The sequence below is a fragment of the Streptomyces odontomachi genome, assembly GCF_024435355.1.
Classification (GTDB): domain Bacteria; phylum Actinomycetota; class Actinomycetes; order Streptomycetales; family Streptomycetaceae; genus Streptomyces; species Streptomyces odontomachi.
Genome location: NZ_JAMJWG010000026.1, coordinates 1 through 57,671, shown reverse-complemented (window position 1 = coordinate 57,671; position 57,671 = coordinate 1). Strand labels below are relative to the sequence as shown.

Annotated in this window: 44 protein-coding genes and 1 riboswitch (1 of these 45 running past the window's edge); of the genes, 22 read left to right on the top strand and 22 right to left on the bottom strand. The window is 71.8% G+C overall.

Going from position 1 to position 57,671, the window contains the following annotated elements; translation table 11 throughout:
* Nucleotides 1-4,101: the 3' portion of a bifunctional glycosyltransferase/CDP-glycerol:glycerophosphate glycerophosphotransferase gene (locus tag NQO67_RS36860; protein WP_255954820.1), read on the top strand. The gene continues 432 nt to the left of window position 1, outside the view; only the last 4,101 of its 4,533 coding nucleotides appear in the window; its start codon lies beyond the left edge, outside the window; its stop codon occupies nucleotides 4,099-4,101.
* A 68-nt stretch (nucleotides 4,102-4,169) separates the two neighbouring features.
* Here the strand turns inward: NQO67_RS36860 and NQO67_RS36855 are convergent, their stop codons facing one another.
* A complete protein-coding gene (locus NQO67_RS36855) occupies nucleotides 4,170-4,946 on the bottom strand; it encodes a helix-turn-helix transcriptional regulator (RefSeq protein ID WP_255954819.1) in 777 nt (258 codons plus the stop codon).
* A gap of 200 nt (nucleotides 4,947-5,146) precedes the next feature.
* Here NQO67_RS36855 and NQO67_RS36850 point away from each other — a divergent pair, with 200 nt between their 5' ends.
* Together NQO67_RS36850 and NQO67_RS36845 are read left to right on the top strand one after the other, a co-directional pair.
* Complete coding sequence (locus tag NQO67_RS36850; protein ID WP_255954818.1) at nucleotides 5,147-6,226, top strand: alcohol dehydrogenase catalytic domain-containing protein; 1,080 nt, start codon at nucleotides 5,147-5,149, stop codon at nucleotides 6,224-6,226.
* Nucleotides 6,227-6,321: 95 nt separating this feature from the next.
* A complete protein-coding gene (locus NQO67_RS36845) occupies nucleotides 6,322-6,849 on the top strand; it encodes a DinB family protein (RefSeq protein WP_255954817.1) in 528 nt (175 codons plus the stop codon).
* A 9-nt stretch (nucleotides 6,850-6,858) separates the two neighbouring features.
* Here NQO67_RS36845 and NQO67_RS36840 read toward each other — a convergent pair whose 3' ends face one another.
* From NQO67_RS36840 to NQO67_RS36830, 3 genes are all read right to left on the bottom strand, one after another.
* Nucleotides 6,859-7,173, bottom strand: coding sequence for a DMT family transporter (locus tag NQO67_RS36840; protein ID WP_255954816.1), 315 nt, complete (start codon nucleotides 7,171-7,173; stop codon nucleotides 6,859-6,861).
* A gap of 9 nt (nucleotides 7,174-7,182) precedes the next feature.
* Nucleotides 7,183-7,244, bottom strand: a riboswitch (guanidine-III (ykkC-III) riboswitch).
* Nucleotides 7,245-7,278: 34 nt separating this feature from the next.
* Nucleotides 7,279-7,626 carry a VOC family protein gene (locus NQO67_RS36835; RefSeq protein WP_255954815.1) on the bottom strand — a complete coding sequence of 116 codons (348 nt, stop codon included), beginning with the start codon at nucleotides 7,624-7,626 and terminating at the stop codon, nucleotides 7,279-7,281.
* 86 nt (nucleotides 7,627-7,712) lie between these two features.
* Nucleotides 7,713-8,204, bottom strand: a complete 492-nt coding sequence (locus NQO67_RS36830; protein WP_255954814.1) for an ATP-binding protein — start codon at nucleotides 8,202-8,204, stop codon at nucleotides 7,713-7,715.
* Nucleotides 8,205-8,461: 257 nt separating this feature from the next.
* Between NQO67_RS36830 and NQO67_RS36825 the strand changes: the two genes are divergently transcribed.
* Nucleotides 8,462-9,313, top strand: a complete 852-nt coding sequence (locus NQO67_RS36825; protein WP_255954813.1) for a helix-turn-helix domain-containing protein — start codon at nucleotides 8,462-8,464, stop codon at nucleotides 9,311-9,313.
* 12 nt (nucleotides 9,314-9,325) lie between these two features.
* On the top strand, nucleotides 9,326-9,688 hold the full coding sequence (locus tag NQO67_RS36820) for a DUF397 domain-containing protein (RefSeq protein ID WP_255954812.1): 363 nt from the start codon (nucleotides 9,326-9,328) through the stop codon (nucleotides 9,686-9,688).
* Between the two features lie 26 nt (nucleotides 9,689-9,714).
* On the opposite strand, the gene NQO67_RS36815 is transcribed toward NQO67_RS36820, so the two are convergent.
* Together NQO67_RS36815 and NQO67_RS36810 are read right to left on the bottom strand one after the other, a co-directional pair.
* Complete coding sequence (locus tag NQO67_RS36815; protein WP_255954811.1) at nucleotides 9,715-11,199, bottom strand: sensor histidine kinase; 1,485 nt, start codon at nucleotides 11,197-11,199, stop codon at nucleotides 9,715-9,717.
* A gap of 1 nt (nucleotide 11,200) precedes the next feature.
* On the bottom strand, nucleotides 11,201-11,869 hold the full coding sequence (locus NQO67_RS36810) for a response regulator transcription factor (RefSeq protein ID WP_255954879.1): 669 nt from the start codon (nucleotides 11,867-11,869) through the stop codon (nucleotides 11,201-11,203).
* Between the two features lie 165 nt (nucleotides 11,870-12,034).
* On the opposite strand from NQO67_RS36810, the gene NQO67_RS36805 reads away from it, so the two are divergent.
* Together NQO67_RS36805 and NQO67_RS36800 are read left to right on the top strand one after the other, a co-directional pair.
* Nucleotides 12,035-12,691, top strand: coding sequence for a hypothetical protein (locus tag NQO67_RS36805; protein WP_255954810.1), 657 nt, complete (start codon nucleotides 12,035-12,037; stop codon nucleotides 12,689-12,691).
* Nucleotides 12,692-12,984: 293 nt separating this feature from the next.
* Nucleotides 12,985-14,550, top strand: coding sequence for a leucine-rich repeat domain-containing protein (locus tag NQO67_RS36800; RefSeq protein ID WP_255954809.1), 1,566 nt, complete (start codon nucleotides 12,985-12,987; stop codon nucleotides 14,548-14,550).
* A 72-nt stretch (nucleotides 14,551-14,622) separates the two neighbouring features.
* Here the strand turns inward: NQO67_RS36800 and NQO67_RS36795 are convergent, their stop codons facing one another.
* Nucleotides 14,623-15,363, bottom strand: a complete 741-nt coding sequence (locus NQO67_RS36795; RefSeq protein ID WP_255954878.1) for a TetR/AcrR family transcriptional regulator — start codon at nucleotides 15,361-15,363, stop codon at nucleotides 14,623-14,625.
* 438 nt (nucleotides 15,364-15,801) lie between these two features.
* Here NQO67_RS36795 and NQO67_RS36790 point away from each other — a divergent pair, with 438 nt between their 5' ends.
* The 3 genes from NQO67_RS36790 to NQO67_RS36780 all read left to right on the top strand — a co-directional run bounded on the left by NQO67_RS36790 (nucleotide 15,802) and on the right by NQO67_RS36780 (nucleotide 18,803).
* Nucleotides 15,802-16,731 (top strand): ABC transporter permease, encoded by a 930-nt coding sequence (locus tag NQO67_RS36790; protein ID WP_255954808.1) that lies wholly within the window; start codon nucleotides 15,802-15,804, stop codon nucleotides 16,729-16,731.
* A 70-nt stretch (nucleotides 16,732-16,801) separates the two neighbouring features.
* Entirely contained in the window at nucleotides 16,802-17,575 is a 774-nt protein-coding gene (locus NQO67_RS36785) for an ABC transporter ATP-binding protein (RefSeq protein ID WP_255954877.1), read from the top strand.
* Nucleotides 17,576-17,708: 133 nt separating this feature from the next.
* Nucleotides 17,709-18,803 (top strand): serine/threonine-protein kinase, encoded by a 1,095-nt coding sequence (locus NQO67_RS36780; protein ID WP_255954807.1) that lies wholly within the window; start codon nucleotides 17,709-17,711, stop codon nucleotides 18,801-18,803.
* Between the two features lie 46 nt (nucleotides 18,804-18,849).
* Here NQO67_RS36780 and NQO67_RS36775 read toward each other — a convergent pair whose 3' ends face one another.
* Nucleotides 18,850-19,614 carry an SDR family NAD(P)-dependent oxidoreductase gene (locus NQO67_RS36775; RefSeq protein WP_255954806.1) on the bottom strand — a complete coding sequence of 255 codons (765 nt, stop codon included), beginning with the start codon at nucleotides 19,612-19,614 and terminating at the stop codon, nucleotides 18,850-18,852.
* A 9-nt stretch (nucleotides 19,615-19,623) separates the two neighbouring features.
* Entirely contained in the window at nucleotides 19,624-20,316 is a 693-nt protein-coding gene (locus NQO67_RS36770) for a DUF4386 domain-containing protein (protein ID WP_255954805.1), read from the bottom strand.
* A gap of 78 nt (nucleotides 20,317-20,394) precedes the next feature.
* On the opposite strand from NQO67_RS36770, the gene NQO67_RS36765 reads away from it, so the two are divergent.
* Both NQO67_RS36765 and NQO67_RS36760 read left to right on the top strand, forming a co-directional pair.
* Nucleotides 20,395-20,955, top strand: a complete 561-nt coding sequence (locus NQO67_RS36765; RefSeq protein ID WP_255954804.1) for a MarR family winged helix-turn-helix transcriptional regulator — start codon at nucleotides 20,395-20,397, stop codon at nucleotides 20,953-20,955.
* A 245-nt stretch (nucleotides 20,956-21,200) separates the two neighbouring features.
* Entirely contained in the window at nucleotides 21,201-23,243 is a 2,043-nt protein-coding gene (locus NQO67_RS36760) for a serine/threonine protein kinase (protein WP_255954876.1), read from the top strand.
* Nucleotides 23,244-23,246: 3 nt separating this feature from the next.
* Here the strand turns inward: NQO67_RS36760 and NQO67_RS36755 are convergent, their stop codons facing one another.
* Nucleotides 23,247-23,822 carry a CGNR zinc finger domain-containing protein gene (locus tag NQO67_RS36755; protein ID WP_255954803.1) on the bottom strand — a complete coding sequence of 192 codons (576 nt, stop codon included), beginning with the start codon at nucleotides 23,820-23,822 and terminating at the stop codon, nucleotides 23,247-23,249.
* A gap of 103 nt (nucleotides 23,823-23,925) precedes the next feature.
* On the opposite strand from NQO67_RS36755, the gene NQO67_RS36750 reads away from it, so the two are divergent.
* On the top strand, nucleotides 23,926-25,110 hold the full coding sequence (locus tag NQO67_RS36750; protein WP_255954802.1) for an epoxide hydrolase family protein: 1,185 nt from the start codon (nucleotides 23,926-23,928) through the stop codon (nucleotides 25,108-25,110).
* On the opposite strand, the gene NQO67_RS36745 is transcribed toward NQO67_RS36750, so the two are convergent.
* The 4 genes from NQO67_RS36745 to NQO67_RS36730 form a co-directional block, all read right to left on the bottom strand.
* Entirely contained in the window at nucleotides 25,104-26,123 is a 1,020-nt protein-coding gene (locus NQO67_RS36745; protein ID WP_255954801.1) for a D-2-hydroxyacid dehydrogenase, read from the bottom strand. The two genes, NQO67_RS36750 and NQO67_RS36745, sit on opposite strands and share 7 nt — an antisense overlap.
* A gap of 244 nt (nucleotides 26,124-26,367) precedes the next feature.
* The gene (locus NQO67_RS36740; RefSeq protein WP_255954800.1) at nucleotides 26,368-31,401 is read right to left on the bottom strand and encodes an NAD-glutamate dehydrogenase; all 5,034 of its coding nucleotides are present in this window, start codon (nucleotides 31,399-31,401) and stop codon (nucleotides 26,368-26,370) included.
* Nucleotides 31,402-31,960: 559 nt separating this feature from the next.
* On the bottom strand, nucleotides 31,961-32,629 hold the full coding sequence (locus tag NQO67_RS36735; protein WP_255954799.1) for an HAD family hydrolase: 669 nt from the start codon (nucleotides 32,627-32,629) through the stop codon (nucleotides 31,961-31,963).
* A gap of 66 nt (nucleotides 32,630-32,695) precedes the next feature.
* Entirely contained in the window at nucleotides 32,696-33,214 is a 519-nt protein-coding gene (locus NQO67_RS36730) for a DUF6912 family protein (RefSeq protein ID WP_255954798.1), read from the bottom strand.
* A gap of 287 nt (nucleotides 33,215-33,501) precedes the next feature.
* On the opposite strand from NQO67_RS36730, the gene NQO67_RS36725 reads away from it, so the two are divergent.
* Nucleotides 33,502-34,107 (top strand): Rv3235 family protein, encoded by a 606-nt coding sequence (locus NQO67_RS36725; protein WP_255954797.1) that lies wholly within the window; start codon nucleotides 33,502-33,504, stop codon nucleotides 34,105-34,107.
* A gap of 396 nt (nucleotides 34,108-34,503) precedes the next feature.
* Here the strand turns inward: NQO67_RS36725 and secA are convergent, their stop codons facing one another.
* The gene (gene secA, locus NQO67_RS36720; protein WP_255954796.1) at nucleotides 34,504-37,377 is read right to left on the bottom strand and encodes a preprotein translocase subunit SecA; all 2,874 of its coding nucleotides are present in this window, start codon (nucleotides 37,375-37,377) and stop codon (nucleotides 34,504-34,506) included.
* A gap of 194 nt (nucleotides 37,378-37,571) precedes the next feature.
* Here secA and NQO67_RS36715 point away from each other — a divergent pair, with 194 nt between their 5' ends.
* Together NQO67_RS36715 and NQO67_RS36710 are read left to right on the top strand one after the other, a co-directional pair.
* Nucleotides 37,572-38,315, top strand: coding sequence for a GNAT family N-acetyltransferase (locus tag NQO67_RS36715; RefSeq protein WP_255954795.1), 744 nt, complete (start codon nucleotides 37,572-37,574; stop codon nucleotides 38,313-38,315).
* 69 nt (nucleotides 38,316-38,384) lie between these two features.
* Nucleotides 38,385-39,653, top strand: coding sequence for a winged helix-turn-helix domain-containing protein (locus tag NQO67_RS36710; RefSeq protein ID WP_255954794.1), 1,269 nt, complete (start codon nucleotides 38,385-38,387; stop codon nucleotides 39,651-39,653).
* A 34-nt stretch (nucleotides 39,654-39,687) separates the two neighbouring features.
* On the opposite strand, the gene NQO67_RS36705 is transcribed toward NQO67_RS36710, so the two are convergent.
* The 6 genes from NQO67_RS36705 to mtrA all read right to left on the bottom strand — a co-directional run bounded on the left by NQO67_RS36705 (nucleotide 39,688) and on the right by mtrA (nucleotide 47,991).
* Complete coding sequence (locus NQO67_RS36705; protein ID WP_255954793.1) at nucleotides 39,688-40,458, bottom strand: response regulator; 771 nt, start codon at nucleotides 40,456-40,458, stop codon at nucleotides 39,688-39,690.
* Nucleotides 40,459-40,773: 315 nt separating this feature from the next.
* The gene (hpf, locus tag NQO67_RS36700) at nucleotides 40,774-41,463 is read right to left on the bottom strand and encodes a ribosome hibernation-promoting factor, HPF/YfiA family (RefSeq protein ID WP_374119248.1); all 690 of its coding nucleotides are present in this window, start codon (nucleotides 41,461-41,463) and stop codon (nucleotides 40,774-40,776) included.
* Between the two features lie 250 nt (nucleotides 41,464-41,713).
* Nucleotides 41,714-42,622, bottom strand: coding sequence for a ComF family protein (locus tag NQO67_RS36695; RefSeq protein WP_255954791.1), 909 nt, complete (start codon nucleotides 42,620-42,622; stop codon nucleotides 41,714-41,716).
* Nucleotides 42,623-42,748: 126 nt separating this feature from the next.
* The gene (locus NQO67_RS36690; protein ID WP_374119252.1) at nucleotides 42,749-44,587 is read right to left on the bottom strand and encodes an LpqB family beta-propeller domain-containing protein; all 1,839 of its coding nucleotides are present in this window, start codon (nucleotides 44,585-44,587) and stop codon (nucleotides 42,749-42,751) included.
* Nucleotides 44,588-44,810: 223 nt separating this feature from the next.
* Nucleotides 44,811-47,312, bottom strand: a complete 2,502-nt coding sequence (gene mtrB, locus NQO67_RS36685) for an MtrAB system histidine kinase MtrB (protein WP_374119247.1) — start codon at nucleotides 47,310-47,312, stop codon at nucleotides 44,811-44,813.
* A gap of 1 nt (nucleotide 47,313) precedes the next feature.
* Nucleotides 47,314-47,991, bottom strand: coding sequence for a two-component system response regulator MtrA (gene mtrA, locus NQO67_RS36680; RefSeq protein ID WP_255954790.1), 678 nt, complete (start codon nucleotides 47,989-47,991; stop codon nucleotides 47,314-47,316).
* 623 nt (nucleotides 47,992-48,614) lie between these two features.
* Here mtrA and NQO67_RS36675 point away from each other — a divergent pair.
* Nucleotides 48,615-49,397, top strand: coding sequence for an SDR family NAD(P)-dependent oxidoreductase (locus NQO67_RS36675; protein ID WP_255954789.1), 783 nt, complete (start codon nucleotides 48,615-48,617; stop codon nucleotides 49,395-49,397).
* Between the two features lie 387 nt (nucleotides 49,398-49,784).
* Here NQO67_RS36675 and mtnA read toward each other — a convergent pair whose 3' ends face one another.
* Entirely contained in the window at nucleotides 49,785-51,059 is a 1,275-nt protein-coding gene (gene mtnA / locus NQO67_RS36670) for an S-methyl-5-thioribose-1-phosphate isomerase (protein WP_255954788.1), read from the bottom strand.
* Between the two features lie 158 nt (nucleotides 51,060-51,217).
* Here mtnA and NQO67_RS36665 point away from each other — a divergent pair, with 158 nt between their 5' ends.
* The 5 genes from NQO67_RS36665 (at nucleotide 51,218) to NQO67_RS36645 (ending at nucleotide 57,601) form a co-directional block, all read left to right on the top strand.
* The gene (locus NQO67_RS36665; protein WP_255954787.1) at nucleotides 51,218-52,750 is read left to right on the top strand and encodes a DUF7847 domain-containing protein; all 1,533 of its coding nucleotides are present in this window, start codon (nucleotides 51,218-51,220) and stop codon (nucleotides 52,748-52,750) included.
* 343 nt (nucleotides 52,751-53,093) lie between these two features.
* Nucleotides 53,094-53,822 carry a DUF4129 domain-containing protein gene (locus tag NQO67_RS36660; RefSeq protein ID WP_374119251.1) on the top strand — a complete coding sequence of 243 codons (729 nt, stop codon included), beginning with the start codon at nucleotides 53,094-53,096 and terminating at the stop codon, nucleotides 53,820-53,822.
* Nucleotides 53,819-55,198 carry a DUF4350 domain-containing protein gene (locus tag NQO67_RS36655; protein WP_255954786.1) on the top strand — a complete coding sequence of 460 codons (1,380 nt, stop codon included), beginning with the start codon at nucleotides 53,819-53,821 and terminating at the stop codon, nucleotides 55,196-55,198. The genes NQO67_RS36660 and NQO67_RS36655 overlap by 4 nt, the downstream gene beginning before the upstream one ends.
* Entirely contained in the window at nucleotides 55,198-56,187 is a 990-nt protein-coding gene (locus tag NQO67_RS36650) for an AAA family ATPase (protein ID WP_255954785.1), read from the top strand. The genes NQO67_RS36655 and NQO67_RS36650 overlap by 1 nt, the downstream gene beginning before the upstream one ends.
* 103 nt (nucleotides 56,188-56,290) lie before the next feature.
* Complete coding sequence (locus NQO67_RS36645) at nucleotides 56,291-57,601, top strand: DUF58 domain-containing protein (protein ID WP_255954784.1); 1,311 nt, start codon at nucleotides 56,291-56,293, stop codon at nucleotides 57,599-57,601.
* The last annotated feature ends 70 nt before the right edge of the window (nucleotides 57,602-57,671 follow it).

Sequence of the window (57,671 nt, the reverse complement as noted above, 5' to 3'; positions counted from 1 at the left end):
GCGTACGGCTGGCTCACCGAGCCACGCACCCGGACCCACGTCACCCGCGACGCACGGCTGCTCGCCGACCGTTCCGCGCGGAACAAGGTCTTCCGCCGGGCCTTCTGGGACCGGCACGCCCTCGCCTTCCCCGAGGGCCGGCGCTACGGGTCCGCACGCGTCGTGATCCCCGCGCACTTCCTGGCCGGTTGCGTCGACGTCCTGACCGAGCACGTCTCGTACCAGCGGCTGCGCCGCGGCCCCGGGTCGCCGCCGCCGGGCACCGACTTGAAGGTGGTGCGCGACCGGCTGGTGGCCTGCGACCACATCAGCCGTTTCCTCGCCGTGCAACAACCCGCGCACAAGACCCCCTACGACGTGTCCTGCCTGCGCGAAGACCTGCTGCCGTTCCTCGAAGCACTGCCTGCCGGACCGCCCGCGTACCGGCAGGCCTTCGTCGAGCAGGCCGCCGACTTCGTCAGCCGGGTCTCCCCGGAGGCGTTCGACGCACTGCCGGCGGGACTGCGGGTGGCGTGGCAGCTGGTGCGGGAGCGCAGGACGGCCGAGTTGCTCGCCTTCCTCTCCGCCGGGCCTGCGGGCACGGGCGGCCTGGGCCACGCGCACGGTGACGGCCTGCGCAGCGGTACCGGTGACGACGCCGCCTTCCTGGTGCGGGGACGGCTGCTGAAGTGGGCCGCGTTCCCGGATGCGCAGTGCGCGGATGCGCAGGACGTGGCGGGCGCCGGGACGGGCGACGGGGGCGCACCGGTGCGCGGGAAGCCGGCCGGAGTTGCACGCCGCGGCCCCGGTCGCGCGCCCCAGCCGGGACGGGCACTCCAGCCGGGACGGGCGCGCGCGACCCGGCTCGGCCGCGCCGAACTGCCCGCCCTCGCGCGGATCCGTGACCTCACGTGGGACGCGGAGGGACGGCTGCGGATCACCGGCTACGCGTACGTCCGCAACCTGGCGGCGGCCCGGTCCCGGCAGACCCTCAAGTTCGGCGTGCTGCTGTCCGCGCCGGAACCGGGACGCAGCGGCGGCCTGGGTCGGCTGCCGGGCATGGACGACACGGAACGCGTTCCGGGCGTGCGCGGGGCGCTCGGGGTTCGCCGGATGCGCCGAGTGCCGACCCGGACGGTGCCCGACCCGGACGTCACCGCCGAGTCCGGCCAGTACCTGCACTGTTACGACCACGCCGGCTTCGAGATGACCATCGACCCCGCAAAACTCAAGGTCAGGGGCGCCTGGCAGCCCGGCGACTGGCTGCTCGGCATCCTCATCGCCGGCCACGGCACGATCCGCCACGCTCCGGTCCAGGCCCTGGACGACGGCGCGGCCCGGTCCGTCGTACGGGACTTGGGCGGGAACGGTTCCGGGGAGGGTTCCGCCGAGGCCTCTGAGGCCTCCTTCGTGGCCGGGCCCGGCGGTGGGCGAGTGCGCCTGGAGGTGGGCTTCGACGCGCATCGCCATCTACGACTGCGCGTCGTCGAACACCCGGTGGTCATCGAGGACCACCGCCGCGAGGGCAACGACCTGGTGCTCGTCGGGCGGGTCCACGGCAGCGGGGAGCGGGGCCGGAGGGACCGGAGGGACCGGAGGCGGAGGGACCGGAGCCGGGACCTGGACGGGAACCAGGATCGGGACCGGAGCCAGGACCGGGACCGGAGCCAGGAGCAGGACGGAAACGTCGTGGACGGCGGACCGGTCGACGGCGCCGGGAGCGGAGTCGTTGGCAGGGTCGAAGACGAGGGCGAAAGCGCCGCTGCGACCCGACCGCTTCCGGACACGCCCCGCGCGCCCCGGGCCCTGCGGCTGTCCCGGCAGGACGCGGAGGACGGCGGCGTCGGCACGGCGTCCGGAGGCGGCACCGGCACCACGACGTCCAGAGGCAACGTCGGCATCGTCATCGAGGCCCCCCTGACCCGCCCGCCGGCCCCAGATCCGGCCCCGGCCGAGAACGGCAACGGCAACGGCAACGGCAACGGCAACGGCAACAGGAACGGCGACGGGAACGGCAACGGCGACGTCATCGAGGTCCGTATCCCGCTCTCCCAGCTGGCCGACATCCCGCCCGCGCCGCACCGCGCCCCCAAGGAGGTCCCGCCGCCGTACACCGAGCCCTGGCGGGCCGACCTGGTCCTCGGGGACGGCACCCTGACCCGTCCGGCCGCCGCGCCCGGCCTGCCCCCGGGCCGGTACGCCCTGCACGACGGCCGCGCGCTCTGCGCCACCGCCGACGACACCGGCCGGCTGCGCATCGAGGTCACCCGACGCCCGATCGCCACCACCGTCACGTGGGCCGATGACGGCACACTGACCATCTCCGGCACCACGGGCACGACTGGCACGACAGGCACCAGAGCGGCCAACGGCCCGGAACTGGTCCTGCGGCACGGCGGGCTCGACGCGGAGGTCGCGGTCCCCCTGCTCCGCGGCGAAGGCCACGCCTTCACGGCAACGTTCACGCCCGGGGGCGGCACCCTCCGGGAAGGCCGCTGGTACGCGTACATCCGCGAGGGCGGAGCCGCCGACGCCACCGACACCACCGTCACCTCCGACACCTCCGACGCCACCGACACCACCGACACCACCGACGCCACCGACTCGCCCAAAACGGACCCCACCCCCGTCGACGTCCCCCTCTGCGTCCTCGCCCCGCTCGCCGCCGCGCTGCCGCTCCGGCGCACCGTCGAGGGCCGGGAGTTCACCGTGCACCGCCGGCACGGCGACCATCTGATCATCGAGGCCGGATCGGTGCTGCCGCCGGCCGACCGCGGCCCGTACCGCCGCCACCGGCTCCGCACCCTGCACTACCCGCAGCAGCGCACCGAGCCGGTGCGGGACGCCGTCCTCTACACCGCAGGCCGTGGCAACGACTCGCTGCGCGCCGTGCACGAGGAACTGGTGCGCCGCGGCGCCGACGTCGAACACCTGTGGGTGACCCGCGACCAGCAGACCCCCGTGCCGCCGCTGGCGCACGCCGTGGCCGAGCACAGCACCGCCTGGTACGAGGCGCTGGCGCGCTGCCGCCGCATCGTGGCCTCGGACCACCTGCCGGAGTGGTTCGTCCGCCGCCCGGACCAGACCGTCGTACAGACCTGGCACGGGGTCCCGCTCAAACGCCTCGGCGCCGACCTCAAGGGCACCCGGTACGTCCACCACGCCCGCCTCGCGGCGCTGCCTCGGCTCGCCGCCCAGTGGAGCGTCCTGGTCTCCCCGAACCGCTTCGCGACCGGCCACCTGTGCCGGGCCCTCGCCTACGACGGGGAACTCCTCCAGGCCGGTTCGCCCCGCAACGACGTCCTCTTCTCCCCGGACCGCGACAAGGTCGCCGAACGCGTCCGCCACGACCTGGGCATCCCCGACGGCCACCGGGTGATCCTCTACGCCCCGACGCACCGCGACCACCTCGGGCACGGCACGGACGGCGATCCCGGCGGGACGTACGACCCGGACGCCCTCGACGGACTGAGCGGTTCGGACGGCCTGGGTGGCACGTACGGCGGCCACGAGACGTACGACCTGTACGCCGGCCACACGGACCACACGAACCACATGGGCCACGCCGGCCACACCGACGGACACCACCACGCGTACAGCCGCTACCCGAGCACGCCGGCCTTCGACGTCCGCGCCGCCGAACGCGCCCTCGGCACCGACCACGTCCTCCTGGTCCGCAGCCACCCGCACGCCCCGGGCGGCCTCCCCGGGGCATCGACCCCGTTGTCCGAAACGCCGGCGGGTGACGTCGCCGCCGCCCGCTTCACCCGCGACGTCACCCGCCACCCCCAGGTCGCCGAACTCCTGCTCGTCGCGGACGTCCTCATCACGGACTACTCGTCACTGATGTTCGACTACGCCCACACCGGCCGCCCCATGCTCTTCCTCACGCCCGACCTGGCCCACTACGGCGACCCGGCCGTCCGCGGCTTCACCTTCGACTTCGCGCACCGCGCGCCGGGCCCCCTGCTGTCCACCACCGACGAGATCCTCACCGCCCTCACCGACCTGGACGCCCTCGCCACCCGCCACGCGGACGCGTACGCGGCGTTCCGCGAGGCGTACTGCGACCTGGACGACGGACGGGCGGCGGCGCGGGTGGCGGACCGGTTGATGCGGTGATCCGCCGGCGCACCCCCGGCCTGTAGCGTGCACGCCCGCGCACCCCCGGTCTGCCGCGTGCACGGACGTCACAGGGGCGTGTAGACGGAGAGCCGTAGCCCCGGGTCCTCGTTGACCTGGAACGTCGTGTACGCGAAGTGGAGCACACCCTTGCCGGGGTGATGGAGCGTCTTGCGGCCGGAGCCCGTGCCGCGGATGCCGTGCCGCTGCCACCACCCGTCGAACTCCGGGCTCTCCCGGCTCAGGCGGTCCCGCAGCCCGGTGAACGCGGGATCCGGCGCCCACAGGTCGTGCGCCGCGCGGAACTGCTCCACCACGCCCCGGGCGTACTCCTCCCAGGCCGTGGCGAAGATGCGCCGGGCGGCCGGGTCGGTGAGCAGGTAGACGAGGATGTTGCGGTCCTCCTCGGGCATCCGGCCGTAGTCGGTGAAGACGTCGGCCACGGCGGAGTTCCAGGCCAGCACGTCCCACCGGCGGCCGGTCACGTAGGCCGGCTGCGTAAGGCCCTCGACGACGCGCCGGACCCCGTCGGGCACCTGCTCGCGCGCGAAGGCCGGGCGCCGCGACGCGCCCGCCAGTACGCGCAGGTGGCCGTGTTCCGCCGGGTCGAGGCGGAGCACCCGGGCCAGCGCGTCGACGGTGGCGACGGACGGGGTGACGGCCCGGCCCTGCTCCAGCCGGACGTACCAGTCGACGCCGATGCCGGCGAGTTCGGCCACCTCCTCGCGCCGCAGGCCTCTCGCGCGCCGCCGCGGACCGGTGGTGAGCCCCACGGCCTCGGGGCTCAGCCGTTCCCGCCGCGAACGCAGGAAGTCACCGAGCCCGGAGCGGTTGGCATCCGGCACGAGCACTGCTCCTCTCCCCGGTCGCCTCCCCGTGTCCAGGGTGGGTCCGGCCAGTCCCAGGATCACGCCGGTCCTGGTTACCGACGCCGGAGATTGCGAGCGTGGTGCGTCTCGACCCCCGGCACGAACACACCGTACGGGCCGGACCACTCCCCACGCGTGACGCGTCACGCGTGACCGTACGAGAGGAACGAACGAACGTGAAAGCCGCAGTCCTGAAGGCATTCGGTGCACCGCTGACCGTCGAGACCCTGCCGGACCCGGAGCCCGGCACCGGGGACCTGGTCGTGGACGTCGTGGCAGCCAGGGTGCTGTCCTACGCGGGTGAGGCGTTCAGCGGCCGGCGCCGCTACCAGCTGGACCTGCCCGCGGTGCCGGGCGTCGGCGCGATCGGCCGGGTGCGTGCCGTGGGGCCCGACGCCACCCGGCTGGCGCCCGGCGACTGGGTCCTCTGCGACCCCACCGTCCGGTCCCGCGACGACGCGCTGACCCCCGACATCGTCCTCCAGGGCTGGACCGCACGCGGCGAGGGAGGCCTCCGTCTCCAGCGGCACTTCCGGCACGGCCCCTTCGCTCAGCGGATGCTGATCCCGACGGAGAACGCCGAGCCGCTCGGCCCGATCGACCCGGCGGACGCCGGGCGGTGGTCCGCCATCGGCGATCTGCTGGTGCCGTACGGCGGACTCCTCGCGGCCGGTTTCATGGCCGGCGAGACCCTGCTGGTCAGCGGCGCCACCGGGCACTTCGGCAGCGCCGCGGTCGCCGTGGCGCTGGCGATGGGCGCGGGCTGCGTCGTCGCGCCGGGCCGGAACACGCAGGTCCTGGAGGATCTGACGCGCCGCTTCGGACCGCGCGTACGGACCGTGCAGCTCACCGGAGCGGAGGACGCGGACCGGGAGCGGATGAAGCAGGCGGCGGCAGGCCCGATCGACTGCGTGCTCGACCTGTTGCCGCCCTTGGCCGACGCCACGCCCGTGCGGGCCGCCGCCATGACGGTGCGCGAGTTCGGCAGGGTGGTGTTGATGGGCGGCGTCGGCGGCACGGGCGGAGACGACCTGCGGCTGCCCTACCCGTGGCTCATGCGCAACAGCGTCACCGTCCGCGGCCAGTGGATGTACCCGCCCGAGGCACGCGCCCGGCTGATCGCGCTGGTCAGGGCGGGTCTCATCGACCTGAACGGTTTCGAGATCACGGAGTTCGGACTCGACGAGGCGAACGACGCCGTCGCCCACGCCGCGACGCACGGCGGCCCCTTCCGGACCACGGTGATCCGCCCCTGAGCGCGACGGCGGTGGGCGCGACGGCCACCGTCAGGACGATCCGCACGCCCGAGCGCCCCTTTGGATGCCCCGGCCCCCCATGTAAGGGTGTCGGCATGGCTACGTTGCCCGATGGGCGCCCGATACCTCCGCTGCACGCCGACGAGCGGGCGATGCTGGAGACCTGGCTCGACTACCACCGCGAGACGCTCGCGCTGAAGTGCGCGGACCTGACCGACGACCAGCTGCGCACGGCCTCCGTCGCGCCCTCCGACTTGACCCTGCTGGGCCTGGTCCAGCACATGGCGGAGGTCGAGCGGAACTGGTTCCAGCGCATCTTCGCCGGCCTCGACGTACCCCGGCTGTACGGCATGAACCCGCACGACGGCTTCCAGGTCTCCGCGGCCCACGGTCTTGACGAGGCGCTGGCATCCTGGCGCGCGGAGATCGACCGCGCTCGCGAGCTGACCGCCGACGCGGCCCTGGACGACTCCGGCCGGTTCTCGGAGGAGGACGCCGCGCTGGTCGGCAGCCCCACGGTCTCCCTGCGCTGGATCCTCGTCCACCTGATCGAGGAGTACGCCCGGCACAACGGCCACGCGGACCTGATCCGCGAGGCGATCGACGGGGTCACGGGGTCTTAGCCGACGGTCTCAGTGCACCAGCTTCAGGCCGGCCACGCAGGCGACGAGGCCGGCCAGGAGCGCCACCTTCAGCGGATTGACGTTCTCACCGCCCAGGACCATGGCGTAGGCCGCGGTGAGCGCCGCCCCGATGCCGACCCAGACCGCGTAGCCGGTACCCACGGGTACCGTGCGCAGCGCATAGGACAGGCCGGTCATGCTCAGGACCAGCCCGAGAACGAAGACGGCGCTCGGCAAGGGCCGCGAGAACCCCTCCGACTTGTCCAGCGCGGTCGCCCAGACGGCCTCCAGCACGCCGGACGCCAGCAGAACGATCCATGCCATGACTGACTCCCCGCGCCGTCTTGTCATGACTGGGTACGACGCACCTCGTCCAGGAGCCGGTCGGGCTCTGCATTCCACGGTCGCACATCCCCCGGATCCCGTGCCTCACTCGATGGGGTTCTCGATGAGGGTGACCCGGTTGCCGTCGGGGTCATGGACGGCCGCGAAGCGCACGGACTCGCCGCCCGGCTGGACGGGCCCTGCGGTGATGCCGCGGGACGCGAGGTCGACGAGGGCCTGGTCCAGGTCGTCCACCACCAGGTTGAGCAGGGTGGATCCCGCGTGTTCCGGCGAGCTGAACACCTGGACCCAGCCGGTGGCACTCACGTGCCAGTCGGCGAGCCCCGGCATGGGCCGGGTGTCGGCGGGCCGCCCAAGGAGCCGTTCGTACCAGCTCACCGCGGTGTCGATATCGGTGACGGGGGCGACGGCGAGCACACGTTCATAAGCCATGGCAGGTTTTCCCTCCGCTCAGGGGCCCGGCTCGGCGGGCCGGGCCCATACGCATACGAAGGGCAGACTGCGCGGAAGCCGGCTTCTCATCGGTCGACGGCAGGGCCGCACGGGTTGAACGGATTCCCCGTCGACGCGGAGTCGTCGGCGCCCGGTGCCCCCAGCTCGAACCAGACCCCCTTGCCGCCGCCCGGCAGCGGTGCACCGGTGACGGTGCCCCAGCGGCCCTGGCTCAGCATGTCCACGAGCCAGAGCCCGCGGCCGGACTCCGGGTCGTAGCCCTCCAGCAGGCGCGGCGCCCTCCGGGCGTCCCCGTCGTAGACGGTGACCCGCAGCGCGACGGGGCCACGGGCGTCGACCGCGACCCGTAACACGGCGCCCTCCGCCCCCCTCGCGTGCAGGCACGCGTTCGCCATCAGCTCTGAGGTGCACAGCACGGCGTCGTCGAGGAGGCCGGTCAGCGCGTGCCGGTGCAGTACGGCGGTGACGTAGGTCCGGGCGGTACGCGGGACGGTGAGGTCGGTGGAGCAGTAGAGGGTGTAGTGGCGGGGGCCTGTTTGTGGGGTGATTTTGGGCATGGCTGATCAACTCCCTTGCAGGGTCACTTCGTGGAGTCCGGCTGGTGGCATCGCCCACGCCCGGCACGAACGTGGGTGCACTTCCAACTGGCGTTTGAGCACGACGGAGTTGCATAGTTGCCACGACAGTGCGTGCAGCAACCTTCACCGAAGGTAGCGTTCAAGGTTGATACGTAACAACCATGAACGTCCCGACTCACCCGTACGGGTCACCTCTGCGCGGGGCGCACACGCAACGGACGGACGAGGGACGAGAGATGCCGCCGAGGCCCAACCCCACGGCACGACAGGTGCGCCTGGGTGCCGAACTGCGCAAGATGCGCGAGGCCGCAGGGGTGACCGCTCGCGAGGCGGCCAAGATCCTCGGGTCGGGTCCGACCCAGGTCAGCCACGCGGAAGCCGGACGCTTCGGCGTGAGCGAGGAACGCATTCGCCGACTGGCCGATCACTGCGGATGCGACGACACCGCCTACGTCGACGCGTTGGCGGCCATGGCGGTCGAGCGCGGGAAGGGGTGGTGGGAGGAGTATCGCGACGTCGTAGCCCCTCTCGGTCCCGATCTTGCAGAACTCGAACAGCACGCCGCCCACTTGCGCACCTTCGAGATGTCTCACATTCCGGGTCTTTTCCAGACCGAGGACCACATGAAGGCAGCGTTCAGTTACATGTCGCCCGATCTGCCACTCCGAGAGATCGATGCTTTCATCGAGTTCCGAACGAGGCGACAGGAGATCATCAAAAACGCCCAGCCGAAGTCGGTCGAAGCAGTGATTCACGAAGCTGCTCTACGCCTCCGGGTCGGCGGTCGGAACACGGCACGGGCCCAACTGAGACACATCGCCGAACTGTCCGAGCAGGACCACGTCGCAGTCCGCGTAGTGCCCTTCTCCAGCGAAGACTTCGCGGGAGCCGGCTACTCCATGCTCTACGCAAGTGGACCGGTTCCCCAACTCGACACGGTTCACGTCGACACTGGCCATGGAGGAGTCTTCGTCGACGCGGAAACTCGTCTCACGCAATACCGTCGACGTTATGCTCGCGTCGAGTCGACAGCTTTGTCACCGCAAGCTTCAAGAGATCTCGTTATCCGAATTACTCAAGAGCTGTGAAAGGTCACAGACATGGAGATTGATAACGGCTGGCAGAAGTCGACGTTCTCCGGGGGAACCTCAGGACAAAACCGTCTAGAGCTGACAGCGTCCTGGCAGAAGTCAACATTTTCCGGAGGTGGCTCCGGCGACAACTGTCTGGAACTCGCCGCCACATGGAAGAAATCGTCCTTCTCGGACGGCAATTCAAGCGGCGACTGCCTCGAAATAGCCACCTCCGCCACCACCGCAACCCACATACACCTCCGCGAAAGCGACTCCCCCGCCACCGTCCTCACCGCCCCACCCGCAACCCTCCGCGCCCTTCTCGTCACCCTCAAAGCCGGGGCACCGGCAGGCACCGCCGAGGCCGGGGCACCGGGGGCGCGCCCCTGACCGCCTCATCGCCACACCACCACCGCTCAGCCACCCACCGGCACCGGCACCGGAACCGCCACCGCCGCCCGCCCAAGGGCACCGCGCCCCGCCAGCGGCAACACCGTGCGCAACCGGGCGCCGGGTCCCGCCGGACCGACGGCGGCACCCGGGCCCCCGTACCCCCCGGGGACGTTGGGGACCACCTCCAACGTCCCCCCGTGCGCCCGCGCGATGTCCCGGGCGATCGGGAGGCCCAGGCCGGAGCCTCCCGTGTCGCGGGCGCGGGCGTGGTCGAGGCGGGTGAAGCGGTCGAAGATGGTGGTGCGGTGTTCCGGGGGGATGCCGGGGCCGTCGTCGACGACCTCCAGGACGGCCTGGGCACTGTCGATCGTGAGGACGACGTCGACGCGGGCGGTGGCGTGGCGGACGGCGTTGTCGACGAGGTTGGCGACCAGGCGGCGCAGGCGGTCGGAGGAGCCGTCGACCAGGACGTCGGGTACGAGGTCGAGGGCGACCCGGACGTCCGTGCGGGGGCGGGTGCGGGCGGCCTCCTCGGCGACGACCTGCGCCAGGTCGAGCTCCTCGGCACGCAGCGGCTCCCGTGCGTCGAGCCGGGCGAGCAGGAGCAGGTCGGCGGTGAGGGATTGCAGGCGCCCGACGTCGTCCAGGGCGGCGGCGGCCAGCTTCCGTTCCGCGGGCCTGGCGAGTTCCAGCCGGGTCCGCAGGATCGCCATCGGGCTGCGCAGCTCATGCGCCGCGTCGGCGACGAACTGCCGGTGCGCCTCGACGGCGGTGCGGAGCCGGTCCAGGGTGGTGTTGACGGTACGCGCGAGGGCCGCGATCTCGTCCCGGGTGTCCGGTTCAGGGACGCGTTCGTGCAGGTCGTACGCGGTGATGTCGGCGACCTTGGCGCGGATCGCGGACACCGGGCGCAGCGCCCGGCCGACCGCCAGCCAGGTGGCGAGCGCGACGAGGGCGAGCAGCGCGGGCACGCCGGGCAGCAGTACCGTCTTCAGGGTGGCCAGGGCGGCGCGGGCCGGCTCAGTGGAGGCGGTGCCGGTGACGCTGACCAGGCCGTGTTCCGTCTCGACCAGCTTGGTGACCCTGGTGACCTTCGGGATCCCGGCGGCGTCGATGGCCACCTTCGACCCGGCGGGCTGGCCGGCGACCGTGCCCTTGCCCGGCGGCGCCTGCCCGCCGGGGTATTTCCCCGCGCCACCATCGGGGTCCGGGCCCACGTCCCGGCAGTTGTCCTGGCCCGCCTTCCCACCGGTCTGCTTCCCCGAGGCTCCGTCGCGCGCACCGCCGCCTCCGCCGCCCCCGCAGGAGTACTTCGTCACGTCCCCGGTGGGGGACTGCGCCAGGAAGACCACCCTCGCCGCCTTCTTGTCGGCGTCCTGGACCGCCGCCTTCCGGGTGGAGTCGGCCAGGCTGGCGTCGATGGCGGCGAAGAGGGCCACCGAGGCGACGCAGAGCGCGGCCGCCACCACCGCCGTGGCCGCCAGCGTGGTCCGCAGGCGTACTCCCATGTCAGGCCTCCAGCCGGTAACCGGCGCCGCGCACCGTGGTCAGCGAGGTTCGTCCGAACGGCTTGTCGATCTTGCGGCGCAGGGCGCTGATGTAGACCTCGACGACGTTCGAATCGCCGTCGTAGGCGAAGTCCCATGCTCGGGCGAGCAGTTCGGACTTGCTCACCACCTCGCCCGGGTGCCGGGCCAGGCAGTGCAGGATCGCGAACTCCTTCGGGGTCAGCCCGATCTGGATGTCACCGCGGCTGCACTTGAGCCCCGCCGGGTCCACCCGCAGGTCCCCCACCGTGAGCACCGTCGGCCGCTCCCGCCCCCCGCGTCGCATCAGCGCCCGCAACCGCGCCAGCAGCACCACGTACGAGAACGGCTTGGCCAGGTAGTCGTCCGCGCCGGTGTCGAGGGCCTCGGCTTCGTCGTACTCGCCGTCCTTCGCGGTCAGCATCAGGATCGGCGTCCAGTTCCCGGCCTCGCGCAGCCGGGTGCAGACCTCGTAGCCGTGCAGCGACGGCAGCATCACGTCCAGCACGATCACGTCGTACGGCTGCTCGGTCGCCATCCACAGCCCCTCCCGCCCGTCATGGGCGAGGTCGACCGCGAAGCCCTCATTGGTCAGGCCGTCCTTGAGCAGCTCAGCCAGCCTGCGTTCGTCTTCCACCACGAGTATCCGCACACCGGAAGCGTGCCGGGGGCCGCCTAAGGCGAACATGAAGATCACCTGTGTCTTCTTCAGGGTGACTTCAGCGGGCCGGACGGAGGCTACGGGGCGTCAGATCAACCGGACCAACCGGTCCTGGCGGGCGACTCGCCGCCCGCCAGGACCGCAACGGGAGAACCCATGAAGACCATCAAGACCCTGCGCAGGCATCGGGTCGCGACCAGCCTCGCCCTGACGGCGGGCCTCGTCCTGGCGGGTGTCACGAGCGCCTCCGCCAGCGGCGCCGACGAGCACGGCACCCAGGCCGGCAAGGCCCAGAAGGGCAAGCGGATCTGCGTGATCGTCCACAAGGGTGACGGCAAGCCCGGCCAGCGGCCCGCCACCGACAAGGTCGCGCACCGCAAGGACATCACCCACGACGCGCACGCCAAGTGCACCGACCTGCCCGGGATACCGGGCAAGGGCAAGCACGTCTGCGTGATCATCATTCACAAGGACGGCAAGGGCGGCAAGGACGACAAGGTCAGCACGCCGACCACCGCCACCGCGAGCGCCGCAGGCGCCACGCAGGTCAGCAACGGCAAGCCGCCGAAGGGCGACAAGTGCCCGCTGCCACACCTGCCGGGCAAGCCGGGCAAGGGCAAGCACGTCTGCGTGATCGTCCACAAGGACGGCGCGGGCGACAAGGGCGAGAAGACCACCACCGAGGTACGGGACGGCAAGGTCTACGTCAACGGCAAGCAGGTCTCCGGCGCCAAGGGCAAGCTGCCCAAGTGCCCGCCGGTCCCCGGCAAGCCGGGCGGGTCGGGCAAGGGCGGGTCGACCGGCGGCAAGTGACCTCGCTGTCGTGACGTCGCCGGCGCGGTGCCGGGTTCGGCGTGATCACCTGGGGTGCGCACGGCGGGGGCCGGGCGCAAGGTGACCATGTGCCCCGGTGGGACGGGGCGCCGTGCCGAACCCACGCCACCGAGGCCCGGCGGAACAGACCCGGCGGGAGCGGAGTCCACGACTCGGCTCCCGCCGGGTCATCGGGCGGCCCGGGCCGCAAAGCCGCAGGGGCCCCGGGGCACCGGCATCCGGGCACTCCGCGCCCCCCGGGCCTGACAGTGCCAGCCACTACGTTCACCCCCATGGACACGCACCCCGACGCGACCGCCCCCACGGCGCAGCAGACCCCTGGCCCTGCGCAGGCCTCTGCGCAGGCCTCTGTACAGGCCCCTCTCCAGGCCCCCGTCGCGCCGCAGTTGGCGCTCTGGTACGACGCCCTGGCGAACCCGGCGAAGCCGCCGTCGCCGGCCCGGGCGTGGCGGGCGGTGCGTGAGCTGGCCGGTATGACGGGGCCGGGCACCGAGGGGGCGGTGGAGTTGGCCGCCCGGTTCGCCGCCGTCGCCGAGCCGCCGTCGGAGAAGCTGCTGAAGCTCTGGCCGAGCGCCCCGGACCCGGACGCCTTCGCGCGGTTGCTGCTGGCCCCGGCGTTCGCGCGCGAGGGCCGGACCGAGCTGGACCTCGGCCGCAAGCTCTGCCTGCCGGGCGTCCGGCACCTGACGACGCTGCGTCGCCTGCGTGCCTACCGCCGCAAGGACATCGTCGACCTGAGCGAGCTGGCGGGCCTCGTCGGCCTCACCTCCCTCGATCTCGACGGCTGCCGGAACGTCTCCGACCTCGCCCCGCTCGCCGGTCTCAGCCGGCTGTCCTCGCTCAACCTCCACCACACCGCCGTCGACGATCTCTCCCCGCTCGCCAAGCTGGCCTCGCTGACCGACCTCGACCTGAGCCAGTGCACGGCGATCAGCGATCTCACGCCGATCGGCGGACTCACCGGCCTCGTCCGGCTCAGCCTCGCCGCGACCCGCATCACCACCCTCACGGACCTCGACAGCCTCACCGCCCTCACCGATCTCGACGTCTCGGACTGCTCCCAGCTGGCCACGCTGGACGGCGTGGCAGGCAAGCCGTCCCTGGCCGAGCTGCGGATCGCCCGCTGCACCGCCCTCACCTCACTGCGCGGCATCGGCGCCCACCCGAACGTCACCCGTCTTGACCTGGACGGCTGCACCGGCCTGACCGACCTGCGGGACGTCGCCCGGCTCACCGGCCTGACCTGGCTCAGCGTCGAGGGGTGCGAGCGCCTCACCTCGCTCGACGGCGTCGAAGGGCTCATGGCGCTCGAACAGGTCAACGTGATCGCCAGCCCCGGCGTGCGCCAGCTGTCCGCGCTCGGCGGGCCGGCCGCGTTGGAGAACCTGATCCTGCGCGAACTGCCACAGCTCAGCGACCTGTCGGCGCTGCCCTCCATGGTCGCGCTCCGGCAGCTCACCCTCCAGCACTGCGAGAACCTGACAACGCTCGACGGGCTGCCCGCCCAGCCGTCGCTGGACATCCTCGACGTGACGGAGGCACCCCGGCTGCGCACCTTCGGCACCGGGCACGACCTGCCGGTGCTGCGCTGCCTGTTCAGCAGCTACTGCCCCGAGCTGGCGGACCTGGGCGACGTCGCCGACCTCCCGGCCCTCACCGACCTCATGCTCGGTGAGACCTCTCCCGACCTGGACCCGGCGGGGCTGCGCGGCCGTGCGCCGTTCACCTCCATCCGCACCGCCTTCGACCACGAACCGCGCTGGCAGGCCGCCATATCGGAGGCCCTCGGCAAGCCGGTGCGGATGGTCAACGGCTGGCTCGAAGTCGTGGACGAGTAGGTCGCAGACGTCAGGTACATCGCAGACGTCAGGTACATCGCAGACGTCAGGTACATCGCAGACGTCAGGTAACTACAGCGTCCGCAGTCCCGCCGTCGTGGCCCGTGCCAGCCGCGCCAGGTACCCCTTCGGGGGCTTGCCGCGCATCACCACCGCACGCCAGTAGAGCGGGCCGGAGATCAGGTCGAGCGCGAGGTCCTCGTCGAGGTCGGCGCTGAGCTCGCCGCGTGCCGCCGCCGCCCGGACGATGCCGCTGGCCACGCTGTGCTGACCCGCCCGCAGCGCGTTCTGGAGCGCCTCGGCCATGTCCGCGTTGCGTGCCGCCTCGGCCTGGAGGTCGGGTAGGATCTGCGAGGCCACGGGGTGCCGCAGGGCACGGGCGGTCAGCTCGTAGAGCTGGCGGAGATCGCCCTCCAGGGAGCCGGTGTCCGGAGTCGGCAGGCCCTGCACGGCCAGGGCCGAGACCAGGTCGAGCACCAGGTGCAGCTTGGAGCTCCAGCGGCGGTAGACCGCGGTCTTCCCGACGCCGGCACGGCGCGCGATGCCCTCGATGGACATCCGGGCGTAGCCGACGGCGGCCAGCTCCTCGAAGACGGCGGCCCGGATCGCCTCCGTCTTCTCCGCCCGCAGCACCGCGGCGCCCGCGGGGGCCCGACGCCGCGGCCGGGGCGCCTCGGGCTCCCCCGTCGACTCCCCTGCCCGGCCCCCGGAACCCTCCGCCGGGCGTCCTTCGGCGCTGTTCGACGACTCGCGCCCCGAGGCCGCGGCAGCCGGTCCCGATCCGCCAGCCGGCTCCCCCGCCGACCCCGCCACGGCCGACCCCGCGGCTTCCCCGCCCGATCTCCCGGCTTGCCCGGCTCGCCCGGCTCGCCCGGCTCTCCCTGCCGCCCGCTCCGCGCCCGCCGACGCCGCCGAGCCCGCCGCGGCCTGCTGCGGGTTCGCCGACTGCATGGGTTCCGTTCGGTTCGTCGGGCGCGTGGTCATGGACGACAGCATAGATTCGACGTTACAACGAAACGGTTGCGTTGCGACGCAGATCCGCTCTACTCTCGACGTTGCGTCGATACGGAACCGTTGCGACGTCGGCCACGCCGGGACGGGACCACCGTCGCGACGCGTCCCCGTCCGCATCCGCGTTCCGCACGAAGCGCACCCACGACCCCGTACGGCGCCGGTCCACATGCCGCGTGCACGAGAGCGTGACGTGCACGCCCGTCCCCTCCCGGCACCCCCGAGCGAAAGCCCACGGATGTGAGTCAGGTACTCGACACGCCGCCCCCGTCCTCTCCCGCCGACCCCCCGGGCCGTGCTGCCCCGTCCCCCGCCGAGCTGGCCGCACTGCACGGCCTGACGGTGAGCGGTGCGCGGGTGAGCCTGGCCGGCTATGTGCGGCAGCTGTGGCAGCGGCGGCACTTCATCACCGCCTTCGCCACCGCCAAGCTGACCGCACAGTACAGCCAGGCCAAGCTCGGCCAGCTGTGGCAGATCATGACACCGCTGCTCAACGCCGCGGTGTACTACTTCATCTTCGGCGTCCTGATGAACTCCAAGCGGGGCGTGCCGGACTTCGTCCCGTTCCTGGTGACCGGCGTGTTCGTGTTCACCTTCACGCAGCAGTCGGTGCTCGCCGGCACCCGCGCCATCTCCGGCAGCCTCGGCCTGGTGCGCGCCCTGCACTTCCCGCGCGCCGCGCTGCCGATCTCGTACTGCCTGCAACAGCTCCAGCAGCTGCTGTTCTCCATGTGCGCGCTGGTCGTGATCTGCCTCGCCTTCGGGGTGCCCCCGGCGCTGTCCTGGCTGCTGGCGATCCCGGTCCTGATGCTCCAGTTCACGTTCAACGCCGGCCTTGCGCTGGCCATGGCCCGGCTCGGCAGCAAGACTCCGGACCTCTCCCAGCTGATGCCGTTCCTGCTGCGGACGTGGATGTACACGTCCGGGGTGATGTGGAGCATCGAGAAGGTGCTCTCCGGCCACCATCTGCCGAGCGTCGTGACGCTGCTGATCCAGGCCAACCCGGCCGCCGTCTACATCGACCTGATGCGCTTCTCGCTCATCGACACCTTCCACGCCAGCCAGCTGCCGCCGCACGTGTGGGCGCTGGCCCTGGGCTGGGCACTGCTCGCCGGGATCGGCGGCTTCATTTTCTTCTGGCAGGCGGAGGAGACGTACGGCCGTGGCTGACACCACCACCCACCCCAGCACCAGCACCAGCACCAGCACCGACGCGGCGGCCACCGCCGGCGCCCAGGACATCGCGGGCGTGCCGACCGTCATCGCCGACGAGGTCGACATCATCTACCGCGTGAACGGCACCCGTACCCGCGGCACCGCCACCGCTGCGCTCAGCCGGATCCTGCGGCCCGGGCAGGCCGCGAAGGCGTCGGGCGTGCGGACCGTGCACGCGGTCAAGAAGGTGTCGTTCATCGCCTACAAGGGCGAGGCCATCGGCCTGATCGGCACCAACGGCTCGGGCAAGTCGACCCTGCTCAAGGCCGTCGCCGGACTCCTTCCGGTGGAGAACGGCAAGATCTACACCAACGGCCAGCCATCCCTGCTGGGCGTCAACGCCGCCCTGATGAACGACCTCACCGGCGAGCGCAACGTCCACCTCGGCGGCCTCGCCATGGGGATGTCACGCGCCGAGATCAAGGAACGCTACGCGGGCATAGTCGACTTCTCCGGGATCAACGAGAAGGGCGACTTCATCACCCTGCCCATGCGCACGTACTCCTCCGGCATGGCCGCCCGGCTGCGGTTCTCCATCGCCGCAGCCAAGGACCACGACGTGCTGCTCATCGACGAGGCCCTGGCCACCGGCGACCGCGCCTTCCAGCGCCGTTCGGAGGCCCGCATCCGTGAACTCCGCAAGGAGGCCGGCACGGTCTTCCTCGTCAGCCACAACAACAAGTCCATCCGCGACACCTGCGAACGCGTCCTGTGGCTCGAACGCGGGGTCCTGCGCATGGACGGCCCGACGGACGAAGTCCTCAAGGAGTACGAGGCGTTCACCAGCGGCAAGAAGTAGCCGGGCGGGCGCTCCCCCGGCCCTGCGGGGCGGCTAGGCTCCGCCTACGAAGACCGGGCGCGGCGGCCCGTCGGGTTCATCCCGTCGGGCACGGCCCGGCAGGTCCACGGCGGGTACGAGGGGGGCGCCGCACATGAAGCAGGACACCACACCACTGCCCGTGCCCCTGCGCGTCGGGGAGCCCCGCACCATCGCCGGCTATCCCCTGCACGCCCGGATCGGCGAGGGCGGCATGGGCACCGTCTTCCTCTCCCGGACCCGTGGCGGGCAGCCGATCGCCATCAAGCTGATCCGGCCCGAGTACGCGCAGGACGCCGCGTTCCGGGAGCGGTTCACCCGTGAGGTGGCCGCGGCCCGCAGGGTGTCCGGATACCATCTGCTCCCCGTCGTCGACCACGACACGCAGGGCGAACACCCCTGGCTCGCCACCCGGTACGTGCCCGGCATCCCGCTCGATGCGGCGCTGGGCGGCGGCAGCCCGCTGCCGCTGCCCGTCACCCTCCAGTTGCTGGCCTGCGTCGCGAGCGCCCTGCACGCCGTGCACACCGCCGACGTGGTGCACCGCGACGTCAAGCCGGGCAACATCCTGCTCGCCGCCGACGGCCCCTGGCTGCTCGACTTCGGTATCGCACGGGCGGCCAGCGCCGCCACGTTCACCACCATGGGGCGGCTGGTCGGCACCCCGCGCTACATGTCTCCCGAGCATGCGCTCGGCCGCAGGGCCACGACTGCCTCGGACGTCTTCGCGCTCGGCCTGGTCGCCGCCGAGGCGGCCACCGGACGCCACCCGTACGGCCGCGGCAACGCCCTGGCCGTCGCCGCGCGGATCGCCGGCACCGACCGCGAACCACCCGTCCTGGACGACGTGCCCGAGCCGCTGCGCGCGATCGTGCGCAGCTGCCTGGCCGCCGCACCCGGCCACCGGCCCAGCGCGGCCACCCTCGCCCAGTACTGCGCCGGCGCGGCACGGCACGACGTACGGGACTTCGCCGGCTGGCTGCCGGAGCCGCTGGCCGCGGAAGTGACACGGGTGGAGCGGGCGGTGGCGGGACTCAGCGCGTTCGCCGAGGCACCGACGGTACGGAGCCTGCCGGCGACGGCTCCGATCACGGTGCAGGACCCCGAGGCGGAGACCGCTTCGGAGTGGTTGCGCCGGGTTCGGCGGAAGGCGGAGCCCGAGAGTCCGCAAAGTCCCCAAGATCCCCAAATTCCACAAAGCCCCCAGTAGAACGGCATGTCTGCCGAGAGCAGTCGGTCACCAACGGGTGACAGCCTCACCCCGTCACCCGGCCCCCCGCCACGTCGATGGTCAGGCCGGTCAGCCAGGCCGCGGCGTCCGAGGCCAGGAAGAGGGCCGTCTGGGCGACGTCCTGCGGGGTGCCCAGGCGGCGCAGGGGGTGGGCTGCGGCGACCTTCTCCTGCACGTCGGCCGGCATGCGGGCCTGCACCTTCTCGGTCAGGATCGAGGAGGGGGCGATGCAGTTGACCCGGATTCCGGCCGGGCCCAGCTCGGCGGCGAGGTGGCGGGTCAGCGTCACCAGGCCCCCGTTGGCGACGGCGTAGGCGAGGTTGGCCTGGCTGGGTTGCCGGCCGGCGGCGGAGGACATGGTGAGGATCGCGCCCCGGCCGCGTTCGAGCATGCCCGGCAGGAAGGCCTGGATGGTCAGGAAGGCCGAAGTCAGGTCGGAGTCGAGGATCTGCCGCCACTGAGCCTCCGTGAGCGTGGCGGAGGGGACGGGGAAGCCCAGCCCGCCCGCGAAGGCGGCGAGCACGCCGACCGGGCCGAGGCGGGATTCCACCGTCCCGCGGACGGTGTCCAGGGCGGTGGAGTCGGTGACGTCGGCGGCCACGCTGATCGCGGTGGCGCCGCCCGCCGTGAGGTCGGCGACGACCGCGTCCAGGGCGTCGTGGTCGCGGCCGACCACGCAGACCTCGGCGCCCTGGGCGGCGAAGGCCCGTGCCGTCCGTGCGCCGATGCCGCGTGAGCCGCCGGTGATGACGACGACCTGGCCGGCCAGGTCGGGGTAGCTGCCGGACATCTGGACCTCCTACTGGTGACGGGACGGGCGGGTGCGCGGCAGCAGCGCGGCGGCGGCCACCAGCCAGATCAGGCCGCCGAAGCGGACGACCGGCAGCAGGTAACCGAAGCCGGCGGCGAGCAGGGTGAAGCCGGAGAGCACGCCGACGGCAGCGAGCGCAAGACCGGTCCAGGTCACGGCCTTCGGCAGCAGCCCGGCGAGCAGGCCGGTCACCGAGACGCCGGCGATCAGCAGCGCGAACGTCACCGTGTAGCCGGGGCCGCCGGCCAGGAAGGCGAGATCGGCCAGGGCGCGGGCGAGCACCGGGTCGGCGTCCGCCGGGAGCCGTCCGCCGGTCCAGCCGAAGAGCGCGCCGAGAGTCAGGGCCGCGGCCGCCAGCACCCCACCGACCAGGGTGATCGCCGAGCCTGGCGCGGTGCTGCCGAGGGAACGCAGCCGCCGGTGGAGCACGGCCGCGGTGACCGCGAGTGGCACGGCGGAGGAGAACAGCAGGAAGGCGCCGAGCTTGATCGTGGTGCCGTGCGTCACGGCGTAATGCAGCACGTCTGCGCCGGTGGCGTCGGGGTGCGGGGTGGACCGGTTGGCGACCACGTACGCGATGGTCAGCGCGGTGAAGGCCAGCACGGGGGCGAGCAGCGGCGGGCCGGACTGAGGTCGGCGCTTGGCGGTCGTGGGGGCGGAGGTCGGTGGGGTGCTGGTCATGGTGGGCTCCTCGATCGATCACTACACACCAGATAATCATTACACTTTGGAACGATGTCAACAGAGTACGATGCCTCCATGGCTACGACTGATGAGGATGTACGTCCGGATCCGGGCGGCGGCGGTGCCGCGTTTCTGCTGGCCCAGCTCGGGGCGCACGCGGCCACGCGGTTCGCCCGGCGGATCGCGTCCCTGGACCTGACGCCCGCACAGGCCGGACTGCTGCGCCTGCTGGCCGCGAACCCCGGCCGCAGCCAGCGCGAACTCGCCGACCAACTCGGCATGCCGCCGAGCCGCTTCGTCCCGTTCGCCGACAAGCTGGAGGAGCGCAAGCTGATCGAGCGCCGCAGGAACCCCACCGACCGGCGGCTCTACGCGCTGCACCTCACCGACCAGGGCAGCGAGCTGCTCGCCGGACTGCGCACCGCTGGCATGGCCCACGAGCAGGAGATCTGCCAGGCGCTCTCGCCCCAGGAGCACCGCCAACTGGCCGCGCTGCTGCGGCGGATCGCCGAGCAGCAGGAACTCGCACCGGGCGTCCACCCGGGCTACCGCACCCTCCAGAGCGGAAAGCCAGGCAAGACAGGCACGGCAGGCACGGCAGGCACGGCAGGTACGGCCGGGGAACTCGGTACCTGACCGCTTCGGCAGCGACGCCGGCGAGCCCGGGGTTCGGGGCCCGCCCGAACCCCCAAGTCACCGCGTACCACGGGAACCTCGCCGCCCCATACGGTGTCGTAAGCTCTGCGTACCTCACATGTCCGCAAAAGAGTTCGGCACCGGACGGGTCCTACTCGGGGGAGGCTCCCATTTCTGGCAGCACTGGTGACTTGCTCGGTCCCCTCGGCCCGCAGGACCCACGCGAAGCAGCCGGCTACAGCCTGATCGCGCGGATCGGCGAGGGCGGCATGGGCACCGTCTACCTTTCGTACACCCGCGGCGGCCAGCCCGTGGCGTTGAAGGTGATCCGGCGCGAGTACGGCCAGGACCCCGACTTCCGGCGCCGCTTCGAGCAGGAGGTGCAGGCGGCCCGCCGCGTGCAGGGGTACCACATCGTGCCGGTCGTCGACCATGACACCGGCGGCGAGTTGCCCTGGCTGGCGTCCACCTTCATCCCCGGCATGCCGTTGCAGGACGCCCTCGCCATGTCCGGCCCGCTGCCGCTGACCAGCGTCTTCCAGCTGGTCGGCTGCGCGGCACGAGCGCTGACCGCGATCCATGCGGTGGGCGTGGTGCACCGCGACCTCAAGCCGAGCAACATCCTGCTGGGCCCCGCCGGGCCGTACGTCATCGACTTCGGCATCGCCCGCGCCGCGGACGCCACCCAGTTGACGCAGAGCGGCGGCCTGGTCGGCACCCCGCAGTACATGTCGCCCGAGCACGCCCTCGGTGAGCAGGTGGGCCCGGCGACCGACGTGTTCTCGCTCGGCCTGATCGCGGCCGTCGCGGCCACCGGACGGCACCCGTACGGCGACGGTGGCGCGATCACGGTCGCCGCCCAGATCGCCAACTCCGCGCACCGCCCGCCGGATCTGTCCGGGTACCCGGACCAGCTGCGCGCCCTGCTGGAGCGGTGTCTGGCCCCGAACCCGGCGGAGCGCATCGGCACCGAGGAACTGACCGCCCGCTGCCAGGAGTTGGCCGGCCGCCCCCTCAACGACCTGGGGGAATGGCTGCCTGAGCCGCTGCGCGCCGAGATCGCGCGGCGCGAGCAGAGCCTCCAGTCCCCGCCGCCGCCCGCCGACCCCCAGCGCCCGGCCACCCCGCCGCAGCCGGCCGCCATGCCGCCGGCGCCCGGTACGGCGCCGCCCGTGCCGGGCAGCGCGCCGCAGGTCGCCGGCGCCGCCCCGGGGGCGAGTGTCCCGCCGATGCCCGGCGGAGCGCCGGCCACCCCACCACGGACGGCGCCGGCGCCGTCCGCCCCGGGCCCGGCGGCGCCTGCCGCCCACCCGACCGCCGCCCCCGGCCCCGCCCACCCCGGCACGCCGCCGGACGCGCCCGGCACACCGGCCTACGGCTACCCGGCAACCGGCTCCCCCGCCTACGGCTATCCCGCGACGCCCGCCGGTTCGGGCGGCCCCGGCTACGGCTATCCGCAGGCCGCCGCCCCCGGTCCTGCCCTGGGCGGTGACGCCACCCGTCAGTTCGGTGCGCCCGAGGGGCAGGGCGTGGTGGGCGCCCTCGGTCAGGCCGGTGTTCCCGGCGGCACCGGCCCGTCCGCCCAGGTGGGCGGCGCTCCAGCCAACGGCCGGCCGCGTCGCCGCTGGCGCATGGCCCTGCTGGCCGCCGCCCTCGTCGTCGCGGTAGGCGCGGGCGCGGGTACGGCGGTGTGGTGGATCGGCAGGGACAAGGACACCACCGACTCCCAGGCCGGGCACGACGGCAAGGGCGGCCCCAAGAAGTCCCCGTCCCATTCCAGCACCCCGGCCGGTCAGGGCGGCGACGAGACGGGCTCCGAGAGCCCCGGCTCCGACCTGTCCTCGCCACCGCCCGGCGCCACGTACACCGTTGTCTTCCCGGGCAAGAAACTGACCCTGCGCCCTCCGGGGGACGAGTACGCGACCGTCGACGTCGACCTGGACGAGCCGAAGGTCGACGCCAAGGGCGCGATGGACGACGAGACCACGGACTTCCAGGTCTCGGAGTTCGACGACGCCTGGCAGTTCTCCACCACGTTCGGCAAGAGCTCCGGTGACACCCCCCAGGAATGCGCCGCGGGAGCCAGTACCGACGTCCTGCCGAGCCAGGTCTCCTTCAGCGAGATCGGCAGGAAGGACAGCATGATCAACGAGGGTGACCGGCTGTGCACCATCACTCAGAAGGGCAACCTCGCCATGTTCGTGATCGACAGCATCACGCCCTCCGAGTACGACAGTGACGCCCCGACGGTGGAGGGCAAGGTCACGCTCTGGTCGATCGACTACTGACGATCACTCCGCTGACCTGGAGTTTTTACGCCGGTTGGCGTTGAAGCGCGCCTTCTTCTGACGGTTCCCGCAGGTGTTCATGTCACACCATCTGCGGGTGCGGCTTTGGCTGGTGTCGAAGAAGGCGGCCTGGCAGGTGGGTGACGCACACAAGGCCAGCTTTCCGTCCCGTTCGCCCGAGATGATGCTGATCGCGTCGGCGGCGATCACGCTGAGCGCATCTTCCACGCACGAAGCCGAGCTGAGCCGCCACCGCCGATGCCCCTCGGGCGTCAGGATCGCTGCGGCCCGCCCCTGAACGCTGGAGTCGTTGATGACCCGGACGGCGGATGCGGGGAGAGCGTCCTGGATCGCGGCCGCTGTCGCGGCGGCGTGAATCGACTCCCGCAGTTCCCGAGCCAGGTCGAGCTGGACAGCGGTGCAGGAGTCCACCGCGAGGCCGTTCACCACCAGCCAGTCGACGAGGCGGTGCGGCGTGGGAATGCGCTCCACGGGGACGCCGTGCCGCTCCGACAGGGTCCCCGTGAAGCTGGTCGCCAGCACGCTACCGAGGCGGAAGTCAGGGAACACAGCAGGCATGGAACCACCTTAGCCGGTTGCAGCATGGACCGGAGAACTGTTAGAACCGTCTTAGCCGGTTCTCGATGGGTCGTAGCCGGTTCCGCGACGGCCAGGAGGTCCCATGCCCCGCCCCACCAGCGACGTGGCAGCATGTGAAGCCCGCGCAACCGACGCCGACCTCGCCGATCTGCGCGCGCGGCTGGCCGCGGCGCGACTCCCGGAAGCCGAGACGGTCCGGCGCGCCGCGCCCGACCCTCGCCGATGGGACCAGGGCGTTCCGCTCGCCGACCTCGTCGATGTCGTGAACTACTGGCGCACCGGGTACGACTGGCGGGCGTTCGAGGCGCGCCTCGAACGGATCGGCCAGTTCCGCACGACCATCGATGGCCTGGGAATCCACTTCCTGCACCGCCGATCCGCGCGCGCGGACGCCACCCCGCTGATCCTGACGCACGGCTGGCCGGGCAGCGTCGCCGAGTTCATCGACGTGGTGGACGAGCTGGCGGATCCGAAGGATGCGGACGCGCCGGCGTTCCACGTGGTGGTCCCGTCGTTGCCGGGCTTCGGCTACAGCGACAAGCCGGCCACCACCGGGTGGGGCCTCGAAAAGATCGCGGCCGCCTGGGTGGAACTGATGGGAAGGCTTGGCTACGGCAGGTTCGTGGCCCACGGCGGCGACTGGGGAGGCCCGATCACCACGGTCCTCGGCGGCAGGTTCCCGGCGCACGTCCTCGGCATCCACACGACGACCGCGCAGGCACCGCCCGGGTTGACGACGGACGGGCTGACGGCGACCGAGCGCAGCTGGACCGAGGAGACCCGCGATTTCTGGGACGGCCCCCGCGCGGCGTTCGCGAAGCAGCAGGCGACCCGGCCGCAGACCATCGGTTACTCGCTCGTCGACTCACCGGTCGGGCTGCTCGCCTGGATCCTCGACAAGTTCGCCGCGTGGACGGATACCGAAGACAGCCCGTTCGAGACGATTTCCATGGACAGGTTTCTCGACAACGTCACCCTGTACTGGCTGACACGGACCGGCGCGTCGTCGGCCCGCATCTACTACGAAAGTCATCTCTCGCTCGACCCCGAACTCCGGGTCGACGTCCCGTCGGCCATCGTCGTGTATCCCCGCGACATCGAGAAGTGCCCGCGCCCCTGGGCGCGGGAGCGGTACCGGCGGATCGTCCAATGGAGGTCACCTGAAACCGGGGGGCATTTCCCGTCGCTGGAGGTTCCCGGGTATTTCGTCAGGGATCTGCAAGAGGGCCTCGCGGCGGTGCTGGCCGCCGCTCGGTCCGCTCAGTAGCCGCGCCCCGGGTCGACGGCCCGTTCGGGAGTGCGGCCGGCCTGCACCGCGGCCAGGCACGCGGCGAAGTCGTCCCGGATGTCGCTGTCGGCCGACACGCCCGCCGTGTGCGGGGTGATCACGGTCCTGGGCAGGTTCCAGCAGGGGTGTTCCGGGCCGGCGGGTTCGTCGGCGAGCACGTCAAGGACCGCGCTGCGCACCCGCCCGGCCGTCAGGGCGTCATGCAGCGCCGGCAGGTTCACCGTCGCCCCCCGTCCCACGTTGATGAAACAGGCGTCCTCGGCGCTGGCGAACAGTTTCCCGTCGAAGAGGTCACGCGTCTGCGGGGTGAGCGGGAGGGTGGATATGAGCCAACGTGCTTCGGGGACGACCTTGGCGATGTCGTCGTGGGTGACGACGCGGTCGAAGTCCGCGCTCTCCCGCTCGCTCGTGGCGACCGCGATGGTCCGCATCCCGAAGGCCTTCAGCAGCCGGCCGACCGCACGGCCGATGGCTCCGGCACCGAAGACGACGGCCGTCTCCCCTTGCAGCAGCCGCACCGGCTGGCGCTTCCACACCCGGGCGCGCTGCTGGTCGGTGTAGCCGGTGACCGCCTGGCAGTCGGCGAGCATCCAGGTCAGCGTGTACTCGGCGATGCGCCGGTCCATGGCGCCGACGGTCCGGGTGAACAGGATGTCCGCGGGCCAGTCGCCTTCGGCGAGCACGCCGTCGACACCGGCGTTGGTGCTGTGGAACCACAGCACGTTCGCGGCGCGGAGGTCGGCCGGGAGCCCTGCCCCCACGAAGACGATCGGACGGTCCGCCCCTGCCTCGGCCGGCATCGGCTCCGGCGCCTTCTGCTGCCGTTCGGGCTGCCGCCTTCCGGAGAATGCGGCGAACACGTCGAGGAGTTGGCCGCGCAGCTCCTCGGAAACGTGCGGGGCGGTCAGGATTTCCGCGTCACGAAGAGCCCTGGCGAATTCCGGCGAACCGGGCCGCTGGCCGGGACGGAATTCTCTTCCCTCACTTGCCACCCGTACCACCTATCCACATGTCACCGACACGACCGAGAACAGCCAACGGCAATCAACGGCACCCAAGAGCTACGCCAGTGTAACGACGGGCGCTGCCGCACTTGACGGACGACTGTGAATTCTTGCAGGTCATCCCGGTGATGGCCATCAACTGGATAGCACCGGGACCAACTGGGGACGGACGGTCCCGGCCGGTGTCACCACCGGCCGGGTGCGCCCTCAGCTGTACTCCCCTCAGCGGCCCTCAGCTGTGCGAGCGCAGCAGCGTGCGCATCGTCCGCATGGCCACCGACAGGTTCGCCAGGTCGAACGAGTCGGAGCCGAGGATCTCCTCCAGGGTGGTGCGGGCGCGGCCCAGGATCGCCGCGTTCTTCTGCTCCCAGGACTTGAAGCGCTGCTCGGGTGTCGAGGTGCCGTTCCCGGCCGCGAGGACGTCCGCGGTGAGTGCGGCGTGCGCCGCGTAGAGGTCCTCGCGGATGGAGGCGCGGGCCATGGACTGCCAGCGGTCGGTGCGGGGCAGTTCGATGACCCGGTTCATCAGCCGGGCGATGTCGAGCCGGTCGGAGAGGTCGTAGTAGACCTCGGCGACGTCCAGCGGGTCCTTCTTCATCCGGTCGGCGACGGCGACGATGTCGAGCGTCGGGAAGGTGGACGAGAACCCGGCGACCCGCTGCGCCAGCTCGTCGGGCACGCCGGCGGCGGTCAGCTCGTCGCGGATCGACTGGTACCACTCGGCGTCTCCGCCGCGCAGCAGCTTGGGCAGGTCGGCGGAGACCTGGGCGACGCCTTCGGCGAAGAAGGCGACCGTCTCGGCCAGCTGGAGCGGCTGGGGGCGGTTGTTGAGCAGCCAGCGGGTGCCACGCTCGACGAGCCGGCGCGAGTGCAGCCTGATACGGGTCTGGACGGCCGCCGCGACCACGTTGTCGAGCGACTCGACCGCGTCCCAGACGGTGCCGAGCCCGAAGATCTCGCGGGCCGACAGGTGCGCCCGCACGATCTCCTCCAGCGACGCGCCGCTCTCCTCGCGCAGCCGGTGCAGGAACGTGGAGCCGCCCGTGTTGACCGTGTCGTTCACCAGCAGGGTGGTGATGATCTCGCGGCGGAGCGCGTGCCCGTCGATCTGCTCGGTGAACCGGTCGCGCACCGCCTTCGGGAAGTACTCGTGCAGCAGGCGCTTGAGGTACGGATCGTCGGGCAGGGTGGTGCCGATCAGCTCGTCGGCGGCGGTGATCTTCGTGTAGGCGAGCAGCACGGCCAGCTCGGGCTGGGTCAGGCCGCGGCCCGCGTTCAGCCGCTCGCGGATCTGCCGGTCGGTGGGCAGGAACTCCAGCCCCCGATCCAGGTGGCCGTCGCGGGAGAGCCGGCGCATGAAGCGCTGGTGGGCGTGGAGCAGCGAGGGCGCCTGGGCGATGGAGTTGGCCAGTGCGACGTTCTGCGCGTAGTTGTTCCGCAGGACGAGGCTGCCGACGTCGTCGGTCATCTCGGCGAGGACCTTGTTGCGCTGCTTGAGCGTCAGGTCGCCGTTGGCCACGACCGCGTTCAGCAGGATCTTGATGTTCACCTCGTGGTCGGAGGTGTCCACGCCCGCGCTGTTGTCGATCGCGTCGGTGTTGACGTGGCCGCCGGCCTGCGCGAACTCGATCCGGCCGAGCTGGGTCAGACCCAGGTTGCCGCCCTCGCCGACGACCTGGACGCGCAGCTCGGAGCCGTTCACCCGGATCGCGTCGTTGGCCTTGTCGCCGACGTCCGCGTGGGATTCGGTGCTGGCCTTGACGTAGGTGCCGATGCCGCCGTTCCAGAGCAGGTCCACGGGGGCCTGGAGGATGGCGCGCATCAGGTCGGCCGGCGTCATCTTGGCCACCGGGGCCTCGATGCCGAGGGCCTCGCGGATGTGCGCGTTGAGCTGGATGGCCTTGGCGGAGCGCGGGAAGACGCCGCCGCCGGACGACAGCAGCGAGGTGTCGTAGTCGGCCCAGGAGCTGCGGGGCAGCTCGAACAGGCGGCGGCGCTCCGCGTAGGAGGTGGCCGCGTCCGGGGTGGGGTCGATGAAGATGTGCCGGTGGTCGAAGGCGGCGATCAGGCGGATGTGCTCGCTCAGCAGCATCCCGTTGCCGAACACGTCCCCGGACATGTCACCGACGCCGACGACCGTGAAGTCCTCGGTCTGGGTGTCGTGGCCGACCGACCGGAAGTGCCGCTTCACCGACTCCCAGGCGCCCCGGGCGGTGATGCCCATGCCCTTGTGGTCGTAGCCGGCGGAGCCGCCGGAGGCGAAGGCGTCACCGAGCCAGAAGTCGTAGGACTGGGCGACCTCGTTGGCGATGTCGGAGAAGGTCGCGGTGCCCTTGTCGGCGGCGACCACCAGGTAGGTGTCGTCCTCGTCGTGCCGGACGACGTCGGCGGGCGGGACGACCTCGCCCCCGACCAGGTTGTCGGTGATGTCGAGCAGTGCCGAGATGAACGTCTTGTAGGAGGCGATGCCTTCGGCGAGCCAGGCGTCCCGGTCGACGGCCGGGTCGGGCAGCTGCTTGGCGACGAAGCCGCCCTTGGCGCCGACCGGCACGATGACGGTGTTCTTCACCATCTGCGCCTTGACCAGGCCGAGGATCTCGGTGCGGAAGTCCTCACGCCGGTCCGACCAGCGCAGTCCGCCACGCGCGACCTTGCCGAACCGCAGGTGCACACCCTCGACCCGCGGCGAGTACACCCAGATCTCGTACGCGGGCCGGGGTGCCGGAAGGTCCGGGATGGCCTGCGGGTCGAACTTCATGGAGACGTAGCCGTGCGGCTTGCCGGCGGCCGTGGCCTTGCCGCCCCGTGCGCCGCCCTTGGCACCGGCTTTCCGGTCCCGGGTCGTGCTCGTGCCGTCCGCGCTCTGGAAGAAGTTGGTCCGCAGGGTCGCCTTGATGACGGTGAGGAAGGACCGCAGGATGCGGTCCTCGTCCAGGCTGGCGACCTGGTCGAGCGCGCCCTGCACCTCCTCCAGCAGCCCGTCGATCAGCTCGGTGCCGGCGCGCTGCCGCTCCGGCGACATCCGGGCCTCGAAGAGGGAGACCAGCAGCCGGGTGGTGTGGACGTTGTTGCGGAGGGTGTCCTCCATGTAGTCCTGGCTGAAGGTGGAGCCGGCCTGGCGCAGGTACTTGGCGTAGGCGCGCAGCATCATCGCCTGGCGCCAGGTCAGTCCGGCGCTGAGCACCAGCGCGTTGAAGCCGTCGTTCTCCGCCTGGCCGGTCCACACGGCGGCGAAGGCCTCCTGGACACGCTCGCGTGCGTCGTCGCCGAGGTAGCCGGCGGCGGCACCGCCGATCTGCGGCATCCGCAGGCCGAAGTCGTAGATCCAGGCGGAGCGGGTGCGGTCGACGCAGCGCAGCTCGTAGGGGCGCTCGTCGGTGACCTCGACGCCGAGGCGGCTGAGCACGGGCAGCACGGAGGAGAGCGAGACCTGGTCCCCGGCGCGGTAGATCTTGAACCGCCGCTCGTCGGGGCCGGCGCCCACCGGCTCGTAGAGGGAGAGGGCGAAGTCCGGCTCGCCGTCCTGGGCTCCGGAGAGCTTCTCCAGGTGGACGAGGTCGGCGACGGCGGCGCGCGGGGAGTGGTCGGCCTTGTAGCCCTCCGGGAACGCGCCCTGGTAGCGGCGGTGCAGCTCGGCCGCGCGCTCCTCGCCGCACTCCGCGTTCAGCGCCTCGCTGAAGCCGTCGTCCCAGTTGCGTGCGGCCTCCACCAGACGGGACTCGATGCGCTCCCGGTCGGCCTCACCGACCTGCGGCAGCTCGCTGCCGGGCGCGACCCGGACCACGAAGTGCAGGCGGGACAGGATCGACTCGGTGTTCCAGGCGGTGAAGTCGACGCTGGCGCCGCGCAACTCCTCCTTGAGGATGTCGATGATCCGCAGCCGCACCTCGGTGGTGTAGCGGTCGCGTGGCAGGTAGACGAGCGCCGAATAGTAGCGCCCGTACTCGTCCTTGCGGAGGTAGAGCCGCAGCCGCCGGCGCTCCTGGAGGTAGAGCACGCTGGTGACGATGGACCGCAGCTCGTCGGCCGGGGTCTGGAAGAGTTCGTCGCGCGGGTAGGTCTCCAGGATCTGGAGCAGGTCACGGCCGTCGTGGCTGTTGGGCGAGAAGCCGGCGCCGCGCAGCACCTCCTGCACCTTGCGCCGGATCACCGGCACCCGCCGTACCGACTCGGTGTACGCGGCGGAGGAGAACAGCCCGAGGAAGCGGCGCTCCCCCGTCACGTTCCCCTTGGCGTCGAACTTCTTGACGCCGACGTAGTCGAGGTAGGAGCGCCGGTGCACGGTGGCGCGGCTGTTGGCCTTGGTCAGGACGAGCAGCTTGTGCTCGCGTGCCTTCGCGCCGGCGTCCGCGGGCAGCCGGCTGAGCGCATGGTCGTCGTTGCCGTCGTGCCGGGGGTCGGCGCGCAGGATGCCGAGGCCGGTGCCGGGGACGGCGGCGAGCAGGTCCTCGCCGCGCAGGTCGTACTCCCGGTAGCCGAGGAAGGTGAAGTGGTCGGCCGAGAGCCAACGCAGCAGCTCACGGGCCTCTTCGATCTCCTCGGCCGGCAGGTCGCCGGGGGTGGGCTCGGTGGGCAGGCCGTCGGCGATGCGCACCGCGGCGGCGCGCATCTTCTCCCAGTCCTCCACGGCCTCGCGCGCGTCCGACAGGACCCGCAGGAGATCGCCGGTGATCTCCTTCAGGTCGGCGCGGTCGGTCTCGCGGTCGATCTCGACGTGGATCCAGGACTCGATGTGCGCGTCGTGCGGCAGCTCCGGCGCACCGGCGCCCGGCGCGCGGTCCGCCAGCACCTCGAGGAGCTTGCCGGTGATGTCACGGCGCACCACGATCTGCGGGTGGATGACGAGGTGGATGCCGCGGCCCTGGCGGGACAGCTCGTTGGTGACCGAGTCGACGAGGAAGGGCATGTCGTCGGTGACGACTTCGACGACGGAGTGGCTGCACGTCCAGCCGTTCTCCTCGACGGTGGGGGTGTGGACGCGGACGTTGGCCGTGCCCTGGGGGCGGTTCTCAGCGAGCCGGCAGTGCGAGAAGGCCGCCCCGAAGACGTCGACCGGGTCGCGGTCGGTGAGGTCCTCTGCGGCCGTGTGCAGGTAGTAGCGCTGGAGGAACGCGAGTACGGTCTCCTGGTCGGCGGCGCCGGGAGCGCCCGGGCTGGCCGCTCCCGTCGTCCCGGTCGGAAGGCGCCCCCCTGCCGGGCTGTTCTCAGCTACCCGAGCGGCTCGTGCGAGCAACTCGGCCTTGGCTTCGTCCAGCTTGGTGTGCATTGTCCTCTAGCTCCTGTCGCGCGCCGTTGCGTGACGTAAAATAGTGAAATATATCGCCGTGACGCCGGATCTCGGGTCGACGTCGAGAGTAGGTCTCGATGGGAGAGAAACAGGGGGATTTTGGCGTTTTATGACGCTCGACCCCGTGTATACGAAGACCAGCGAAGACCCGGCGACGGTGGTACTCCGTGCTCTCCGGGCGCAGGGCAGGGGCGATGCCCCCGCGGGATATCGCGCTGATCACGCCCCCACGCTACCCCTCTTCGGGGTGCTGGTGTCATCGGCCATGGCTGCACAAATCCACGGCCGGAAACTTGGCGGAATGCTCCGGAACCACGCGGAAACACGGGATGCCGGGCGCACCTGGGCGGACCCACCCGGGGGGCGATCCCCGCGACGGTGCCCTGGGTGGCGGGCAGTTCATCCCCCTTGTTGCTCCGGACTGGTGAGATGAAACACACCGGGGGCGCACGCGGGCGGCTTGGATGCGCGGAGCAGGGTGGGGGCGTGCGGGCCACGCGGGACGGCCGGGGCGCCGCCCCGTGGCCAAGGTCCTCCCCTACGCCACCAGGCGGGTGGCCGTCTCGACCGCTTCGGCGAGGGTGTCGACGACCGGAACCCCGTCGGCCTCCGCCTCCAGGCTGCGACGGCTGTGCGAACCGCCCGTGTAGAGGACCGCGTGCGCACCGACGTGCCGGGCGGCCGTCGCGTCATCGGACGCGTCGCCTATGACCACGGTCCGGATCGGGTCCACGCCCTCCAGCGCGGCGAGGTGCCGCACCATCTGCTCCGCCTTGGTCCCCCCGGAGGGGCCCGTGCGCCCGTCGACGCGTATGAAGTGCGGCTCGATGCCGAAATCGCGCACCAGCGGGACCAGCTCGGTGTGCCCGTACATGCTCAGGATCGACTGGCTGTGGCCCGCGGACTGCCATCCGGCGAGCTGCGCCCGGGCGCCTTCGGCGAGGCCGCAGACCAGCCGGTGATGCTGATAGTGGCGGTGGAAGACCCGGTCCATGGCCTCCCACTCGGCTCCGCTCGGCAGCCGACCGGTCAGCCGCTCGTAGAACTTGGGCACGGGCACGCAGTACAGCTCGCGGTACTTCTCCAGGGTGATGGGCGGGTAGCCGATCTCCGCGAACGCGGCGTTCGTGGCGCTGACGACCGCTTCGATGTCGTGGAAGAGCGTCCCGTTCCAGTCCCAGACGATGTGTGCTGCGTGCGAGCTCATCCATCGAAGGTATCGCGGGCCACTGACAACGGGACGTGCCGGCCGACCGGCCGCGCCACGGGCAGGTCAGCTCTCGCCCAGGGCGATGAGGTTGGGGATCTCCTGGGTGGCGTACCAGAGGAGTTCGTGGTCCTCGGCGCCGTCCACGGTGAACTGGGCGTCGTCGTCGCCCTGGTCCGCCGCGCCCAGCGCGGCGGCCGCCGCGGAGACGTCCGGCTCGGCGTCGTCGCCGTCCACGTGCACGGCGGCCGCCTTCGTCATGCGGACCGGCGTCGCGATGCGCACCTCACCCAGCGCGCCCGGGTCGAGCCCGCGGTCGGGGTCGGGCATGGCCTCGCCGTCGGGGACGTCGGCGGCGATGACGACGCGCCGGCGTGCGGTCTCCGGCCGGGTGGCGAGCAGCCGCAGCGAGGCGAGCGCGGCGCGGTTCAGCGCCGCGTACTCCAGCTCCTCGATGTCGTCGGAGAGGTACCACTCACGCAGGGCGGGCGTCACGGCGTACGCGGTCAGCGGGGCCGGTCCCAGCTCGCCCGTCCGGTGTGCTTCGGCCAGGCCGGGGAGGGTCAGGGGGACATAGACACGCATCTCTGGCCGCTTTCGTCGACGTTCGGTCATGCCGCCGCGCTCGGTCGCACCGCACGGAGGGGCCACAGAATACGTGGGCCCGCAGCGCACCCGGATCGCAGCCGTCCGGTGCCGGGGAGGAGACGGTTCCCGGGACCGGCAGCCGACCGGTACCCCAGATAGGTGAATCTCAGGCCTCGTTCCGTCCCGCCCGGCGCCTGTTGCACCGTCCGCCCCCGGCCTCGTACAAGATCCCCAGCACAAGCTACCGCCCGGTAGACGACCGGGTGTCGAACGGGGGAAGTCAGATGGACAAGGTCATGACGAGGGCGGCCACCCGGGCCGATACGGCTGGGGTGGCGAGCGGCACCAGGAGCAGCGGCCAGGCCGCGATCCGAGGCCCGGGCACCCGCACCAACAACCGTCCGCCGGGCCGCCGCGACCCACGGCGCCCCGGCGGCATCCCGCAACGGGCATCCGGCGCCCACCCCCGGCTCACACGATCGGGCGAATCGCAGCGTGGCGTGCCGCAGCACGGGGCCCCGCAGCCCCGCGTGCCGCAGCCCTGCCCACCGCGGCCCACCGATGTGTTCGCCGAGAAGCTGCTGGCCGTGCTGAGCGGGCAACGTCCGGTGCACTGGATGCTGCGACACACCGCGGGCCGCGCCTACGACGAGCTGGCCTGGCTGGCCGACCGCTCGCCGCTGGCCACCGGCACGGCGCGCCCCGTCGTCCGGGACGTCGGCTACTTCCTGCCCCGGGCAGGTGCCGTCGAGGCCTTCGCCCGGATCGCCACGGGCGATCGGGTACGCGCCATGGCGTTCCGCCTGGAGCGCGGCGCCGACCACCGATGGCGGTGCACCGCCATCGAACTCGGCGGCCCGGACCTACGCCGACCGGCCGAGGCGGAGTGACGGAGTAACGCTGAGCCGTCCCGAGCCGGCCCGGGCCTCGTCCATCGCGCGCGAGCTCGGCGCCCGGGAGGCTCGGCACGGGGCCTCGGGCTGGCTTCCGGTGGCCCGGGGACTGAGGGCTCGGGCCGACTCCGGGTGACTCGCGGGTGCCGCGGCCCACGCACGGCCCCGCATACACCCCCTCTTGCCCCTTGCTCCACCGGGAGCCGCCGGGGCGGCCCTTCGTGCAACGACGGCCGCAACACCACGCACCGAAACGCCGGGCCGGGCACCCTGCCGAAACGCCGGGGCCGGGCACCCTCAAGGATGCCCGGCCCCGGATGAGCCCGATGGACTACGGATGCCCGGTCTCGCCGGGAACCGTCAGTTCTTGCGACTCTAGCGACTCTTGCGACGTCACTTCTTGCGGCGTCGGCCGCCCTTCTGCTGCTTGCGGCGCTCCGCGCGGGTCAGGCCGTCCGCCTCGGAGCGGACCGGGCCCGTGTCGTCGTTGGTGAAGTCGCCCTCGACGACACCGCCCTCGCCGTCCACGGTGGGCGCGGAGAAGTGCAGGCGGTCGGGGCGCTGCGGGGCGTCGAGGCCCTTGGCGCGGATCTCGGGACGGGCGCCGGCACCGGCGGGGACGGCGTCGGCCACCTCCTTTTCGAGGGCCACCGCATCCTCGGTCTCCTCGACCTCGACCTCCTCGACCTGCTGCTCGACCTGGACCTCCAGGTTGAACAGGTAGCCGATGGACTCCTCCTTGATGCCCTCCATCATGGCGGTGAACATGTCGAAGCCCTCGCGCTGGTACTCCACCAGCGGGTCCTTCTGGGCCATGGCACGCAGGCCGATGCCCTCCTGGAGGTAGTCCATCTCGTAGAGGTGCTCGCGCCACTTGCGGTCCAGCACCGACAGCACCACGCGCCGCTCCAGCTCACGCATGATCTCGGAGCCGAGCTGCTCCTCGCGCGCCTCGTACTGCTCGCGGATGTCGTCCTTGACGGCGTCCGTGATGAACTCGGCGGTCAGGCCCGCGCGGTCGCCCGCCTCGTCCTCCAGCTCCTCGACGGTGACCTTCACCGGGTAGAGCTGCTTGAAGGCGCCCCACAGCCGGTCCAGGTCCCACTCCTCGGCGAACCCCTCGGCCGTCTCCGCGGAGACGTAGGCGTCGATGGTGTCGTCCATGAAGTGCTGGATCTGCTCCTGGAGGTCCTCGCCCTCCAGGACGCGGCGGCGCTCGCCGTAGATGACCTCACGCTGCCGGTTGAGGACCTCGTCGTACTTGAGGACGTTCTTCCGGGTCTCGAAGTTCTGCTGCTCGACCTGGGACTGCGCGGAGGCGATGGCGCGGGTGACCATCTTGTTCTCGATCGGCACGTCGTCCGGGACGTTGGCCATGGACATCACGCGCTCGACCATCTGGGCCTTGAACAGCCGCATCAGGTCGTCGCCGAGGGAGAGGTAGAACCGCGACTCGCCGGGGTCGCCCTGACGACCGGAGCGGCCGCGCAGCTGGTTGTCGATACGGCGCGACTCGTGCCGCTCGGTGCCGAGCACATAGAGCCCACCGAGGTCCTTGACCTCTTCGAACTCCTCCTTGACGGCCTGCTCGGCCTTCGCCAGCGCGTCGGGCAGCGCGGCGGCCCACTCCTCGATGTGCTCCTCCGGGTCGAGGCCCTGGGCACGCAGCGCGGCTTCCGCCATCGTCTCCGGGTTACCACCGAGCTTGATGTCCGTCCCGCGGCCGGCCATGTTCGTGGCGACCGTGACGGCGCCCTTGCGGCCCGCCTGGGCGACGATCACGGCTTCCCGGTCGTGCTGCTTGGCGTTGAGCACCTCGTGCTTGACGCCGCGCTTGGTCAGCTGCTGCGAGAGGTACTCGGACTTCTCGACCGAGGTGGTGCCGACCAGGATCGGCTGGCCCAGCTCGTGCTTCTCGGCGATGTCGTCGACGACCGCGTCGAACTTGGAGACCTCGGTCCGGTAGATCAGGTCCGACTGGTCCTTGCGGATCATGGGACGGTTGGTCGGGATCGGGACGACGCCGAGCTTGTAGATCTGGTTGAACTCGGCGGCCTCGGTCATCGCCGTACCGGTCATGCCGGAGAGCTTGTCGTAGAGGCGGAAGAAGTTCTGGAGGGTGATCGTGGCGAGCGTCTGGTTCTCGTCCTTGATGTCCACGCCCTCTTTGGCCTCGATGGCCTGGTGCATGCCCTCGTTGTACCGGCGGCCGGCGAGGATACGGCCGGTGTGCTCGTCGACGATCATGACCTCGCCGTCGATGACGACGTAGTCCTTGTCCTTCTTGAAGAGTTCCTTGGCCTTGATGGCGTTGTTCAGGTAGCCGACCAGCGGGGTGTTCACCGACTCGTAGAGGTTGTCGATGCCCAGCCAGTCCTCGACCTTGGTGACGCCGGAGTCATGGATGCCTACGGTGCGCTTCTTCTCGTCGACCTCGTAGTCGCCGGTCTCCTCGACGCCCTTGAGCGGGTTGCCCGCCTCGCCGCGCTTGAGGCGCAGGACGAGCTTGGCGAAGTCGCCGTACCACTTGGTGGCCTGGTCGGCGGGGCCGGAGATGATCAGCGGGGTGCGGGCCTCGTCGACGAGGATGGAGTCGACCTCGTCGACGATCGCGTAGTTGTGGCCACGCTGGACGAGTTCCTCCTTGGACCAGGCCATGTTGTCGCGGAGGTAGTCGAAGCCGAACTCGTTGTTCGTGCCGTAGGTGATGTCGCAGGCGTACTGCTCGCGGCGCTGGGCCGGCGTCATGTTCGCCAGGATGCAGCCGACGGACAGGCCCAGGAACTTGTGGACGCGGCCCATCATCTCGGAGTCGCGCTCGGCCAGGTAGTCGTTGACCGTGATCAGGTGCACACCGCGGCCCGACAGGGCGTTCAGATAGGCCGGCATGGTGCTGACCAGGGTCTTGCCCTCGCCGGTCTTCATCTCGGCGACATGGCCCCAGTGCAGCGCGGCGCCACCCATGACCTGCACGTCGTAGTGCCGCTGGCCCAGGACGCGGCGGGCGGCCTCGCGGACCGTCGCGAAGGCCTCGGGCATCAGGTCTTCGAGGGCCTTCTTCAGGACGGCGTCATGCTTGGACTCGTCCGACTCGGCTTCCAGCGCGTCGGCGATCTGCTGCTTGTACTCGTCGGTGAGGGCCCGCAGCTCGGCGTCGGAGAGGCTCTCGAAGTCCTCTTCGATGGAGTTGACCTGGTCCGCGATACGGTGCAGCTTCCGCAGGATCTTGCCTTCACCTGCACGCATGATCTTTGTGAGGACGGACACGGGGCTCGGTCTCCTTGCCGGTCGGGCCTGGCGCGGTCGGTTGGGCAACGGCCATCGTATGCGAGGACCCCGCCGCCCCGGGAGGTCTGCCGCATCTACGGCCACACGGACAACGCCCGGGAGTCGGGGAAAGTGCCGCACGCTCGCACCGAAAAGCCATGGCGTGCCCACTGTGCCACGCGCAGAATCACCAGATGGAACCAGAGACACTGACCACCGCCCGGCTGCTGCTGCGGACCGTGGGCGCGCAGGACGCACCCGCCGTACTCGCGGCCTGCCAGGACCCCCTCATCAGGCGCTGGACCACGGTTCCGTCCCCGTATCTGCCCGAGCACGCGGAGAGTTTTCTGACCCAGCAGGTCCCGGACGGCTGGCGCACCGGGACGATGTTCACATTCGGCGCATTTCTGGTGAACGGGGCGGTATCGGGCTCGGTGGACGCACGCCCGTCGCCCCCGGCGGCTGCGGTCCTGCCGGATCCGGCGGTTACGGGCGTGTCCGGGACGGGTGCCGGTCGGGGCGGACGGGACGGTTCCGCAGAGTGGGCCGCGCGGGGCGGTCGGCCCGGGGGGAACGGGACGGTGCCGCTCGTCGCGATGCTCGGGATCACGCTGCGCGGCCTGGGCACCGGCGAGATCGGGTTCTGGGCGGCTCCGGAGCACCGCGGACGCGGATACGTCACCGAGGCGACCCTTGCCCTGACCCGCTGGGCGTTCACCCGGGTCGCGATCGACCGGGTGGAGTGGCGGGCCGAGGTGGGCAACGCCGACTCGCGTGCGGTGGCCGAGCGGGCCGGCTTCACCATGGAGGGCGTGCTGCGCTCTGGCCTGGTGAACAAGGGGGTGCGCCGTGACTGCTGGGTGGGCTCGCTGCTCCCCTCCGACCTGGGGCTCGGCTCGGCCCAGGCATACCTCCCGACGCCGCAGCGCCAGGCCTGACATCCGCCCGGCCGGTGGGGCGGGCGGATCCGGGTGGGATTGTCAGTGGCGGCCCTTATCGTGTGCGGCATGACGAGTCTGCCGCCACCGGTCGCCGAGCTCTCCGCCGATGAGGCCCGCCGCATAGTGCTGCGCGCACAGGGGCTGCTGGGCGCGCCGGACCGCAAGGGGGGCGTTCAGGGGGTGCTCCGTCACCTCGGCGCCGTGCAGCTCGACACCATCTCCGTGCTGGCCCGCAGCCATGAGCTGGTGCCCTATGCGCGGCTCGGCGCCGTCGGCCGCCGCACCGTGGAGGACGCGTACTGGAACCCGCGCCCGGGCGCCGCCCCGCACGCGTTCGAGTACTGGTCCCACGCCGCGTGCGTGCTCCCGGTCGAGGAGTGGCCGCACTTCGCCTTCCGCCGCCGCGCCTACCTCGCCCGGCCGCACTGGAACCACCACCTGCCCGACGGCGCCTACGACCAGGTGATCAAGCAGCTCCGCACGGAGGGCCCGCTCACCGCCACCGAGCTGGGCGGCGCGAAGAACGGCGGCCTGTGGTGGGACTGGTCGGCCGCCAAGGTCGCCGTCGAGCGCGCGCTGATGTACGGCGAGGTGGTGTGCACCCGGCGGCGCGGCTGGAAGCGGGTCTACGACCTCGCGGAGCGCGCCATCCCCGCCGAGTTCCGGCATGACGACCTCACCGACCGGGAGTGCCTGCGCCGCCTGGTGCGCCTGGCCGGCCGGTCACTCGGCGTCGGCACCCGTGCGGACATAGCGGACTACCACCGGCTGAAGGCCGAGCAGGTCGATGCGGTGATCGCGGACTCCGGCCTGGTCCCCGTGCGGGTGGTGGGCTGGTCCAGGACGTCGAGCGGCGCCCGGGGCGGCTCCGGGCGCGCCGCGCGTGCGGGGGGAGCCTCGGGGACGGCGGTCATGGACGCGTGGGCCGACCCCGCTGCTCTGGAGACGGTGCCGCGCGGACGCCACCGCACGACCCTGCTGTCACCGTTCGACTCGCTAGTCTGGGAGCGCGCCAGAACCGAGCGGATCTTCGGGTTCGCCCACCGGCTGGAGGCCTATGTGCCCCGGCAGAAGCGGGTGTACGGGTACTTCGCGATGCCGGTGCTGGCGGGCGGGCGGCTGGTGGGCCGGGTGGACCCGGCGCGTGAGGGGAGCACGCTCGTGGCGAAGCAGGTGTCCCTGTCGCGGACCGACGGCAAGGCGCTGCGCGGCGTGGCCGAAGCGCTGGTCGAGGCGGCGGGCTGGGTGGGCTGCTCCGATGTACGCCTGGAGCGCGTGGAGGCCCCGGAGCTGCGCACCGCCCTGGGCGAGGAGCTGGCCCGAGCCCTGCGATGACGGACGCCGCAGAAGGCCGGGGACGCCCGCGCGGTCAGCGAATTTCCAGGATCTTCTCGCGCATCGCATAGACGACCGCCTCCATCCGGGAGTGCAGCTGAAGCTTCTCCAGGATGTTGCGGACGTGGTTCTTCACGGTGTTCTCGCTGATGTAGAGCTCTTTGGCGATGTCCCGGTTGTTCATCCCGGTGGCCACGAGCTTGAGCACTTCCAGCTCACGGTCGGTGAGCCGCGGCGCGGGGACCAGACGGCGCTCGTCGGTGCGCTGGATCATCGACTTGAACTCGGTGAGCAGCTTGGACGCCATGGAGGGGCTGATCTGCGACTGCCCGTCGGCGACGGCCCGGATCGCGGTGGCCACCTCGTCGGTGGAGATCTCCTTGAGGAGATAGCCGGTGGCGCCCGCCTTGATCGCGTCGTAGAGGTCGGCCTCCTCGTCACTGATCGTCAGCATGATGATCTTCGCACTGGGAGCCACCTCCTTGATGGAGGTGCACGCCTCGATGCCGCCGCGCTTCGGCATCCGGACGTCCATGAGGATGATGTCGGGAAGCAGGTCGGCCGCCTTGTCGACGGCCTCGGCGCCGTCGCCGGCCTCCCCGACCACCTCGATGTCCTCCTCGGTGGCCAGCACGATCTCCAGGCCCCGGCGGAAGAGGGCGTGATCGTCCACCACGAGGACCCGGATCGGCTCCCGGTCCGGCGCATCCGCGTCCGGCCCGGCTGCCCCTTCCTCCGCCTCGTCCGCGGCGGCCTTGGCGTCAAGGTGGTGGGCGCCGCGCAGTGGTCCGAAACTGTCCGCCATCGTTCCTCCCCCTGAAGGCCATGGCCCGTCTGCTCGCTGCCGTGCGGTCCTGGTCCAAGCCGGGTCGGCAACACCCCGGTTGGGCAGACGCCCATGATTTCATGCCCAGGTGACAGTACGGCGACGGTGAGCCCGTGGATGTCGGGGCACGGGGGCGCCCCTGGGGCGCACACGCGCGCTCCAGGGGCACCGGGCCCGGGCGGTGCGGTCCTCACAGGCCGCGCCGCGGGGGCGGAAGATGGGGGTTGTCGGCGGGCCGGCCAGCCTGCGGGAAGGCTGACCGGCCGCGTCGGCAGGTCCGCCGGATCGGCCGCCTCAGCCGCCGAGCGAGTCGCCCGCCTCGGGTGATGCCGTCCCGGCGATCATGGGGTCGGTGCTGAGGTGGATGACGCCGTAGTCGTAGGCATGACGGCGGTAGACGACGCTCGGCTCCTTCGTCTCGGAGTCGACGAACAGATAGAAATCGTGCCCGACCAGCTCCATCTCGTACAACGCCTGATTGAGTGTCATCGGCGACGCGACGTGGGTCTTCTCCCGGACCACGAGCGGGCCTTCGCCCATGACCTCCAGGGAGCCCATCTTCTTCGTGGGGACGGCGTCCGGCTCTTCCTTCCTGGCGATGGTCCCGTCGCCGTTGAACTCGGCCGCCTCGGGGACGTGTTCGGGAACCGCGGCGGCTGAAACCCTGCCGTGGCCGCGGCGCGTCCGCTTGTCGTGCTGCCTGCGCAGCCGTGCTTCCAGCTTGTCCGTCGCCAGATCGAGCGCCGCGTACGGATCGCTGGCCGATGCCTCCGCCCGGATCACCGGTCCGCGCGAGCGGAGCGTGATCTCCACGCGCTCGCAACGGTCGGCCTGGCGGGGGTTGGTCTCCTTGGACACCTCGACGTCTAGGCTGATCACCTTGCCATCGAGCTTCTGGATCTTGTCCAGCTTCAGCTTCTCGGCCACGTGCCTCCGGAACCGCTCGGGCACCTCGGTCTTGCGGCCCTTGACGACGATGTCCACGCAGAACTCCGTTCCCGGAATGCTCCGCTTCGTTGCGGAGCAGCTCCCTTGTGCACCAACCAAGCCCCGGACGGGCCCGGGGCGTCGGACTCGGTGACGTCCACCTCCTCTTCCCCCGCGGGCGAGAAGCCCACCCCACCGGTTCGAGTGATGACCTGAGCTCGAAATCCGGCATTTCAGGGTTTCGATACATAAGGGACGATATCTGCCATTCCTCACAATCGAACATATCTCGCCTGCGCGGATGGCGTCACCCTTTTCCTCGCCATACCTCCGTCCCGGTGAGTCGACCCTCACCAGCTTCACCAGCACTCGCCGGCTGCGAGACCTCTCTGGTCTCCCGCTTCTTCCCCTCCAGCCGCCCCGTTATCCACTCGCGCGCCGCCGGATCACACCTTTCCGGAACCTTCCCTTCCGGGCTGATCGCTTCCGCTTTCCCGAACGAACCGGGAGCAGCCGCGATCACGGCTGCGGTGATCGTCCCCTCCACCCCCGCGGTCCGCACGGCGCGCGCCGCCTCCGCCAGGGAGGCCCCCGTCGTCATGAGATCGTCCACGAGGACGATCCGGCGTGCGCCCCGCAGCAGCCGCTCCGCACCGGCGGTCACCTCCAGCGCGCCGGCAAGATTCGCCCGACGCTGCCGGGGGCCCAGGCGCGACTGGTCGGCGACGCCGCGCCGCTGCCGTAGCGCCGCCAGCACCCGCACCGGGGCGCCGGAGCGCCGCAGCACGCCCGCCGCGGCATAGGCGATGCGGCACGCGGCGTCATGCCCCCGGGCCCGCACCGCCCGCCGCGCGGACGGCACCGGCACCAGCAGCCAGCAGCCGTCGAGGCCCCGCGGGGACCGTCCGGCCGCCGGCGCGGACTGCCACCGGCCGGCCCGTACCGCCCCCGCCAAGGCCCGGCCCAGCGGCGCGGCGAGGCCGAGCGCACCGCGCTCCTTGTGGGCCAGCAACACCGCGCGCACCTCGTCCGCGTACGGCGCGGCGGCGTGCACGGCGGGCAGCCCCGGCGGCTCGGGAACCGGACGCACCAGGCGCGGCGACCCGCCGTGGAGCGCCCGCTCGCATCGGGCACACAGTGTCGTACGAGACCGCCCGCAGCCTGCGCATTCGGCCGGCACCACAAGGTCCATGAGGTCCTGCCACCACCCCCTCATGCGCACCACTGTGCCAACGCGCCCGCCGCCCTGTCACCCCTGTGGATAACTCCCTGTGGATAACTTCGCGGCGCGCGACGCGCGACGAGGCCGCGAGGTACACGGCGGCCCGGGGGGTGGGCGTAGCTACCCGGGATAGACCGGCGACGTGCCGTCCACCCCGCTCTTGCCGACGGTCTGCCAAGGGGCACCCTGCGGCATGCGGACGATCCCGTCGTCCGAGAGCGCCACCAGCGGAAGCTGCTCGTCGTCGGCCGCCGCGATCTCCGCCACGCCGGTGAGACCGGGCAGCACTCCGCTCGCGGGCGCCGAGCCGTCGCACTGGACGTAGCGCACCTGCTGCACGCCGCCGGACTCGCGTCCGACGACCACCAGACGGCTACCGCCCGCCCACGACATCGCCGTGACCTGCTCCATCTGGGGCGCTCCCGGGCGCAGCCCGGCAATCCTGACCGTGCTCTCGCCGGCGTCGTCCTCCCGCTCGATCCGGCCGACGTACAGGTGCTCCTTGCCGTCCTTGTCGACGAGGAGCGCGATCCGTGCGCCGTCGGCCGCCACCCGCACCGCTTCGATCCGGCCGGGGTCGAGCCGCGGTGTGCTGACCTCGACGGGGTCGCCCGTGCCATGGTCCAGGACCAGGAGATGCGGACGGTCCGGGTCCCGGTCGGCGATCCACAGATCGCCGTGGCCGTCCCAGCTGGGCGCGGTGAGGCGTTCGTCCTTCGCGTCGGCCCGGCTGTGCAGCACCGGATCGCCCAGTGAGGACTGTGCGTCGAGATCGGTGACGTAGAGCTGCCGCCCGTCCGGGGAGACTCCCGCGGCACGGTCCTCGTCATGGGAGACCGCGACCTTGCCCAGCTCCTTCGCGCCGCTCCCGAACGGTCCCGGGACCGGCCGCGGATCGCCGCCCGCCGCGGTCATCCGCATCAGCCGGTGGTCGGCGTCGAGGAAGTACTGGTACGCGGCGCCGCCGGAACTGTGGCGCGGCGCGACCGCCTCGGCACCGTCCGCGGACAGCTCGCACAGCGTCGAACCGTCCGAACGCAGCAGCGTCACCTGGGCTCCTCCGGTCGACGTCAGGTCCTGGAGGGTGAAGACGACCTGCGCCGCCATCTGCTCGCAACGGGCCCGCCCGACCCGGTCGGCCTTGGCGTTCAGCGGCACCTTGAGCGTGTTCTGGTCGTCGGGCTCCAATCCCGTGACGCCCGCCTTCAGACGCGTTCCGGCAGGGAAACCCGTCTGAACGACCGGATCAAGCCATTTCGTGGGCCCAGCGAGCAGGGCCCGCAGTGTCTGGGTCACCGGATCGACCCGCTGCCGTACGTAGATCGGGTCGGCCACCAGCGCCCCTTGGGTGCCGGTGCTGCTCGCCGCGCCGGCCTCGGAGGAGCCGGAGCCGGCGGGCGCGGCGTAGTAGTACGTGTCGACCGGCTGGTAGATCCGCTGGAAGTCGGAGGCGCCGAGCACGATCCCGGTCGGCAGGCGGTCGATGCGCCACTCGCGGTGGCCCCCGCTGATCTCGTGGCTGAGGTGCACGCTTTCGCTGTAGTTGCCTTCGGCGGGCTGGTACGCGTGCTGCGCGTCCACGACCGCGAGCCGGTGGCCCTTGAGAGCGAACTGGCGGCCGTTCTCAGCGCCGTAGCTGCTGTGGTCGCTGATCGCCTCGGCGTTCGGGCCGTCCGCAAGGACGGTGGTGGAACGCTCCGGGTGCCACTTCTTGGACGCGTCCTTGGTCAGATACTTGCGAGCGATCTCAAACTGAGGATCATCGCTGGTCAACGCCTCAAGAAAGCCCTGTACGACCTCGTCGGGGCCATCGTTCCCACGCGGCGGCATGGCGAAGACCCGTACCTGCGAATCCGGCCGCTGTGAGACCTCCACCCCGCGCAGGTCCCCGCTGTCCGGCATGGACGCGCACCCGGCCAGCAGTGCGCCGGCCGAGCCCAGCAGCAGCGCGGTACGCATGGGCCGCCTCAGCGCCGTACCGCCATGGGCGACGGCATCCTGCGGCCGGCCCCCGCCACGCCGTACCGCCCCTGTCCGGTCACGCTGTGGCTCGCCCGCGCTGCCGCGCCGCGGTCTTTCCGGCCATGCGTCCTCCGGCTCCTCCGGCTGCCCGTCGTCCGACCGCCCACGGACCCACCACCCGCTGCCGGGCCGCTCCTGCCGCCCGTCGCAGGGCTGCTCCTCACCCACGAGTGGCCTCTCCTTCGGTGACCTGCCCATCTGCCGGTCCGACGGCTACGCCCTGGCCGGCCCGGGCCGGGGTGGCAGTGGCCGGTGACGCACTCCCGGTCGCCCCAAGGGCCGCGGTGTCCGCCGCACCGTCGTGCTGCGCCCGCGCACCGTCGTGCTGCGCCCGCGGCGCGGCACCCGGACCGCTCTCCGGCTCCGATGTCCGCGTTCCGTGCCCCATGCCGTCCGAGTCATCCGAGTCATCCGCGTCATCGCGTGGCGCCACTGCACCACCGGACGCCGTCACCGCACCCTTGTGCGCCTGCTCTGCACCCCCGTGCGCCGGCTCGACGGCTCCTTGCGACGAGCCGGTACCTGCGCCTCCGCGCGGCGAGCCACCGCCCTCGGGCAGCCCGGCTTCGTTCAGGCCGCGGTTGCGGCGGGAGTCGTCCGGTTCCAACGGGATCGGGGAGCCCCGCAGTGGCTCGTCCGCCGTGCGCGGCAGGGTCAGCCGGAACTGCGAGCCGCCGCCGGGCTCACCCCAGGCCTGCAACCAGCCGCCGTGCAGCCGGGCGTCCTCCAGGGCGATGGACAGCCCGAGGCCCGTGCCGCCCGTCGTGCGGGCGCGTGCCGGGTCGGCGCGCCAGAACCGGTTGAAGACACGGGTGGCCTCGCCGGGCCGGAGGCCGACTCCGTAGTCCCGCACCGCCACCGCGACCGCGCCGCCCGCCGTGGCGAGCCGTACGACCACGTCCTTGCCGTCGCCGTGCTCCACGGCATTGACCACGAGGTTGCGCAGCACCCGCTCCACGCGCCGGGCGTCCGCCTCGGCGACCACGGGCTGCTGGTCGCCGAGGACGCGAATCCGGCTCCCCTTGCGTTCGGCGAGTGGTTCGGCACCGCCGACCACGCGCCGCACCACGTCCCGCAGGTCGACCGGCTCGGCCTCCAGCGCGGCCGCTCCCGCGTCGAAGCGGCTGATCTCCAGCAGGTCGGCGAGGAGTGACTCGAACCTGTCCAGCTGGTCGGCCAGCAGTTCGGCCGAGCGCGCGGTCACCGGGTCGAAGTCCGTCCGGGCCTCATGGATGACGTCGGCGGCCATCCGAACCGTCGTCAAGGGCGTACGCAGCTCGTGCGAGACGTCCGAGACGAAGCGGCGCTGCATCCGCGACAGGTCCTCCAGTTGCTGGATCTTGAGCTGGAGGTTCTGCGCCATCTTGTTGAAGGCCTCACCGAGCCGTGCGATGTCGTCCTCGCCGGTGACCTTCATCCGTTCTTGGAGGCGCCCGGCAGAGAGCCGCTCGGCGACCCCCGCGGCCATGCGCACGGGCGTGACCACCTGCCTGACGACGAGCCAGGCGATGGCGCCGAGCAGCACGACGACGAAGAGTCCGGCGGTCGCCAGGGTGCCCTTGACCAGGCTGAGCGACTTCTCCTCCTGGGCCAGCGGGAAGAGGTAGTACAGCTGGTAGTTGTCGCCGTTCAGGCCGTTCAGCTGCTTGCCGATCACCAGCGCCGGCTGGGAGTCCTGGCCGTCGCTGTACTTGATCCGGGTGTAGCTCTGCGAGGCACCCGCGGAGTGGGCGACCCTGCTGCGCAGGTCCTCGGGCACGCTCTCGATGGGGTCCACACCGCCGGAGGCGCGCGGCCCGCGAACTCCGGCGGCGGAGCCGTCGGCGCCCGGGTTCAGGGTGACCACGTCGAAGGCGCTCTGGCCGCCGCTGGAGAGCTGGCTCACCAGGCAGTTCATCCAGGCTGCCGCATTCTGCCCGAGGCAGCCGTCGGAGTCCGGCGTACCCGCCTGGCCGCCGCTGTCCATCGCCGCGGTGTCGGTCTTGTCCTTGGCGGCGCGGAAACCGCCGTCCGCCTGGCTCTGCGAGGCCTTCACCTTCGCGTCCAGCAGGCCGTTGCGCACCTGCCCGATGACGACGAAGCCGAGGAGGAGAACGACGCCGAGCGACATGAGGAGGGTGGTGGCGACCACCCGAAGCTGGATGTTGCGCCGCCACAGACGCGCCGCGGGCAACAGCGGACGGCGCACCCAGCGGGTGAACAGGCGGAGCACCGGGCTGCCCTGCACGCCCCCCTGGAGCAGCAGCCCGTCCTCCACGAGCCGCCCGAATCCGTGCTTGACCTGCCTGACCTGCTTGGCCGCCGTGACCCGCCGGCCCGTCCTGACCTGCCCGGCCGACACCTGCCTGGCCACGTCGGCCTGGCCGGCTCGCGGGGGCTGGGCGGTCCTGACGCGGCCGGCTTCCTCTGCCTGCCCATTCCGCCCGGCTCGCCCGTTTCGACCGATTTGCCCGTCTTGCCCGGCCTGCTCGGCGGACCCGGGCCGACCGACCGAACCGACCAGGCTTACCGCCCTGGCCTGCCAGACCGCCTTGACCCGCCTGGCCGCCTTGATCTGCTTGGCCGCCTTGATCTGTTGCATCGCCTTGCCGAGGCCGACCGGCCGCCCCGGGCGGCTTCCCGGCGAGCCGGGGGCCGGAGCGGCTCCGTCGTCCCGCGACATGTCAGCTCGGCCCGGCCTTGTACCCGACGCCACGGACGGTCACCACGATCTCCGGGCGCTCGGGGTCCTTCTCGACCTTCGAGCGCAGCCGCTGCACGTGAACGTTGACCAGGCGGGTGTCGGCGGCATGGCGGTAGCCCCAGACCTGCTCCAGCAGCACCTCACGGGTGAAGACCTGCCACGGCTTGCGGGCGAGGGCCACCAGGAGGTCGAACTCCAGCGGGGTGAGCGCGATCGCCTGCCCGTCCCGCTTGACCGAGTGCCCGGCCACGTCGATGACCAGGTCGCCTATGGTCAGCTGCTCCGGTGCGGGCTCCTCCGAGCGACGCAGCCGTGCCCGGATGCGGGCCACCAGTTCCTTCGGCTTGAACGGCTTCACGATGTAGTCGTCCGCGCCGGACTCCAGGCCGACGACCACGTCGACGGTGTCGCTCTTGGCGGTCAGCATGACGATCGGCACGCCGGACTCCGCCCTGATCAGGCGGCACACCTCGATGCCGTCCCGACCGGGCAACATCAGGTCGAGCAACACCAGATCCGGCTTGGTCTCCCGGAAAGCGGCGAGCGCCTTGTCGCCATCAGCGACGAACGACGGCTCAAACCCTTCACCACGCAGCACAATCCCGAGCATCTCGGCAAGTGCGGTGTCGTCGTCGACGACAAGGACTCGTCCCTTCATAACGACATCATCCCATTTTCATTTTCGAATCGTGCACGTGCGTGACCCACCTCACTGACCTGCGGCGACGATCATTTCGATGGACAGGTGATCGCCACGGTCCGCTGCCGGCGACGGCAGGGGCGTCGTAGACCGGACTCGGTACGCGATGGTCTCCGCCGCCGAACAGGTGGTGCCCGTATGCGGTGGCCGCCCCCCTGAACCGGCCATTCCCCTGCCCTCTTCCGTGATCCGTTCCCTCTCCCCGTCCCCTCACCGTTTCGCCTCCCCCTGCCGCTCCCCCTGCCGCGCCGTCGCAGCCGCCACGCGACCGCTGTGCCCCGGGACGCTCCTCGCCCCCTCGGCCGTCAGCCCTCGGTTCCCGGTCCCACGGCGGCTCGTCGAGCAGCGGATCAGCCGGTCAGTCGGGGTCAGTCGGTCGGGGTCAGTCGGTCGGTCAGTCGGACAATCGGTCGTTCGTAGGGTCCCGCGGAGTCGTCTGCGAGCCCTCGGTGCCGGGCGACCCCAGGCAATGCTCGGAGCATAGTCGCGGCCCACCCCCAGGAGGGGGCCGTTCCGGCAGGGCGATCGAGAACGCGTATCGCACCCTGGTCGGGCCCACGTGCCCTGCTTACGGTGACGTCATGAGGCGATTCGACACCTACTGCGTTCTGATCACGGGCGCAGGCCAGGGCATCGGCGAGGCAACGGCGCACCGCTTCGCGACCGAGGGGGCGCGCGTGCTCGTCACGGACCGCGACCCGTCGCGCGCCGAGCGGGTGGCCGAAGCGATCCGCAACGAGGGCGGCTCGGCCGAGCCCTACGGTTGTGACGTCGCGGACCCCGCAGCAGTAGTGGCCGCCGTCGAGCGCGCCGTCGACCGTTTCGGAACCCTCGACGTGCTGGTCAACAACGCCTACGCCAGCACGGGCGATCCCGTCCGCTTCGAGGAGTACGACGACGACTCCTGGTACCTGGACTTCGACATCTGCCTGCACGGCGCCTACCGCTGCATACGCGCCGCCCTGCCCCATCTGGCGGCAGCCGGCGGCCGCGGCGCCGTGGTCAACATCGGTTCCGTGAACGCCGAACGTTTCCTCGGCGGCCACGCCTACAGCGCTGCCAAAGCCGGGCTCGCCTCCCTCACCCGCACCCTCGCCGTCCAGTGCGCCCCGCGCGGCGTACGGGTCAACATCGTCGAGCCCGGCACCGTCCGCACCAACGCCTGGGCCGGCCGCGGCGACGCCCTCGAACACCTCAAGGACCACTACCCCCTCGGCCGGGTGGGCGAGCCCGCCGACATCGCCGCCGCCGTGGTCTTCCTGGCGTCGCGCGACGCAGCGTGGATCACGGGGGTGACGCTCCCGGTCGACGGCGGGCTGCTGGTGAGCAATCTGGGCATGAACCGTTCCCTCTTGGAACAGTGACGATCAGCCGGGGACGGGCCGGCCGCCGGGTGGCGGGTAGCGGCACGCGGGTAGCGGCACGCGGGTAGCGGCACGCGGGTAGCGGCACGCGGGTAGCGGCACGCGGGTAGCGGCACGCGGGTAGCGGCACGCGGGTAGCGGGTGGCGGGTGGCGGAGGCACGACGGGCGACCGGGCTTGATCGGGCCTTGAGGAGCGCGATCAAGCCCGGTCGGGCCCGGTTGGTGCCAGTTGGTGCCGGTTGGAGCCGGTCAGGGTCTGACGGGACCTGACCGGTGTGTCCGCCGCGTGCGGCTCCGTCGGCGCGGCCCGGGCCGGCCCCGGCGTCCCGCCACCTGCACCACCGCTCGGTCAGCTCACCCGTGCCAGGCCCCGCACCTCGACCGGGTCACCCCACCGCGGCCTGGCGTGGTCCGGCGCACAGCTCGGCCAGCGCCTGGGCCGTCACGGGCGACGCGGCGCCCTCTTCCGTGACGATCGCGGTCACCAGCTCCGGGGGCGTGACGTCGAACGCCGGGTTGAACGCCTGCGCTCCGGGCGGAGCGAGCGCAATGCCCATGGTGGCCGCCGGAATCTCGCCGCCGGCCTCTGCGCCCCCGGTCTCCACTCCGCCGACTCCTGGCACACTCGCCCCATCGGCTGCGCCCTTCGCCCCTGGCGTCACCGCTGCGACGGCCGCCAAGGCCGGCGGGAGGGCGATCTCCGTCACTTCATGTGCGGCGCGCTGCTCCACCTCGATCCCGGCACCGTCCGGCGTGTCCAGGTCCACCGTCGTCACCGGCGCGACCACGATGAACGGAACGTGGTGGTACCTGGCGAGCACCGCGAGCGGATAGCTGCCCACCTTGTTCGCCACGGAGCCGTCGGCTGCGATGCGGTCGGCCCCGATCAGCACCGCGTCCACCTCACCCGACGCGAGCAGCGCTCCGGCCGCGTTGTCCGTCAGGACGGTGTACGGCATGTCGTTCCGCGCCGCCTCGTACGCGGTGAGCCGCGAGCCCTGGAGCAGGGGGCGGGTCTCGTCCACCCACAGCTTGCGCAGCTGGCCGGCCCGGTGGGCCGCCAGGGCCACGGCGAACGCCGTGCCCTCGCCACCGGAGACCAGCGCCCCGGTGTTGCAGTGCGTGAGGATGCGGTGGCCACCGCCGGGCACCAGCTCCTCCAGCAGTGCCAGACCGTGCTGGGCCATCCGGCTGCTGGCCTCAGCGTCCTGCCGGTGCAGCGTGCGGGCCGCGTCCAGCGCCGCCGCGGCGGCCCGTGCCAGGTCACCGCCGTCCGCCAGCGCCTTCTGGTACGCCGCCTGTGCCACGCGCACACCTCGGGCGAGGTTCACAGCGGTGGGACGCGCTCCTGCGAGCGCATCGGCGGCCTCGTCCACGTCAAAGCCCCGGGCGGCCGCCAGCGCCACCCCGTAGGCGCCGGCGATCCCCAGCACGGGGGCGCCGCGGACCGCGAGGGTCCGGATGGCCCGCACCAAGGCCGGTGCATCGGTGCAGACCAGCTCGACTTCCTGGCTCGGCAGCCTGGTCTGGTCGAGCAGGACCACGACGGGACCTTCGGGGGGTTCTTCCCAGCGGATCACCGGGATCAGCGGCGTACTGGCGGGTCTGTCGGCCGAGCCTGGGGCCTGGCCCTGGGAGGGTCGCGCGTACTGATCAGCCATCGCCCCAGTCTGCCCGGTGACCACCTACCAATTGAAGGTGGCCGAGGCCCCGGCTGTCCGGTCTGCGCACTCCGCCCGGTCCCATGGCGCATGTCCCATGGCACGATGGCCCCCAACCTGCCGCCGCAACCGCGGACGGGCACCGCGAAGGAGCGAAGATGAACGACACTCCGGGCTGGGCCTCGCCCGGATCTGCCCCCTCCGACCGACCCGGCACTCCCGACGGTCGGCCCGGCTCCTTTGACGGCCCGGGACCGACGGCACCGGACGATCGCCCTGACACGACCGGCCAGACCCCGCAAACGCCCCACGAAGAACAGCAGGGCGCACAGCGCAAGGAAGTGTCGGCCGCCGCTGGCGAAGAGACGTCCACCGACACGTCCCCCAACACGGCCGCCGCCACCGCACCCGGCGACGGCACCGCAGCCGACTCCGCCACCTCCACCGCCCCCGCAGGTCCGGCCGCTAAGTGGGCGAAGGACCAGCCCCCGCCCGGCTCCTGGGCTACACCTGGCACACCCGGCACACCGCGCCCCAGCGACCCGCCCCCGCCTCCGCCCGGCCCGGGCTGGGGAGGCCAGGGCCCGACGGGTCCCGGCGGACCCGGCCCCGGCTGGGGCGGCGGTCAAGGCCCCGCCGGTCCCGGCGGTCCCGGCGGCCCCCCTCCCGGCTGGGGCAGCGGCTGGCAGGGCCGTCCACCGGCGGCCAAGCCCGGTGTCATTCCGCTGCGCCCGCTCGGCGTCGGCGAGATCCTCGACGGCGCCGTCTCGACGATGCGCACGTACTGGCGGACGGTCCTCGGCATCTCGCTGTCCGTGGCCGTGCTGATCCAGGTCGTACTCGTCCTGCTTCAGGGCTTTGTGCTCAACGACACCGTGGACACGGCCGCCCTCAACGACCAGAGCGCAACCCTCGGCGAAATCGGCCACGCGATGCGCAACGCCCTGATCAGCTCGGGCGTGATCCTGATCGTCAGCCTGCTCGGTCTGATCATCGCCACGGCGCTGCTGACGACCGTGACCAGCCGTGCCGTGCTCGGCAAGGCGGTGACGGTCTCCGAGGCGTGGCGCGACGCGCGACCCCAGGTGCCCCGCCTGTTCGGGCTCACACTGCTGCTTCCGCTGCTGGTCATAGCCGTCGTCGTGGTCGGCACCCTGCCCGGCCTCCTGCTCTCCGTGGCCGGGCTGGGACGGGGAGCGCTCGCGCTCGCCATGCTCGGCGGGCTCGCCGGGGTGATCGTGGGACTGTGGCTGGCGATCCGCTTCGCGCTCGCGTCGCCGGCGCTGATGCTGGAGAAGCAGAGCGTGGTGAAGTCCCTGAGCCGCTCCGCCAAGCTGGTCAAGGGTTCCTGGTGGCGCGTTTTCGGCATTCAGTTGCTGGCCACGATCATCGCCAACATCGTCTCGTCGATCATCCTCATTCCCTTTTCCCTCATCGCGGGCGCGGTCAGCGGCGACACAGCAGGTGGCCTGCTCGGCAGCACCGGCAGCCACGGCTGGTCGTACCTGATCATCAGCGGCCTCGGATCGGTGATCGGCTCCATGATCACCATTCCGATCACGGCCGGGGTCGCCGTGCTCCTCTACATCGACCAGCGCATCCGCCGCGAGGCGCTCGACCTGGAACTCGCCCGGGCTGCCGGCCTCCAGGGCTACGGCTCCGAAGCGCCGGGCCCCGTACCCGGAGGCTGAGGCCGTGTCCGACGCGGCGGGACCGCTCACGGCGGCACTGCTCACCGGCTCGGGCATCCCCGGTGGCCCGGCCGCAGCGCCGGGGGAGGATGCCGTGCCGGGCTCCGGCGCACTGGCCCGCACCGGTCTGCCGCCGGTGCCCCTTCCGCCGCGCACCGGGACGCCGCCACGTCCACGACTGGTCTTCCTCGCCGACCGGCTGGCCCCGTCCGGGCCACCGACACCGGCGCCCCGGCCGCTCCCGACGCAGGCACGGTCAGCGACGTCCCTACTGTCACCGACGGGACCGCTGTCCCCGACGGGCCCACTGCCCTCCACCGACCCACCAGCACCGCGGGGTGGGCTGTCATCGGCAGGCGGACTCTTCCCGGCGGGCCGCCCGCACCTCCGGCTCTCCCCGACAGGTCTGCTGTCACAAGGCGGCGACGGACCGCCGGTGACCGTCCCGCGTGACCCCGGCCGTACGGCCGCCAAGCACGAGCTGTCCAAGCGGATGTACCACGACCACGAACCGAGCCTGCTGCTGCGCGCCCTGAACCGCGTCTGGGACTGGGTGGAGCACCTCTTCGCCGCAGCATCCGGTGCCACACCCGGCGGCGGACTCGGGCTTTTCGTCATCGTGCTCGCCGTGCTGGCGCTCGCGGCACTGCTCTGGTGGCGCCTGGGCACACCACACCGCACTCCCACCACGACCCCCGCGCCACTCTTCGACCACCGCCCCCGCACCGCCGCCGAGCACCGCGCCGCCGCCGAAGAACACGCCACCCAGGGCCACTGGACCCAGGCCATGCAGGAACGGATGCGTGCCCTGGTCCGCGCGCTGGAAGAACGCGCCCTGCTCGACCACCTCCCCGGGCGCACCGCCGACGAGGCCGCCGCGCAGGCCGCAGCCGCACTGCCGGCGTACGAAGATCGACTGCATGCCGCCGCACGCGAGTTCGACCACGTCACATATGGCGGCCGTAGCGGTGACCCGCAGACGTACCACCGCCTGTCCGCACTCGACGACGACCTGGCACGCGCCAGACCCGTGGTCACCACACCCGGCGTCCCCACCATCGACCGCCCATGACGCAGACTCCAGGAACCCCAGGCACGACCGACCCGCAGCCACCCGAGCCACCGGCCCATCAGGCACCCGCGGCACCGGCCCATGAGCCGCCCGCGCCGAAGGCGGCGCAAGGAAAGCCCCGCCCCACACCGGTCGAAGACTCTCATCGGCCGACGCCGACCTCGGTCTCTCCTACCGTTCGTCAGGTATGGGCCCGCGCCCGGGGGCTGCTGCTCGGCGCCGTCGTCCTCCTCGTCGCGGCGGTCGTGCTCGCCGCGCTGCGCTCGGACGCCCAACACGGCCGGCTCGACCCGCGCTCCGCCGATCCATTCGGCTCCCGCGCCGTCGCCGAGTTGCTCGCCGACAACGGCGTGTCCACCCGCGTCGTCACCACGACCGCCGCCGCTCGGGCCGCCACGGGCCCCAACACCACCCTCCTCGTGGCCTCCCCCGACCTGCTGACCGGCCATCAGCAAAACCTGCTCCACGCGGCCACCGCCGGCTCCGGTGGCCGCACCGTCCTCGTCGCGCCCGGCCAGCCGTCCCTCGACACGCTCGCGCCCGAAGTCACCGCGGACCCTGCCCCCAGTCTCGACTCCACGCTCGCCCCCGGCTGCGATTGGCCGGCGGCTCGGCGCGCGGGCGCGGCAGACACCGGTGGCATCCGCTACAACACTTCCTCGGCCGACGCCAACACCTGCTACTTCAGCGACGGCCTGCCCTCCCTCGTCCGCGTCCCGGCCGGGGGAAACGCGGGCGACACCATCGTCATCGGCGCGCCCGACATCCTCCTCAACGATCGCCTCGACCAGCAGGGCAACGCCTCGCTGGCCCTGCAACTCCTCGGCTCCCGCCCCCATCTGGTCTGGTACCTCCCCACACTCACCGACCAGGAGGCCACCGACGGTGGCCACCGCAGCTTCTACGATCTGATCCCGCCCGGGTGGCTCTGGGGCGCCCTGCAACTCACCATCGCCGTCGCCCTCGCCGCCGCCTGGCGCGCCCGCCGGCTCGGCCCCCTCGTCCCCGAACGCCTCCCCGTCGTCATCCACGCATCCGAGGCCGCCGAGGGCCGCGCCCGCCTCTACCGCAAAGCAGACGCCCGGGACCGCGCCGCCGCAGCCCTGCGCGCTGCCACCCGCACCCGTCTCGCCCCCCTCCTGGGCACTCCGCCCGCCCAGGCGCACACCCCCGAAGTCCTGCTCCCCGCCCTGGCGGCCCGGTCCCCCGCCAACGGCACCCCCTCCGAACCACCGCACCGGCCCGCCGACCACCCGTACGGCCGGGAACGGCAGCTGCACGCACTCCTCTTCGGCCCGCCACCCCACGACGACGCAGCGCTCATCGCCCTCGCCGACCACCTCGACGCTCTCGAACGAGAGGTACGCCATTCATGATGGACCCGACCACTGACAACGCCCCTCCCGCAGCCGACTCCGGCGACCCCCGCGCCGCCCTGGAGACCCTGCGCGCTGAGATCGCCAAGGCCGTGGTCGGCCAGGATCCCGCCGTCACCGGCCTCGTCGTGGCTCTGCTCTGCCGCGGCCACGTCCTCCTCGAAGGTGTCCCCGGCGTCGCGAAGACCCTCCTCGTTCGGACCTTGGCCGCCGCCCTCGAGCTCGACACCAAACGCGTCCAGTTCACCCCCGACCTGATGCCGAGCGACGTGACCGGCTCCCTCGTCTACGACGCCCGCACCGCCGAGTTCTCCTTCCAACCCGGCCCCGTCTTCACCCACCTGCTGCTCGCGGACGAGATCAACCGAACCCCGCCGAAAACCCAGTCGTCCCTGCTCGAAGCCATGGAAGAACGCCAGGTCACCGTGGACGGCACCCCCCGTCCGCTTCCCGAGCCGTTCCTGGTCGCCGCCACCCAGAACCCCGTCGAGTACGAGGGCACGTACCCACTTCCCGAGGCCCAGCTGGACCGCTTCCTGCTCAAGCTCAACGTTCCGCTGCCGTCCCGCCAGGACGAGATCGACGTAGTGAAGCGCCACGCCGAGGGCTTCAACCCGCGCGACCTGCGCGCCGCCGGCGTGCGCCCCGTCGCCACTTCCGCACACCTTGAAGCGGCGCGCGAGGCTGTCTCCCGTACCGTCGTCTCGTCCGAGATCACCGGTTATGTCGTCGACATCTGTCGGGCCACCCGCGACTCACCGTCCCTCACCCTCGGCGTCTCCCCGCGCGGCGCCACGGCCCTGCTCTCCACGTCCCGCGCGTGGGCCTGGCTGACCGGCCGCGACTACGTCATCCCCGACGACGTGAAAGCGCTGGCCCTGCCCACGCTGCGGCATCGCGTTCAGCTCCGTCCCGAGGCCGAGATGGAAGGCGTGACCGCGGACTCCGTCATCACCGCGATCCTCGCCCAAGTCCCGGTCCCCCGCTGACTTGCTGACCTGCTGACCTGCCAACCCGCTGACTTGCTGACCTGCTGACCTGCCAACCCGCCAACCCGCTGACCCGCTGACCCGCTGACCCGCCAGAGGATCCATGGCACTCACCGGACGCACCGCCCTGCTGGCGGCCTTCGCCGCTCTGCTTGTTGGCGTCCTCGCACCCAGTTGGTCGGGCATCCTGGCCGTCAACGTTCCCCTAGTCGTCCTGTGCCTCTTGGACTTCACCCTGGCCGCCCCCGTGCGGCTGCTCCGTCTCGCCCGTTCCGGCGCCACGGCCGTACGCCTCGGTGAGCCGGCCACCACCACTCTCACCCTCACCAACCCGACCCGTCGCCCCTTGCGGGCACGGCTCCGGGACGCCTGGCCGCCCAGCAGTTGGGCTCCGGGAACGGAGATCACCGCCGCCCGACACGACGTGACCGTGCCCCCGGGCGAGCGTCGCCGTCTCACCACCCATCTGCGCCCCACGCGCCGCGGCGACCATCACTCCGCCCGTGTCACGATCCGCTCCTACGGGCCCCTCGGTCTGCTCTGCCGCCAGGGGGGCCACGAGGTTCCGTGGACGGTACGTGTCCTGCCTCCGTTCCACAGCCGCAAGCACCTGCCGTCCAAGCTCGCGCGGCTCCGCGGACTCGACGGCCGCACCAGCGTCCTGACACGCGGCGAGGGAACCGAGTTCGACAGCCTGCGCGAGTACATCCCCGGCGACGACACACGCTCGATCGACTGGCGAGCCACGGCCCGTCAGTCCACGGTGGCCGTCCGCACGTGGCGCCCGGAGCGTGACCGCCGCATCTTGCTCGTCCTGGACACCGGTCGTACGTCGGCGGGCCGTGTCGGGGATGCCCCGCGCCTGGACGCCGCCATGGACGCGGCCCTCCTGCTCGGCGCACTCGCCTCGCGCGCCGGTGACCGGGTGGACCTGCTGGCTTACGACCGTGGGATCAGAGCCCTCGTGCAGGGTCGAAGGGCAGGCGATGTGCTGCCGGCGATGGTCGATGCCCTGGCCACGGTGGAACCCGCGCTCGTCGAGACCGACGCCCGGGGCCTTGTTGCCACTGCTCTCGGCTCAGCATCGCGTCGCTCACTCGTCGTACTGCTGACGAGCCTCGACGCAGCCCCGGTCGAGGAGGGCCTGCTTCCCGTGCTCTCCCAGCTCACCCAACGCCATACGGTCCTCGTGGCCTCGGTCGCCGATCCTCATATCGCCCGCATGGCAGCGGACCGCGGCACCACAGATGCCGTCTACCAGGCCGCAGCGGCTGCGCAGGCCCAGGAGGAGCGTCGCCGCACGGCGGAGCAGCTCCTACGCCACGGTGTGACGGTCGTAGACGCCGTTCCCGATGATCTCGCCTCGGATCTGGCAGACGCCTATCTGTCACTGAAGTCCTCGGGACTGCTGTAGTGCTCGCCGCCCGTATGAATACGAGAGAAACTCGGCGTCGAATACGCAAAGGCCGCGCCGTAAAACGCAA

Bases quoted from the DNA above. Each gene is read 5' to 3' on its own strand.
- NQO67_RS36770 (WP_255954805.1), bottom strand. From the start codon at position 20,316: ATGACCAGCACCCCACCGACCTCCGCCCCCACGACCGCCAAGCGCCGA.
- NQO67_RS36675 (WP_255954789.1), top strand. From the start codon at position 48,615: ATGAGGCGATTCGACACCTACTGCGTTCTGATCACGGGCGCAGGCCAG.
- NQO67_RS36690 (WP_374119252.1), bottom strand. From the start codon at position 44,587: ATGCGTACCGCGCTGCTGCTGGGCTCGGCCGGCGCACTGCTGGCCGGG.
- NQO67_RS36755 (WP_255954803.1), bottom strand. From the start codon at position 23,822: ATGCCTGCTGTGTTCCCTGACTTCCGCCTCGGTAGCGTGCTGGCGACC.
- NQO67_RS36835 (WP_255954815.1), bottom strand. From the start codon at position 7,626: ATGGCTTATGAACGTGTGCTCGCCGTCGCCCCCGTCACCGATATCGAC.
- NQO67_RS36765 (WP_255954804.1), top strand. From the start codon at position 20,395: ATGGCTACGACTGATGAGGATGTACGTCCGGATCCGGGCGGCGGCGGT.
- NQO67_RS36800 (WP_255954809.1), top strand. From the start codon at position 12,985: ATGGACACGCACCCCGACGCGACCGCCCCCACGGCGCAGCAGACCCCT.
- NQO67_RS36705 (WP_255954793.1), bottom strand. From the start codon at position 40,458: ATGGCGGACAGTTTCGGACCACTGCGCGGCGCCCACCACCTTGACGCC.
- NQO67_RS36840 (WP_255954816.1), bottom strand. From the start codon at position 7,173: ATGGCATGGATCGTTCTGCTGGCGTCCGGCGTGCTGGAGGCCGTCTGG.
- NQO67_RS36750 (WP_255954802.1), top strand. From the start codon at position 23,926: ATGCCCCGCCCCACCAGCGACGTGGCAGCATGTGAAGCCCGCGCAACC.
- NQO67_RS36815 (WP_255954811.1), bottom strand. From the start codon at position 11,199: ATGGGAGTACGCCTGCGGACCACGCTGGCGGCCACGGCGGTGGTGGCG.
- NQO67_RS36655 (WP_255954786.1), top strand. From the start codon at position 53,819: ATGACGCAGACTCCAGGAACCCCAGGCACGACCGACCCGCAGCCACCC.
- mtrB (WP_374119247.1), bottom strand. From the start codon at position 47,312: ATGTCGCGGGACGACGGAGCCGCTCCGGCCCCCGGCTCGCCGGGAAGC.
- NQO67_RS36710 (WP_255954794.1), top strand. From the start codon at position 38,385: ATGACGAGTCTGCCGCCACCGGTCGCCGAGCTCTCCGCCGATGAGGCC.
- NQO67_RS36645 (WP_255954784.1), top strand. From the start codon at position 56,291: ATGGCACTCACCGGACGCACCGCCCTGCTGGCGGCCTTCGCCGCTCTG.
- NQO67_RS36845 (WP_255954817.1), top strand. From the start codon at position 6,322: ATGGCTACGTTGCCCGATGGGCGCCCGATACCTCCGCTGCACGCCGAC.
- NQO67_RS36725 (WP_255954797.1), top strand. From the start codon at position 33,502: ATGGACAAGGTCATGACGAGGGCGGCCACCCGGGCCGATACGGCTGGG.
- NQO67_RS36665 (WP_255954787.1), top strand. From the start codon at position 51,218: ATGAACGACACTCCGGGCTGGGCCTCGCCCGGATCTGCCCCCTCCGAC.
- NQO67_RS36820 (WP_255954812.1), top strand. From the start codon at position 9,326: ATGGAGATTGATAACGGCTGGCAGAAGTCGACGTTCTCCGGGGGAACC.
- mtnA (WP_255954788.1), bottom strand. From the start codon at position 51,059: ATGGCTGATCAGTACGCGCGACCCTCCCAGGGCCAGGCCCCAGGCTCG.
- mtrA (WP_255954790.1), bottom strand. From the start codon at position 47,991: ATGAAGGGACGAGTCCTTGTCGTCGACGACGACACCGCACTTGCCGAG.
- NQO67_RS36780 (WP_255954807.1), top strand. From the start codon at position 17,709: ATGAAGCAGGACACCACACCACTGCCCGTGCCCCTGCGCGTCGGGGAG.
- NQO67_RS36650 (WP_255954785.1), top strand. From the start codon at position 55,198: ATGGACCCGACCACTGACAACGCCCCTCCCGCAGCCGACTCCGGCGAC.
- NQO67_RS36695 (WP_255954791.1), bottom strand. From the start codon at position 42,622: ATGAGGGGGTGGTGGCAGGACCTCATGGACCTTGTGGTGCCGGCCGAA.
- NQO67_RS36715 (WP_255954795.1), top strand. From the start codon at position 37,572: ATGGAACCAGAGACACTGACCACCGCCCGGCTGCTGCTGCGGACCGTG.
- NQO67_RS36830 (WP_255954814.1), bottom strand. From the start codon at position 8,204: ATGCCCAAAATCACCCCACAAACAGGCCCCCGCCACTACACCCTCTAC.
- NQO67_RS36740 (WP_255954800.1), bottom strand. From the start codon at position 31,401: ATGCACACCAAGCTGGACGAAGCCAAGGCCGAGTTGCTCGCACGAGCC.
- NQO67_RS36775 (WP_255954806.1), bottom strand. From the start codon at position 19,614: ATGTCCGGCAGCTACCCCGACCTGGCCGGCCAGGTCGTCGTCATCACC.
- NQO67_RS36805 (WP_255954810.1), top strand. From the start codon at position 12,035: ATGAAGACCATCAAGACCCTGCGCAGGCATCGGGTCGCGACCAGCCTC.
- NQO67_RS36735 (WP_255954799.1), bottom strand. From the start codon at position 32,629: ATGAGCTCGCACGCAGCACACATCGTCTGGGACTGGAACGGGACGCTC.
- NQO67_RS36730 (WP_255954798.1), bottom strand. From the start codon at position 33,214: ATGCGTGTCTATGTCCCCCTGACCCTCCCCGGCCTGGCCGAAGCACAC.
- NQO67_RS36825 (WP_255954813.1), top strand. From the start codon at position 8,462: ATGCCGCCGAGGCCCAACCCCACGGCACGACAGGTGCGCCTGGGTGCC.